Origin of the sequence: Helicobacter cinaedi CCUG 18818 = ATCC BAA-847 (assembly GCF_000155475.1) — a bacterium.
Lineage (GTDB): Bacteria > Campylobacterota > Campylobacteria > Campylobacterales > Helicobacteraceae > Helicobacter_C > Helicobacter_C cinaedi.
In genome coordinates, this window is record NZ_DS990392.1 from 179,980 (window position 1) to 236,125 (window position 56,146).

58 protein-coding genes and 7 pseudogenes are annotated in these 56,146 nt (G+C 39.3%); 21 read left to right on the forward strand and 44 right to left on the reverse strand.

What is annotated here, in order from left to right:
- Nucleotides 1–24: 24 nt before the first annotated feature.
- From HCCG_RS05245 to HCCG_RS05290, 12 genes and pseudogenes are all read right to left on the reverse strand, one after another.
- The gene (locus HCCG_RS05245) at nt 25–1,104 is read right to left on the reverse strand and encodes a Gfo/Idh/MocA family oxidoreductase (RefSeq protein WP_034548154.1); all 1,080 of its coding nucleotides are present in this window, start codon (nt 1,102–1,104) and stop codon (nt 25–27) included.
- Nucleotides 1,098–1,808 (reverse strand): SDR family oxidoreductase, encoded by a 711-nt coding sequence (locus HCCG_RS05250; RefSeq protein WP_162557570.1) that lies wholly within the window; start codon nt 1,806–1,808, stop codon nt 1,098–1,100. Before HCCG_RS05250 ends, HCCG_RS05245 begins: the two co-directional genes overlap by 7 nt.
- Entirely contained in the window at nt 1,789–2,628 is an 840-nt protein-coding gene (locus HCCG_RS05255) for an SDR family NAD(P)-dependent oxidoreductase (protein WP_002956401.1), read from the reverse strand. Before HCCG_RS05255 ends, HCCG_RS05250 begins: the two co-directional genes overlap by 20 nt.
- Complete coding sequence (locus tag HCCG_RS05260) at nt 2,625–3,347, reverse strand: acylneuraminate cytidylyltransferase family protein (protein ID WP_002956402.1); 723 nt, start codon at nt 3,345–3,347, stop codon at nt 2,625–2,627. The genes HCCG_RS05255 and HCCG_RS05260 overlap by 4 nt, the downstream gene beginning before the upstream one ends.
- Nucleotides 3,348–3,433: 86 nt before the next feature.
- Nucleotides 3,434–4,147, reverse strand: a pseudogene (locus HCCG_RS12525) (acylneuraminate cytidylyltransferase family protein); the annotation flags it as partial.
- Between the two features lie 297 nt (nt 4,148–4,444).
- A pseudogene (locus HCCG_RS12530) lies at nt 4,445–5,107 on the reverse strand (Gfo/Idh/MocA family protein); the annotation flags it as partial.
- Nucleotides 5,108–5,980 (reverse strand): acylneuraminate cytidylyltransferase family protein, encoded by an 873-nt coding sequence (locus tag HCCG_RS11525; RefSeq protein ID WP_081445324.1) that lies wholly within the window; start codon nt 5,978–5,980, stop codon nt 5,108–5,110.
- A gap of 100 nt (nt 5,981–6,080) precedes the next feature.
- Nucleotides 6,081–6,869 (reverse strand): class I SAM-dependent methyltransferase, encoded by a 789-nt coding sequence (locus tag HCCG_RS05275; RefSeq protein ID WP_002956405.1) that lies wholly within the window; start codon nt 6,867–6,869, stop codon nt 6,081–6,083.
- Nucleotides 6,870–6,889: 20 nt separating this feature from the next.
- A complete protein-coding gene (locus HCCG_RS05280; RefSeq protein ID WP_002956406.1) occupies nt 6,890–8,257 on the reverse strand; it encodes a hypothetical protein in 1,368 nt (455 codons plus the stop codon).
- A 64-nt stretch (nt 8,258–8,321) separates the two neighbouring features.
- Nucleotides 8,322–8,450: a hypothetical protein gene (locus HCCG_RS12825; RefSeq protein ID WP_002956407.1), complete on the reverse strand. Its 129-nt coding sequence runs from the start codon at nt 8,448–8,450 to the stop codon at nt 8,322–8,324.
- A 2-nt stretch (nt 8,451–8,452) separates the two neighbouring features.
- The gene (locus tag HCCG_RS05285; protein ID WP_002956408.1) at nt 8,453–8,986 is read right to left on the reverse strand and encodes a TylF/MycF/NovP-related O-methyltransferase; all 534 of its coding nucleotides are present in this window, start codon (nt 8,984–8,986) and stop codon (nt 8,453–8,455) included.
- Nucleotides 8,987–9,003: 17 nt separating this feature from the next.
- Entirely contained in the window at nt 9,004–10,050 is a 1,047-nt protein-coding gene (locus HCCG_RS05290; RefSeq protein WP_002956409.1) for a nucleotidyltransferase family protein, read from the reverse strand.
- 217 nt (nt 10,051–10,267) lie between these two features.
- Between HCCG_RS05290 and HCCG_RS05295 the strand changes: the two genes are divergently transcribed.
- From HCCG_RS05295 to HCCG_RS12960, 15 genes and pseudogenes are all read left to right on the forward strand, one after another.
- The gene (locus tag HCCG_RS05295; RefSeq protein WP_015453372.1) at nt 10,268–11,689 is read left to right on the forward strand and encodes an aminotransferase class I/II-fold pyridoxal phosphate-dependent enzyme; all 1,422 of its coding nucleotides are present in this window, start codon (nt 10,268–10,270) and stop codon (nt 11,687–11,689) included.
- Nucleotides 11,689–11,895: a hypothetical protein gene (locus HCCG_RS05300; RefSeq protein WP_015453373.1), complete on the forward strand. Its 207-nt coding sequence runs from the start codon at nt 11,689–11,691 to the stop codon at nt 11,893–11,895. Before HCCG_RS05295 ends, HCCG_RS05300 begins: the two co-directional genes overlap by 1 nt.
- 47 nt (nt 11,896–11,942) lie before the next feature.
- The gene (locus HCCG_RS05305; RefSeq protein ID WP_002956412.1) at nt 11,943–12,551 is read left to right on the forward strand and encodes a class I SAM-dependent methyltransferase; all 609 of its coding nucleotides are present in this window, start codon (nt 11,943–11,945) and stop codon (nt 12,549–12,551) included.
- A gap of 103 nt (nt 12,552–12,654) precedes the next feature.
- Entirely contained in the window at nt 12,655–13,521 is an 867-nt protein-coding gene (locus tag HCCG_RS05310) for a TIM barrel protein (RefSeq protein WP_002956413.1), read from the forward strand.
- 74 nt (nt 13,522–13,595) lie between these two features.
- A pseudogene (locus HCCG_RS05315) lies at nt 13,596–14,706 on the forward strand (N-acetyl sugar amidotransferase).
- 23 nt (nt 14,707–14,729) lie between these two features.
- The gene (locus HCCG_RS05320) at nt 14,730–15,608 is read left to right on the forward strand and encodes a class I SAM-dependent methyltransferase (RefSeq protein WP_154645872.1); all 879 of its coding nucleotides are present in this window, start codon (nt 14,730–14,732) and stop codon (nt 15,606–15,608) included.
- Between the two features lie 4 nt (nt 15,609–15,612).
- On the forward strand, nt 15,613–15,783 hold the full coding sequence (locus tag HCCG_RS11940; RefSeq protein WP_154645873.1) for a hypothetical protein: 171 nt from the start codon (nt 15,613–15,615) through the stop codon (nt 15,781–15,783).
- A complete protein-coding gene (locus HCCG_RS05325; protein ID WP_002956417.1) occupies nt 15,720–16,379 on the forward strand; it encodes a class I SAM-dependent methyltransferase in 660 nt (219 codons plus the stop codon). The genes HCCG_RS11940 and HCCG_RS05325 overlap by 64 nt, the downstream gene beginning before the upstream one ends.
- Before the next feature lie 61 nt (nt 16,380–16,440).
- Nucleotides 16,441–18,258: a translation elongation factor 4 gene (gene lepA / locus HCCG_RS05330; RefSeq protein WP_002956418.1), complete on the forward strand. Its 1,818-nt coding sequence runs from the start codon at nt 16,441–16,443 to the stop codon at nt 18,256–18,258.
- A 24-nt stretch (nt 18,259–18,282) separates the two neighbouring features.
- Entirely contained in the window at nt 18,283–19,368 is a 1,086-nt protein-coding gene (locus HCCG_RS05335) for a DegT/DnrJ/EryC1/StrS family aminotransferase (protein ID WP_015453379.1), read from the forward strand.
- An 88-nt stretch (nt 19,369–19,456) separates the two neighbouring features.
- The gene (locus HCCG_RS05340) at nt 19,457–20,113 is read left to right on the forward strand and encodes a hypothetical protein (RefSeq protein ID WP_002956420.1); all 657 of its coding nucleotides are present in this window, start codon (nt 19,457–19,459) and stop codon (nt 20,111–20,113) included.
- Nucleotides 20,070–20,972: a class I SAM-dependent methyltransferase gene (locus tag HCCG_RS05345; RefSeq protein ID WP_002956421.1), complete on the forward strand. Its 903-nt coding sequence runs from the start codon at nt 20,070–20,072 to the stop codon at nt 20,970–20,972. The genes HCCG_RS05340 and HCCG_RS05345 overlap by 44 nt, the downstream gene beginning before the upstream one ends.
- A 193-nt stretch (nt 20,973–21,165) precedes the next feature.
- Nucleotides 21,166–21,435: a hypothetical protein gene (locus HCCG_RS05350; protein ID WP_014666873.1), complete on the forward strand. Its 270-nt coding sequence runs from the start codon at nt 21,166–21,168 to the stop codon at nt 21,433–21,435.
- A 202-nt stretch (nt 21,436–21,637) separates the two neighbouring features.
- The gene (locus HCCG_RS05355; RefSeq protein ID WP_015453381.1) at nt 21,638–22,066 is read left to right on the forward strand and encodes a PDC sensor domain-containing protein; all 429 of its coding nucleotides are present in this window, start codon (nt 21,638–21,640) and stop codon (nt 22,064–22,066) included.
- A gap of 25 nt (nt 22,067–22,091) precedes the next feature.
- On the forward strand, nt 22,092–22,946 hold the full coding sequence (locus tag HCCG_RS12960) for a methyl-accepting chemotaxis protein (RefSeq protein WP_269460649.1): 855 nt from the start codon (nt 22,092–22,094) through the stop codon (nt 22,944–22,946).
- Between the two features lie 631 nt (nt 22,947–23,577).
- Here the strand turns inward: HCCG_RS12960 and HCCG_RS05365 are convergent.
- Entirely contained in the window at nt 23,578–24,108 is a 531-nt protein-coding gene (locus tag HCCG_RS05365) for a DinB family protein (RefSeq protein WP_002956423.1), read from the reverse strand.
- A 62-nt stretch (nt 24,109–24,170) separates the two neighbouring features.
- On the opposite strand from HCCG_RS05365, the gene HCCG_RS11945 reads away from it, so the two are divergent.
- A complete protein-coding gene (locus HCCG_RS11945; protein ID WP_002956424.1) occupies nt 24,171–24,326 on the forward strand; it encodes a hypothetical protein in 156 nt (51 codons plus the stop codon).
- On the opposite strand, the gene HCCG_RS12830 is transcribed toward HCCG_RS11945, so the two are convergent.
- The 11 genes and pseudogenes from HCCG_RS12830 to HCCG_RS05405 all read right to left on the reverse strand — a co-directional run bounded on the left by HCCG_RS12830 (nt 24,309) and on the right by HCCG_RS05405 (nt 30,167).
- Complete coding sequence (locus HCCG_RS12830) at nt 24,309–24,440, reverse strand: hypothetical protein (RefSeq protein WP_268257955.1); 132 nt, start codon at nt 24,438–24,440, stop codon at nt 24,309–24,311. The genes HCCG_RS11945 and HCCG_RS12830 overlap by 18 nt on opposite strands.
- Nucleotides 24,441–24,482: 42 nt before the next feature.
- A pseudogene (locus HCCG_RS13045) lies at nt 24,483–24,557 on the reverse strand (DUF1311 domain-containing protein); the annotation flags it as partial.
- On the reverse strand, nt 24,551–25,003 hold the full coding sequence (locus HCCG_RS05375) for a lysozyme inhibitor LprI family protein (RefSeq protein WP_002956426.1): 453 nt from the start codon (nt 25,001–25,003) through the stop codon (nt 24,551–24,553). The pseudogene HCCG_RS13045 and the gene HCCG_RS05375, both read right to left, overlap by 7 nt.
- A 70-nt stretch (nt 25,004–25,073) precedes the next feature.
- On the reverse strand, nt 25,074–25,367 hold the full coding sequence (locus tag HCCG_RS12540) for an HNH endonuclease (RefSeq protein WP_002956427.1): 294 nt from the start codon (nt 25,365–25,367) through the stop codon (nt 25,074–25,076).
- Nucleotides 25,368–25,420: 53 nt separating this feature from the next.
- Entirely contained in the window at nt 25,421–25,675 is a 255-nt protein-coding gene (locus HCCG_RS12545; protein WP_002956428.1) for a hypothetical protein, read from the reverse strand.
- Nucleotides 25,665–26,462, reverse strand: a pseudogene (locus HCCG_RS05385) (DNA-methyltransferase). The gene HCCG_RS12545 and the pseudogene HCCG_RS05385 overlap by 11 nt, the downstream one beginning before the upstream one ends.
- On the reverse strand, nt 26,459–26,623 hold the full coding sequence (locus tag HCCG_RS12170) for a hypothetical protein (RefSeq protein ID WP_002956430.1): 165 nt from the start codon (nt 26,621–26,623) through the stop codon (nt 26,459–26,461). Before HCCG_RS12170 ends, HCCG_RS05385 begins: the two are co-directional and overlap by 4 nt.
- Nucleotides 26,624–26,758: 135 nt before the next feature.
- The gene (locus tag HCCG_RS05390; RefSeq protein ID WP_015453387.1) at nt 26,759–28,015 is read right to left on the reverse strand and encodes a DNA cytosine methyltransferase; all 1,257 of its coding nucleotides are present in this window, start codon (nt 28,013–28,015) and stop codon (nt 26,759–26,761) included.
- A complete protein-coding gene (locus HCCG_RS05395; protein ID WP_002956432.1) occupies nt 28,005–28,481 on the reverse strand; it encodes a hypothetical protein in 477 nt (158 codons plus the stop codon). Before HCCG_RS05395 ends, HCCG_RS05390 begins: the two co-directional genes overlap by 11 nt.
- 98 nt (nt 28,482–28,579) lie before the next feature.
- Entirely contained in the window at nt 28,580–29,137 is a 558-nt protein-coding gene (locus HCCG_RS05400) for a hypothetical protein (RefSeq protein WP_002956433.1), read from the reverse strand.
- A gap of 106 nt (nt 29,138–29,243) precedes the next feature.
- Nucleotides 29,244–30,167, reverse strand: coding sequence for a PLP-dependent cysteine synthase family protein (locus HCCG_RS05405; protein WP_002956434.1), 924 nt, complete (start codon nt 30,165–30,167; stop codon nt 29,244–29,246).
- Between the two features lie 283 nt (nt 30,168–30,450).
- Between HCCG_RS05405 and HCCG_RS12550 the strand changes: the two are divergent.
- Both HCCG_RS12550 and HCCG_RS12555 read left to right on the forward strand, forming a co-directional pair.
- A pseudogene (locus HCCG_RS12550) lies at nt 30,451–31,285 on the forward strand (type II restriction endonuclease).
- Nucleotides 31,275–32,138 (forward strand): annotated as a pseudogene (locus HCCG_RS12555) (DNA-methyltransferase). The pseudogenes HCCG_RS12550 and HCCG_RS12555 overlap by 11 nt, the downstream one beginning before the upstream one ends.
- A 39-nt stretch (nt 32,139–32,177) precedes the next feature.
- On the opposite strand, the gene HCCG_RS05425 reads toward HCCG_RS12555, so the two are convergent.
- The 7 genes from HCCG_RS05425 to HCCG_RS05455 form a co-directional block, all read right to left on the reverse strand.
- On the reverse strand, nt 32,178–33,329 hold the full coding sequence (locus tag HCCG_RS05425) for a trans-sulfuration enzyme family protein (RefSeq protein ID WP_002956437.1): 1,152 nt from the start codon (nt 33,327–33,329) through the stop codon (nt 32,178–32,180).
- A 9-nt stretch (nt 33,330–33,338) separates the two neighbouring features.
- Nucleotides 33,339–34,118, reverse strand: coding sequence for an SIMPL domain-containing protein (locus HCCG_RS05430; RefSeq protein WP_002956438.1), 780 nt, complete (start codon nt 34,116–34,118; stop codon nt 33,339–33,341).
- Nucleotides 34,119–34,187: 69 nt separating this feature from the next.
- Nucleotides 34,188–36,050, reverse strand: a complete 1,863-nt coding sequence (locus tag HCCG_RS05435) for a hypothetical protein (protein WP_002956439.1) — start codon at nt 36,048–36,050, stop codon at nt 34,188–34,190.
- Nucleotides 36,047–36,586: a HyaD/HybD family hydrogenase maturation endopeptidase gene (locus HCCG_RS05440; protein ID WP_002956440.1), complete on the reverse strand. Its 540-nt coding sequence runs from the start codon at nt 36,584–36,586 to the stop codon at nt 36,047–36,049. Before HCCG_RS05440 ends, HCCG_RS05435 begins: the two co-directional genes overlap by 4 nt.
- Nucleotides 36,587–36,592: 6 nt before the next feature.
- Nucleotides 36,593–37,351 carry a Ni/Fe-hydrogenase, b-type cytochrome subunit gene (cybH, locus tag HCCG_RS05445; protein ID WP_015453392.1) on the reverse strand — a complete coding sequence of 253 codons (759 nt, stop codon included), beginning with the start codon at nt 37,349–37,351 and terminating at the stop codon, nt 36,593–36,595.
- Nucleotides 37,352–37,369: 18 nt separating this feature from the next.
- The gene (locus HCCG_RS05450; protein ID WP_002956442.1) at nt 37,370–39,100 is read right to left on the reverse strand and encodes a nickel-dependent hydrogenase large subunit; all 1,731 of its coding nucleotides are present in this window, start codon (nt 39,098–39,100) and stop codon (nt 37,370–37,372) included.
- Nucleotides 39,101–39,110: 10 nt separating this feature from the next.
- Nucleotides 39,111–40,271 (reverse strand): hydrogenase small subunit, encoded by a 1,161-nt coding sequence (locus HCCG_RS05455; protein WP_002956443.1) that lies wholly within the window; start codon nt 40,269–40,271, stop codon nt 39,111–39,113.
- A 338-nt stretch (nt 40,272–40,609) separates the two neighbouring features.
- Here HCCG_RS05455 and trxA point away from each other — a divergent pair, with 338 nt between their 5' ends.
- Nucleotides 40,610–40,927: a thioredoxin gene (trxA, locus tag HCCG_RS05460; RefSeq protein WP_002956444.1), complete on the forward strand. Its 318-nt coding sequence runs from the start codon at nt 40,610–40,612 to the stop codon at nt 40,925–40,927.
- A 69-nt stretch (nt 40,928–40,996) separates the two neighbouring features.
- On the forward strand, nt 40,997–42,601 hold the full coding sequence (locus HCCG_RS05465; protein ID WP_015453393.1) for a phosphoethanolamine transferase: 1,605 nt from the start codon (nt 40,997–40,999) through the stop codon (nt 42,599–42,601).
- Nucleotides 42,602–42,702: 101 nt separating this feature from the next.
- Here the strand turns inward: HCCG_RS05465 and HCCG_RS05470 are convergent, their stop codons facing one another.
- From HCCG_RS05470 to mnmG, 3 genes are all read right to left on the reverse strand, one after another.
- Nucleotides 42,703–43,875, reverse strand: coding sequence for a glutathionylspermidine synthase family protein (locus tag HCCG_RS05470; RefSeq protein WP_002956446.1), 1,173 nt, complete (start codon nt 43,873–43,875; stop codon nt 42,703–42,705).
- 79 nt (nt 43,876–43,954) lie between these two features.
- Complete coding sequence (locus tag HCCG_RS05475; RefSeq protein ID WP_002956447.1) at nt 43,955–44,572, reverse strand: UPF0323 family lipoprotein; 618 nt, start codon at nt 44,570–44,572, stop codon at nt 43,955–43,957.
- Nucleotides 44,573–44,598: 26 nt separating this feature from the next.
- On the reverse strand, nt 44,599–46,503 hold the full coding sequence (gene mnmG, locus HCCG_RS05480) for a tRNA uridine-5-carboxymethylaminomethyl(34) synthesis enzyme MnmG (protein ID WP_172618404.1): 1,905 nt from the start codon (nt 46,501–46,503) through the stop codon (nt 44,599–44,601).
- A gap of 97 nt (nt 46,504–46,600) precedes the next feature.
- Here mnmG and HCCG_RS05485 point away from each other — a divergent pair, with 97 nt between their 5' ends.
- Nucleotides 46,601–47,296 carry a Crp/Fnr family transcriptional regulator gene (locus HCCG_RS05485; RefSeq protein ID WP_002956449.1) on the forward strand — a complete coding sequence of 232 codons (696 nt, stop codon included), beginning with the start codon at nt 46,601–46,603 and terminating at the stop codon, nt 47,294–47,296.
- On the opposite strand, the gene neuC (HCCG_RS05490) is transcribed toward HCCG_RS05485, so the two are convergent.
- Genes neuC (HCCG_RS05490) through HCCG_RS05535 form a run of 10 tightly spaced genes read right to left on the reverse strand, consistent with a single transcriptional unit; the run spans nt 47,278 to nt 56,037 of the window.
- The gene (neuC, locus tag HCCG_RS05490) at nt 47,278–48,528 is read right to left on the reverse strand and encodes a UDP-N-acetylglucosamine 2-epimerase (protein ID WP_002956450.1); all 1,251 of its coding nucleotides are present in this window, start codon (nt 48,526–48,528) and stop codon (nt 47,278–47,280) included. The genes HCCG_RS05485 and neuC (HCCG_RS05490) overlap by 19 nt on opposite strands.
- The gene (locus tag HCCG_RS05495; protein WP_002956451.1) at nt 48,476–49,228 is read right to left on the reverse strand and encodes a PIG-L deacetylase family protein; all 753 of its coding nucleotides are present in this window, start codon (nt 49,226–49,228) and stop codon (nt 48,476–48,478) included. Before HCCG_RS05495 ends, neuC (HCCG_RS05490) begins: the two co-directional genes overlap by 53 nt.
- A complete protein-coding gene (neuC, locus tag HCCG_RS05500; RefSeq protein WP_002956452.1) occupies nt 49,206–50,372 on the reverse strand; it encodes a UDP-N-acetylglucosamine 2-epimerase in 1,167 nt (388 codons plus the stop codon). Before neuC (HCCG_RS05500) ends, HCCG_RS05495 begins: the two co-directional genes overlap by 23 nt.
- Entirely contained in the window at nt 50,369–51,016 is a 648-nt protein-coding gene (locus HCCG_RS05505; RefSeq protein WP_002956453.1) for an HAD family hydrolase, read from the reverse strand. Before HCCG_RS05505 ends, neuC (HCCG_RS05500) begins: the two co-directional genes overlap by 4 nt.
- Nucleotides 51,017–51,055: 39 nt before the next feature.
- A complete protein-coding gene (locus HCCG_RS05510) occupies nt 51,056–52,108 on the reverse strand; it encodes an ATP-grasp domain-containing protein (protein WP_002956454.1) in 1,053 nt (350 codons plus the stop codon).
- Complete coding sequence (locus HCCG_RS05515; RefSeq protein ID WP_002956455.1) at nt 52,105–53,268, reverse strand: DegT/DnrJ/EryC1/StrS family aminotransferase; 1,164 nt, start codon at nt 53,266–53,268, stop codon at nt 52,105–52,107. The genes HCCG_RS05510 and HCCG_RS05515 overlap by 4 nt, the downstream gene beginning before the upstream one ends.
- Nucleotides 53,265–54,257 (reverse strand): NAD-dependent epimerase/dehydratase family protein, encoded by a 993-nt coding sequence (locus HCCG_RS05520; RefSeq protein WP_002956456.1) that lies wholly within the window; start codon nt 54,255–54,257, stop codon nt 53,265–53,267. Before HCCG_RS05520 ends, HCCG_RS05515 begins: the two co-directional genes overlap by 4 nt.
- A gap of 32 nt (nt 54,258–54,289) precedes the next feature.
- Nucleotides 54,290–54,760, reverse strand: a complete 471-nt coding sequence (locus HCCG_RS12185; RefSeq protein ID WP_167537208.1) for an ATP-grasp domain-containing protein — start codon at nt 54,758–54,760, stop codon at nt 54,290–54,292.
- Nucleotides 54,717–55,211 carry an ATP-grasp domain-containing protein gene (locus tag HCCG_RS12190; RefSeq protein ID WP_002956457.1) on the reverse strand — a complete coding sequence of 165 codons (495 nt, stop codon included), beginning with the start codon at nt 55,209–55,211 and terminating at the stop codon, nt 54,717–54,719. The genes HCCG_RS12185 and HCCG_RS12190 overlap by 44 nt, the downstream gene beginning before the upstream one ends.
- 1 nt (nt 55,212) lies before the next feature.
- Nucleotides 55,213–56,037, reverse strand: a complete 825-nt coding sequence (locus HCCG_RS05535; RefSeq protein ID WP_110550490.1) for a class I SAM-dependent methyltransferase — start codon at nt 56,035–56,037, stop codon at nt 55,213–55,215.
- Between the last annotated feature and the right edge of the window lie 109 nt (nt 56,038–56,146).

Genomic DNA, 56,146 nt, shown 5'->3' on the forward strand with positions numbered 1-56,146 from the left:
CTAGAAATGTATGTCCTTGATACATTATGCCACCTCCGCAAAAGAGAGATGAGCCACAGGGGCAAAAGAATGAGTGGAGATGAAACAATCAACAAAAGTAAAAGAATGGGATACAAAAAGGCTTTGATAAAAAGTAGGGGCAAAAAAGGTAGGAGAATCTACAAAAGAATTTAGTCTATCCCCCCCCCCCCCAGCTAAATTGCCTACTTTTTCAAGTTTAGCTTTTATTTGGCTTAAGATATCCATCGCTTCTAAGGTGCTTTGGTAGTCAAAAGATTCGCCCTCCATAAGGGCTACAAAATGTCCCATTGCGCGTCTAAACGCACTGAAATTATCGCTTAGTGTAATGGTATAGCGATTTTTATCTGTTGTGATAGTAAGGGTGCAGGGCTGAAAAGAGGCATTGATATTATTAAGCTGGATATGAAAGCTCTGCGTTTGTATCAAAGCACTCACGCAAAAATCTAGCCTCATCACTTCAATATGCGTAGCTTTAAAGGGGGTGAGTCCCATAATGGCATCTATCAAATGGATAAAATATCTATCCCACGCAGAGCCAATACTTGCTTCAACAAAGCGTATAGATTCCCCATCTTCTTTTATGGCTTTGCGGATAGAATCTAGCTCCCTAGCATATCGCATACCTGAGCAAGACATAAGCCTATTTTGCTCTAAGAATGGTGTAAAATAAGCTATATCCTGCATATTAAGGCTTAAAGGTTTGTCAATAAAAACAAACTTATGAGATTCTAAAAATGGCTTTGCCATTGCTTTGTGATTTTGCCAATCATCACGCGCGAGAATCACTCCATCAATGGGGGCTAGAGCTAATTCTTCAAGTGAATTTACAATATATGGAATCTTACACGCACGGGAGAGATTTTCACTCACTTGCTTATCTTGTGTGTAAAGATGGGTGATAGCCACATCATTGCGGTTAAGAAAATCCTGCTTATCGCATTTTAAAAGATAGTTATAAATCACACTCCAATCACTTTTTTCCATCGCTTGTTTGTCATAGCCATTGATAATGGCGGAAAAAGAGTAGGGGTGTCCATTGCCCTCGCTTAAGCCGATTAAACCTAGATTGATTTTTTTCACCATTCTTTCCAACCTCCATCAACACAGATATTTTGTGCGGTGATAAATTTGCCCAAATCACTTGCAAGGAGCATAACCGCACCCTTTAAGTCATCAGGCTCACCTATGCGATTAAGCATAGCTTTGCTTGAGAGATTTTGCATAAATTCTTCATCATCATTTGTGAATCCATAAGGAAACGCTCCGGGGCTAATGCTATTTACTCTAATGCCATAGGGGCTTAAAAAACTAGCCAAATATTTGCTAAATTGTATGACTCCAGCTTTTGCTGCACCATAGCTTGGTGGATTTGTGTAGCAGTTGCGATTGTAGATTCTATAATCAGGTGCTATATGCCCATACATAGAAGCAATATTGATGATGCAACCCTTGCTTTGCTTAAGTATGGGTATAAAGGCTTTGATGAGATAAAATACACCATTTAGGCAATGCTCCATATCAAAAAGCCAATCCTCTTTATCTATGCTTTCTAAGGTATTTTTCTTTCTTTGAGCGGCATTACTTATAAGAATATCAAGCTCTCCAAACTCCTGCTCTATGGTATTTGCTAGAGATTCTATACTTTTAGTATCTGTAATATCCACCACTTCGCCTATGGCTTTAATACCAAAAGTATCTTGCAAATATTTCGCACTCTCCTCACATTTTGTTTTATTGCGACTAGCTACAATAACATTCGCACCAAGTTCAGCTACACATTCGCTCATAGACATTCCTAGATACCCCCCCCCCGCTGTAATTAGAGCTGTTTTGCCTTTCAAGTTTGCTAATTCCTTGAGTGTTTTCATCTAAAATCCTTTCTAATTTGTGGTTGCCCACGCCATTAAGCCAATCTACTCCCTCCAAATCAGGGAATAGTGGCACCTTCCACTGAATCCAATAAAATCCTCCGCCAATGGCAGATTTACCTACATTTAATAGATAATCCACCATATCAAAGCAGATGTTTGGCTCTAAAGTCGCATTAGGGCTCATTTCTGAACGCACAGGTCCGGGGGATAGGAGATTAAGCTTAATATTTGTATCTTTTAGCTCTTTGCTTAAGGTTATGCTTAGGGTGTTAAGCAGTGCTTTGCTTCCACTATATATGCCAAAGTTTTCCGCACAATTGAGCGGAGCGCCACTTGTTACATTGATGATTCTGCCAAAGTTGCGTTTTTTCATTATGGGCAAAAAGTGGTTGATAATCATCATAGGGGCTTTTGCATTGAGTGTTAGGGCATAGTCTAGGCTTTGCATATCAAGCGATTCTAGTGGAGCTTGAGGCTTGTTTGTCCCTGCACAATTAATGATATATAGCACTTCATTGTAGCGTTGTGTAATAGAATCTAGTGTGTGCTTTAGGTCTGTAAGTGAAGCAAGGTTAGATTCTATAATCTCTACATTGGCGTTATTGCCAAAAGATTCTATCATTTTGCCTTTGCGTCTTGCTAGGGCTAGGATATGGAATCTTTGGGAAAGATAATGTGCAAGGGCATTGCCCACACCACTACTTGCACCTGTGAGTAGGAGATAAGGTTTTTTCATTTTAGCTCCTTTTCAGGATAACCCATTTCAAGGAGCTTTTCAATAATGACAAATTCAAAGAGTGTATCAATATCAAGGCATTCATAGGGCGTGATATAGGGGTAGGTTTTGCCTAAAAAGGCGGATTTAGAATCTTTTTCCTTTTGAAGAACGGCATTGCTAAAGCCATAGAGAATCCCATCACATTGATAGGCTTTTGGTTGGGATTGGCGAGGCATCCACGCCACAGAGCCTTCAATATAAGGGCTTATGGTGTTGTTATTGATTTGAAACATTCGTCCGGGCGATATGTGTGATGGCATAAGAGTAGCGATACTATCATACTCCCCACTCTCATCACCATTTCTTAGAATCTCCATACATTGCACAATATCACTTTTTCTACGCAAGGGCGAAGTTGCCTCAAGTATATAGATATACTCTATTGTTTCCCCACTAGATTCTAGCTCTTGCACAGCGTGGCGGATAGAATCCATAGCCAAGGCAGTATCTGTGGCTAACTCTTTTGGGCGATCAATAACTTCTGCACCATATTCAAGGCTTACGCGTTTGATATGAGAATCATCAGTGGATACAATGATTTTGTCAAAAGCAGGGATTTGTTTTATAAAATCAATCGTGTGAGCAATGAGAGGTTTGCCACAGATGGGCTTGATATTTTTACCTATAATACCTTTGCTTCCGCCTCGTGCGGGGATAATAGCGAGATTTTTTATCATACAGCCTCCTTTATGGAGGCTATATGGGAGATTATATCTCGCGCAAAAATATTTACTCTATCCCCCCCCCCCGTTAGATTTAACTTGTTTGCCTTATTTAGCATAAATTCTACAAATTCGAAATCAAGTGGCGTGTCAATATCTACGCTTCTAGATTCTGGCATTACAAAAAGCCCTGTGTTCGGTGTAAAGACACTCTCATTACTAAGCAGTGCTTCACGCTTCCAAATATAAATGCTGGCATTCATATCATAGCATTTTGGTGAATCTTGTCGGCGTAAAATAGGCGTGGTTGGGGTTTTGCTTAAAGCTACTTGTTGTTTGCCATTGTTTTCAAATATTTCTACAAGATTAAAATAAGGGCTTTTTCGTGCTGGGGCGGCTGTGATTAAAATATCATTATCATCACGCACAAATTGACTATAAGCTTGTGTAATATCGCTCACAAGTCGCAAAGGGCTTGTCGCATCAAGGTCAAACACAACATCATAATGCGTTTGAAAATGCTCTTCACTTCTTAAAAGTGCATCGCGTATGGCAGGGAGCTTCCCAGCAGTATCACTTGCTAGTTCCTTATCTCTTAGAAAAAACACTTCTGCTCCCCATTCCTTGCCGACTTTGGCTATCTCTTTAGAATCTGTGCTAAGCACAATATGTGTAAAGAGACTGCTTTGCAGGGCTTGGAGAATAGTATAAGCGATAAGGGGCTTTCCGGCAATGGGCGTGATATTTTTATTTTTCACACCTTTGCTTCCGCCTCTAGCACCGATGACACAGAGAATCTTTTGATGTGGTTTCATATTTTTTATCCTTGTGAGAGTTTGCATTAGGGGGAGAGATTCTTCTAAGGTAGGGAGAATCTGAGCTTTGGATTTAAGAGAATCTAAAAGTTTTTTTGGGATTTTTGTATGTGAAAAATCTGCTGAATCTAGCACACTTTGATGCATTATCGCAAAAAGCTCATTGCGTTCAAATGCGGCGTTTAAATGCTCTGTATTGCCTTGTGTGTCGGTAATGCTAAGGGAATTTACGATTAAATCAAGCTCTATGCTTTGGCTTGGCGTGTGGATTCTTAGCAGTCGTTTTGGATTTTTGCTAAAGTAGTCAAGGTTTAGCTGAATAAGGGTATTTTGCTCTGTCTTACCTATAAGCATAAGTGTATCATCGCTTGAAATCTCAAGCTCCGAAATCTTGCCATTAAAGCCTACAAGGCTTTCATCTTGGAAGCTCCCAAAAAGCCATTGTATATAGTCAAGCTCGTGGCTCAAATCAAGCAAAACGCCACCACCCTGCGTTTTATCCGCACTATATACTTGACGATAATTCACATCTTTACGCCAAGATGGCAGATATGAGCCACAAGCTACTTCCACTGCATAGGGAACAGAATCTTGCAGGATTGTTTTAAGCTGCTTTAAGAGTGGGTGAAGTCTTAGGCAAAATCCCACTACGATTGTATTTTGCCCACTCGGGGTAAAGCTGTGGGCAGATTCAAAAAGGGGCTTTTCTACAAAGATTTTTTTATGCTTGACTTTAGAATCTAGATAGCTCAAATGGGCTAGATGACAGGCGGTAGGAGAGGCGATAATATAGTAGTCAAAAGCGTGGATATTGGGCAGAGATTCTAGGTTAGGGTAGGCGTTTGGGAGATTTTGGGAGCTAATGAGCGTGATGTTTGTGTGTGTGAAATATTCTTGTAAAACTTGTGCGTGGCGTTTGCCAATAGAGCCATAGCCGATGATAAGAATCTTAAGCGACATTTAGGCTGCCTCCATTGAGACTGCTTTTGGTGAGTCTATCTCTAGGGTGGATAAAAATGTGCGGTGTGATAATGCTGTGATAAAAGGCGTGGGGAGAATATAAAGAATTTTTGGCTTTAGTTGTGTATTGCCCCCCCCCCCGTTAATATTCTCTCTTATATGTGAAGCCAAAAACTCAGCAAATGCAAAATCAAGGGCAGAATCTATGTCGCTTGAGTAGAGATTGTCCATTTTATAGGCAATGGTTTGGGGCGTGAGAAAACTTTTGTTTGCAAGTAGGGATTCAGTTTTAGCGATGAAAATCGTGCCATTCAGGCGGTAGTATTGTGGCAAGTCTTGGGAGCGTATCTCTCGCACAGACTTAGGAATAAAATCATTCATATTTTCATTTTCTGGCAGGGTGTTGCTCCATAATGGTGGGTGTTCGCATTTACACACAGAGATAAGAGAATCTACCTCTTTTGTGATAATTTTTTTACACGCTTCATCTATATGCCAAGTTTGTCTCAAGGGGCTAGTGGGCTGAAGTAGCACCACATAATCAAACTCTTTCCCTAAAGATTCGTTGTAGAATCTAATACAATGCTCTAACACATCAAAAGTAGTCGTTGTATCACTACTTAAAGATTCTGGACGCAAAAATGGCACATTTGCCCCATAAGATTTAGCAATATCCGCATACACACTAGAATCTGTGCTAACTACCACTTCATCAATATAAGCAGAATCTAACGCAGATTCTATACTCCACGCTAAAAGTGGTTTCCCACATAAAAGCTTTATATTTTTATCAGGCAGTCTTTTACTCCCACTCCTTGCTGGGATAATGGAGAGAAAGCGAGAATGAGAATGTGCTAGTGTAAGTGTTGCCATATAAAATTGCTATCTCTAGCTTAAGATTCTAAGCGAGAGTTGCCACCCCTTGTAAAATCTATAAATCCTTTGTAAAACAGGGGCGGATTATAGCAAAGAATTATAAATGTTTATTTTTTAGCTCAAAGGTTTTGCTATGTGTGTGGCTAAAAGGTGCAAAAGGCTCTAAAATGCTATTCTCTTGGACTTGTAGTAAAAGAGCATAGGTATAAAATCGCTCTGGCATAGTTGTCGTGTAGGTATCAGTCGCACCATCTTTTCTCTCCAAGAAAAAGCGGGATTGCAGGATTTTAACCTTGCGTTTTTGTAGCTCATTTAAAAGCAAAGGAGTGTCTGTAAAGTAGTTTGGGTGGTTATTTTTCCTTGCACCAATCTCTGCTACAAGTGCCATTTCATCGGATTCTAAATAATTGTTATTTTTGCCTGTGATAAGGGCTATACCGCCGGTTTTAAGACGGGATAGAATCTCAAAAATTGTGATATGCTGAAAACACGCATCAAACACGCCATAGCAAAATATACCATCAAATTTTTGCTTTTCAAAGGGGATAGAATCATTTGGGAGAAGTTTTTGGGCTTGTGCGTTGGGATAGTGTGAAAGCATATAGTCAATGCAGGATTGTGCGATGTCGCAGCCATAATACAAGCAGTTGAGCTTTTCAAAATATGGATATGACCTACCAAAACCGCAGCCATAGTCTAAAATCGTGTATTGCCCCCCCCCCAGTTCATTTTTAAGAGAATCTGTTAGGAGGGCGATATAGCCTTCCATTACAGAATCATCAGCCATTTTGTCTTCGTTGTTGGTGTTAGTATTTGAATCTTCAACGCGTTTAAGCCAATAGTTAATGTAATTATCCCAATAAGCTTGTCTGTCTTGCTCGTTCATCGTTTATCCTTTAGGTGAGATTATGCATTATTGAGTGTGGTTTTGCTCTGTGTGTTTGTGGCTTTATCCCACACGATGAGTTCCGTTACACCGGCATTTGTGTTGCTTGCTACGCCTATTTTTTCTATTGCTTGTGGGGGGATTGTGTTTCTATCAAAAGTGTAAGTCCAGTGATAAGGCTGATAGAAATCAAAATTATCGTGGAAGTATTGTCCTTGCGTTGTTTTTATGGCAAGGAATGGCTGGGGACCAAAGATATTAGAATCTGTTTGTATATGAAGCTTATTGTGTGAAAAGTCATATTCTAAACGCAGATTTAGTGGCTTTTTATCAAGCTTTAGGACAGCTCTCATTGCTACATCGGCTTTTTCATACTTGAAATGCACCTGCGGGTAGGCAAGGGAAGCGTTTTTAATCATATCGCGTAGGAGATTGACTTCAAAGCTCATATCGCGGTAATCGTGGCAGTCAAAGGCTAAAATCACATCATCATTTGTTTTTAAGGCTCTTTGAAACGCATCATTAACATCATCTTGTGTAATACAGCGAAGCCTCGCATACATATTAAGACATCGTGCTATATAGCGTCTGCAAGAACCCTTTACCTGATAGTCATCGTGGCTTGGGTGATAGACTTCCCATTCTGTTGTAGCTCGTCTCCAATCGCCAAAGCGTCCATCGCCACAATCGGGCTGATTAGTATCTAAGCCCTTTGTAGATTGATTGGCATAATCAAAGGGTATCCATTGCTCTAAGAAAAAATGGCTATCAGGTCGCTCTGTGTGGAATCCGGGGCGGAAAGTAGAGGGAAAAAAGTGTCTATCAATCAATCTGCGAGAGAGAATCTCAGTAATATTACTTCCCCAAAATCGTGTGCCACTAGCGTGATAATCGGCTATGAAAGGCAGAGGGTGATAATGAAAGCTTAAATGATCATAATCTGTAACACTTTTTAACCCCGCATAATGATCAAAGATGTTGTGATAGCCTGCATCGCGTCTGCGTGGATTGTAGCCATCAAATCCCGTGTGGTCCATACAAAACCAATTATATATCCAGCCTCCACCAAAAGAATCTAGCAGGACATTGCGAAATGCCGGAGCAGTAATAGATTCTAACATAACATCAATTTGCTCCCAAGAGCCGTGCGAATGTAAAAGATGAGGGTCTAAAAAAGTTTGTATGGCTTCTTTTGCTTTAGAATCTAGTGTTGCCCCCCCCCCAGCTAAATGTGAAAAATCGCCTTTTTGTAATGCTAAAATCTCATCTTGTGAGCTTACTTTAATCTTAAAAGTGCTTTGAAGTAGCTCACAAATAGCCTGTGTGCTTTGATAGAGTGGTCCTTCTGTATCTATGCAATGCACGACATATACGATTGGTTTTTTCATAACAACTCCCTAAAAATCAAAATACAAAATGTGAATCTAAGTCATATTTCAAGCCCGTGATAAATCACAAAGGCTTTACAAAAAAAGATGGGGCGTGAGCAAAGGGAAGCTTTTGTAACTGGATATTTTTCCCTTTAATAAAATCTTCCACCGCCTTTTCTTCACCCGGAAAACAAGGATAATCATCTAGCATTATTATCCCCCCCCCCCCGTTACTCGCTCATAAAGATTTTCCAAAATCGTAACGCAAGGCTCATACACATCAACATCAATATGCAGGAGCGAGATTCTAAGCTCGGGGTGGTCTTTGCAGTATTGCGGCACGGTTTGATTGATATCGCCTTTGACAAGCTCATAGTTTTTCACATCTTTAGCCTTTAAGGCAGTGTGCATTTCATCTATACTTATACTCTCCCCACCAGAAGCATCAATAAAGTCTTGTAGAATCTGCTTATCCTCTTCAAAGTTTGTAGGTGGGAACATACCAAAAATATCAAAGCCAATCAGCTTTCTTGAGTAAGGATTCTCCACCACATCTCTAAATCCAGCCATTTGGAAAAACGACTTACCTCTAAAGATTCCACACTCCACTATATCGCCCGGAATCCCTATGGTCTTTTTGTATATCTCATAGTGTGAGAGAAGTTTGCCAAATCTAAAAGCATCAACTTGTTTATAGTATTCGTTTTCGTGGAAGTAGTAGTCATCTTGTCGGTAATTCGTGCTCATAAAAAACTCCTTTGGGTTTATGTTGTGTATTCGCTATTAGCTCTTTCGTATTCCTCGTGGCGACCGATGTCAATCCAATAGTCAGTGATTAAATACGAGTGGGAATTATAGTGTGCTTGGCTAAAAATAAGATTAAATAAGCTAGGCATATCAAAAAAGCAATCCTTGGGGATAAGGGGCAGAATCTGCGGCTCTAGCACATAGATTCCCGCACTCACAAGGAAACTTTGCGTGGGCTTTTCTATGATGTTAAGAATCTTGCTCTCCTCGCATTCTACCACGCCATAAGGCACTTGATAGCTATACTCTCTCACACCCATTGTAGCGTGTGAGCCACGCTCATTATGAAACTCTAGCATTGCTTGAAAGCTTATATCGCTTAAAATATCGCCATTCATCACAAAAAACGGCTTTTCTCCTATGTTGTCAATCAGGCTTAATGCCCCGGCTGTGCCTAGAGCTTTCTCTTCCTTGACATAGCGGATAGATAATCCAAACTTGCTCCCATCGCCAAAAAAATCTTCAATGATATGTGATTTGTAATTCACACAAAGAATAATATTACTAAAGCCTTGAGCCTTAAATCGCTCTAAAATGATTTGTAAAATCGGCTTTGAGCCGACTTTAAGCATAGGCTTTGGGATAGAATCTGTCAAAGGTCTAAGACGCTTCCCCAAGCCCCCTGCCATAATCACAATGGGATTATCAAAAATTGGCGTTCTTAGCAAGGAAGCAATGGATTCTATCCGCACGATTTTGCCATTCTCATCTAAAAGCGGAATCTCATAAATATTATATCGTGCTGAAAGCCCAATAAGCTTTTGTTTAGAATCTTTGATACTTGCGGTAATGGGGGACTTTTGCATAATAGATTCCACAGGGCTTTGCAGACTTAAGCCCTTAAGCAATCCCCTGCGTATATCTGGGTCAGTCAAAATACCTAAAAACTTGCCATTTCTATCATTGACAACAAGTAGTCTTACACCATCATAAGTGCCAAAAATCTTTAGCGCATCTTGAATGCTTGTGTCTAAAAAAACGGATAATTGTTTGATGTTTTGCATAGTTTTTGAATATGTCCTTAAGAGTGAAATTAAGATACGAAAAGTCAAATTTTCATAACTAACACAATGCCTATTTTTAGGTTTTGGAGGCACATTCTAGCAAAAACAAACTGAATTTATCTTAAGAAAAAATGCCTTGTCTATCGCAAACAAACTTCATATTTAGTTATGAAAATTTGACTTTTCATAACTTGCCAATGCTCTCAAGGAGAAATAGTTGAATAGTAAAGTGGGAAGTTTAGGATTGAGCGAGTTTTGCATTGATTATGAGGCGAGTATTTTTACGGCAATGTCTTGTATCAATCAAAATACAATGGGCGTTGCGTTTGTGGTGGATTCTGCTATGAAGTTACAAGGTGTGATAAGCGATGGGGATATACGCAGGGGATTGCTTAAGGGCTTAAGTCTGCAAAGTCCTGCTAAATCCATTATACAAAAAGAATATTATTACACGCTACAAAATGATGTGATTGATAATGCGAAATTAGCGGAGTTTAGGCTCATTCCCATTGTGGATACATCGCATATTTTGGTGGATTATTATTCAAGTAAAAAAAGATTCTATCCTGTGGCAACACCGAGTTTGCACGGCAATGAGCTAAATTATCTCTTAGATGCCTTTCTTAGTTCGTGGATTTCAAGTAGTGGGCGTTATATTACGCAGTTTGAGGAGGCATTTGCTTCATATTGTGGAGTGGGACAGGGGGTGAGTGTGTTTAATGGCACGGTGGCTTTGCACTTAGCACTCCATTCTCTTGGAATTAAGCAAGGCGATGAAGTTATCGTGCCTGATTTGACTTTTGCTGCTACGATTAATGCTGTTTTGTTGGCTGGTGCTACGCCTGTAATTGTAGATATTGAGGAAGATTCTTGGTGTATTTCTCCACAAGCCATAGAGTCTGCTATTACGCCAAAAACAAGGGCAATTATCCCTGTACATTTATATGGGCAAGTATGCGATATGGAAGCGATTATGAATTGTGCTAAAAAGTATAAACTTTATGTGATTGAGGATTGTGCAGAGGCTCACGGAGCGGAGTTTAATGACAAAAAGGTGGGGAGCTTTGGCGATGTGGGGTGCTTTTCATTTTTTGGGAATAAGGTCATTACCACAGGGGAAGGTGGAATGTGCGTGTGTAGTGACAAGGCGTTGAGTGAGAAAATGAGAATCTTGCGTGATCACGGAATGGATAAGCACAAGCGATATTGGCATAGCGAAGTTGGCTTTAATTATCGTATGACAAATATTCAAGCCGCACTAGGACTAGCACAGCTTGAACGCATTGATGAGATTTTATATCATCGCACACGATATGAGGAGCAGTATAAGCAGATTCTAGGCTCATTGATTATCCCTCAAGCTCATTTGCCAAAACGAAAGAAAATCACTTGGTTGGCGAGTTTTTTATTTCGCGGTGAGAATAAAGATGCGTTTATACAGGAGTTAAAGAAAAATGGTATTGATTCACGAAATTTTTTCTATCCATTAAGTGATATGCCCCTGTATGCAAAATATGCAAAGCCCACACCGGTAGCACATAAGATTTCTAAACTTGGCTTTAATTTGCCAACTTATGAATCGCTAAGAAGCCTTGAGGATATTAGCTCAAGCATTCAATCAATTTTAAAGGAGTTTTGATGATACAGAGTTGTTACTTATGCGGAAGTGATAAAAGGAGCAGGATTCATAATGGTGTGCGTGATGATAAGAGCATTGGCGTATGGGAATGCTTGGAATGTGGGCTTGTGTATTTGGATTCACATAAGACGAATGAAGCGTTTTATAAAGAAGGCAAAATGCACGATGAACGCATACAAATGCTTGTCGGGGGGGGGGGAACCTAGCTGCTAATGATGAAGATGCAAAAAGGAGATATGAATTTGTGAAAAATATGATTGCTTGTAAGGAGATTTGCGACTTTGGAAGCGGATATGGGGGATTTTTGACTCTAGCAAAAGAAGCGGCAGATTCTGTATGTGGTGTGGAGCTAGAATCTCAAGTAGCCCCCGTGTATGAGAGAGAGCAGATTCCACTTTATGTAAGCATAGAGGATACGCATAAGAACTTTGATGTGATTACAAGTTTTCATTGTTTGGAGCATTTAGCAAATCCCATTGAGTTCCTTAAGACTTTTAAACGACACTTGAAAAAAGGTGGCAAGATTATCCTTGAAGTGCCAAATGCGAATGACGCCCTGCTTAGAATCTATAAGAGTGAGGCGTTTGCTGATTTTACATATTGGAGTGCGCATTTGTATTTATTTACGCCTCATACACTTGAGAAGTTGGCTAAATTGGCAGGATTGAAAGTGGAGTTTATTAAATGTGTGCAGAGATACTCTCTTTCAAATCATCTCTACTGGCTCTCCCACAATAAACCAGCTGGGCATAAGGTGTGGGGTGAGTTTTTGGATAATGAGTTACTCAAGTGTGCGTATGAGCAGACTTTAGCATCTCTTGGGGCGAGTGATACGCTTTTTGCGTTGCTTAGTGCGGAGTAGAATCTGTATTAAATATTTTTACGAGCGAATCTTGATTTATGTTTGTTTATTTTTGAAGGGGAAGGCTTATGTTTGATTTGGAGTAAGAGTAAAGGGGTAAAAGATGATTTATGTATCAAGTTCTTGTATCAAGGCTCAATACATTAAGCAAAGTGTAAAAACACTTGCAGAGAGTGGATTTGACTGTATTGAGCTTTCTGGTGGTAGTGAGTATTATCCGCAAATTCTAGAAGATTTACTGGAATTGAAAGAAAAATATAATTTGCAATTTGCGTGTCATAATTATTTTCCCCCGCCTAAAAATGGTGATTTTGTCATTAATCTTGCGAGTTTGGATTCTGCTGTGTTTGAGCGTTCGTTGGAGCATTTGCATACAGCTTTGGAGTATAGTCATAAGCTTGGAAGTGCTCATTTTGGCTTTCACGCTGGATTCTTTTTGCCACTACATTCAAATGAACTGGGTGCTTTGGAGCTAAGAAATAAACATAGAATCTATAATAAACATAAGGCGATAGAGCAGTTTATCAAGGGCTATAAGCTATTAGATAGTAGTGCCAAAAGGCTTGGGATTACCCTGTATATTGAAAATAATGTTATTTCTACTGCGTATGCCAACAAGTATGGCACTTGGGATTTGGCTATGCTACTTTGCTTGGAGGATTTGCTTAAACTTCAAGATTCTATTGATTGTAAATTATTACTTGATGTGGGGCATTTGAAAGTGAGTGCTTATACAATGGATAGGGATTTTATGAGTGAGTTAAAAGGCTGTGCTAGGGTGGCGGATTATATCCATTTGAGCGATAATAATAGTTTAAGTGATGAAAATAAGTATATCAGTATGGAGAGTGAGTTTTTGCCCACCCTTGTTTCTTTTCATCATAGTCAAAAAATTTATACATTAGAAGTGTATAGTGGCTTAGATTCTCTTAGAAAAAGCTATGAAGTAGCTAAGGCAATATTTGGGTAGTTGAGCAATTTTTAACAAAAAAAAACGCAAAGTGTGATATGATTCCTACCTATCTTAATTTTAAAGGAGTGCAAATGAAGTATTGCAAGAAGTGTGTAATGCCTGATACGCGACCGGGTATTACATTTGATAGTGATGGCGTGTGTATGCCGTGTAAAAATCACGAGCGTAAGCAAAAGGTGGATTATGAAGCACGATTTGAGGAGTTTAAAAAGCTATGCGATAAGTATCGTGGGTGTAATGGAGATTCTTGGGATTGTGCGATTGCTGTGAGTGGTGGGAAAGATTCGTATATGTTAGTCCATGTGATGAGAGAAAAAATGGGTATGAATCCACTTTTATTGTTTGTTGATGACAACTTGTCTGTTACCGAGGCTGGAAAACATAATTTGCTTAACCTGTCCGAGGAGTTTGGTTGCCATCTTATTCGTTTTAATCTTGATAGAAGATTGAATAAATTGATAACTCGGAAAACATTCGAGAAGTATGGAAAACCAATGTGGTTGGTGGAACAGCTCATTGGGACATATCCTGTTCATATGGCGTTACGGTTTAATATTTCGCTGCTTGTTTATGCAGAAAATATGAGTTATGAATATGGTGGCTTTGGTGCCAAGGAAACTTATAGCGCTAAAAATCTTTTGCAAGATAGTGCTGTTGGTGATATTGCCACACAGTTGATTGATGATAATATCAAAAAACAAGATTTTGGTTTTATTCTCCCCCCCCCCCCAGTCAGAACTAGAAAAGCTTGATCCTATTTATCTTTCTTATTTTATTCCTTGGAATTCATATTCACATTATATTTTTGCCAAATCCAGAGGCCTTCACGATCTAAGAGGCGAATGGGACAGAACAATGAGTGTGGAAAGTTTTGATCAGGTAGATTCTATTGGGTTGCATGTACATCATTGGATGAAATATCCTAAATTTGGACACGCCTATGCAACAGATATGACTTCTCGTTTTATTCGTTATGGAATGATGAGTAGGGACGAAGCTATAGAACTTGTTAAAAAGCACGATCACGATTTGGATCTTAGGGTTGTAGAAGATTTTTGCAAATTCACGGGATATAGAGAGAGTGAGTTTTGGAAGATTTTAGATGGATTCTACAATCGTGATATTTTCACAAAAGATAGCTTTGGGCGTTGGGTGTTAAAAAACCCTGTATGGGAATCTTAAAAAACAAACAAAAGGATCAAATTATGGAAAACAATAAAGTAATGCCTAGCACTTTATGTGCGGGGGGGGGGGGGGATAACTCCTTAAATAGCCACCTCTCAAGCAGCGATTCGGAAGTATCTTTAGGCAATTTTAAGGGTTGTGAAGATTCTTGTGCGAGAAGCTACCTAAGCGGTAGTGAGCAAGCACAAGAAGCAAACTCCCTTAAAAGTGCCAAAGAGACAACGCAAAGTTTAGATTCCAAATCAGCTTATAACGAAAAATACGCTAAGGGCTATGGTGTTAGATACCCTGAAGGGCATATTATACGCTTTTATGAGCGGATTTTAAAATATGAGTTGGGACTGACTTCGGGGAAAGTATTTGACTTTGGTTGTGGGAATGGCACACACGCTGAATATTTTCAAAGCAAGGGCTTTAGAGTTTATGGTGTGGATATTATCAAAGAGGCAATAACTCAAGCTCAAGGCATTATGGGACAAAGGGCAAAGCTTATAGAGCCAAATCAAAGCGTGGCTAACTTATTTGATACTCAATTTGATTTAGTCTTTGCTAATCAAAGCTTGTATTATTTAGATAATGCAAACTTAAGGCGGCAGGTTGATGAGCTATACTCTATGACTAGAAAAGGTGGAATCTGCTTTTTTACGATGATGGGCAGAAAAAATGGTTATACTAAACACATTACAAAGGAGTTTGACAATGGATTGAGTGAGGTGACTTTGAGTGGTAGGCTAAATGAGCGGACTTATATTAGGTTTGTGAATGATGAAAGTGAGCTAAAGAATATCTTTACTCCTTTTAAGTCTTTGTATATTGGTGAGTATTTGATAAATCTGTATGAGCCACCTACATATGAGGGAAATTCACATCATTATATGTTTATTGGAAAAAAGGAGTGAAAAAATGTCAGTAGAGATAAAGCGAACTCACGATGAGTTTTATGCGAGTGAAAGCCATAAGGACAATGTTAAAGAAAGCTTTAAATACATAGCAAATGTAGTGCTAGAATCTTGCGGGGGGGGGGGGGTAATACTAAAAAGCCTTCATCTCAAAATTTCCCTAAAAGTATTTTAGATATTGGCTGTTCAAATGGGGATTTTCTCTACTATCTAAGTGAGATTTTCCCTGAATCTCAACTTTTTGGGATTGATATTTTGCCAAGCTTACTTGAGAAGACAAGGGCAGATTTTCAGTCACGCAATAAGCCTGTTCCCACATTATGGCAAGGAGATATAGTAAGTGGAGAAGGGTTTCCAAATCAAACATTTGATTTAGTGTTTTGCAATGGTGTATTAAGTATTTTTGACGACCTTGAACAACCTTTGAGAAACTTTACTAAAATGATTGCAAATGGAGGTAGAGGATTTATTATGGGTATTTTTAATCCTTATCCACACGATGTGTTTATAAAGTCTCGTGCCACTAAGAGTGAGCATTTAGAATCTGGCTGGAATATGCATAGTAGGGAAACAGCACTGCAATTATGCGATAAGCTTGGATTTGAGGGTGTGTTTCATAATGACTTTGAAATAGGTATTGATTTACCTAGGAGGAATGATGATTATTTGCGTTCTTGGACGATTAGGCTTGAAAATGGCAAGAGAGCAATTATTAATGGGCTTGGGCTTTTGCATTACTTTTCCTTACTTGAGATAAGGCGCAGAGGCTAATATAGACAAAGTGCCTTGAGTGTGCTACAATCACGCCTTAGATTCTACACAAAGGCACGAAATGAATCCGCAAAATGCTTTTCAGCAGCAATATATTCGTAATTTTTCCATCATCGCTCATATTGATCACGGCAAATCCACACTTGCAGATAGGCTTATCCAAGAGTGTGGGGCGGTGAGTGAGCGGGAGATGACCGCACAGATTATGGATACAATGGATATTGAAAAAGAACGCGGTATCACGATAAAAGCACAATCCGTGCGTCTTAGCTACCCCTACAAGGGACAAACTTATATTTTAAATCTCATTGATACCCCCGGACATGTGGATTTTAGCTATGAGGTTTCTCGCTCTCTTAGCTCGTGTGAGGGGGCATTGCTCGTGGTTGATGCAAGTCAAGGCGTGGAGGCACAAACAATCGCAAATGTTTATATCGCTATGGAAAATAACCTTGAGATTATCCCTGTGATTAATAAAATTGACCTGCCTGCTGCCGATCCACTCAAAGTGGCTGAAGATATAGAATCTACCATAGGGCTTGACTGCACGGAGGCGTTGAAAGTAAGTGCAAAAAGTGGGGAAGGCATTACAGCATTAATAGAATCTATTATTGAGAAAATCCCCGCTCCACAAGGCGATAGCAACGCTCCTACAAAAGCTTTAATCTATGATTCGTGGTTTGATAACTATCTTGGTGCTTTAGCACTCGTGCGACTTGTGAATGGGGAGCTTAGAGTAGGGCAGGAAGTGCAGGTAATGAGCAGTGGGAAAAAGTATGAGGTGTTGGCGTTGTATTATCCCCACCCGGTGCAAAAGATTCAAACACAGAATATCGCTTGTGGCGAGATTGGCATTCTCTCACTTGGGTTAAAAAGCCTTACAGATATGGCAGTTGGCGATACGATTACAGATGCGAAGAATCCCACACAAGAGCCCATAGAGGGCTTCCGTCCGGCAAAGCCCTTTGTATTTGCGGGAATCTATCCCATTGAGACAGATAAGTTTGAGGAGTTACGCGACGCGTTAAATAAGTTGAAGCTTAATGATTCTGCTTTGAGTTTTGAGCCGGAAACGAGCGTGGCATTAGGCTTTGGATTCCGCGTTGGCTTTTTGGGGCTTTTGCATATGGAAGTGGTGAAAGAGCGTTTGGAGCGGGAGTTTGGGCTAAGTCTTATTGCCACTGCCCCCACGGTGGTGTATGAAGTCTATCTTACTGATGGCTCTATGGTAGCGGTGCAAAATCCCAGCGAGTTGCCTGAAGTGCAAAAGATAGAATCTATAAAAGAGCCGTATGTCCGGGCGAGTATCATCACACCTAGCGAGTATTTGGGGAATATCATCACACTGCTTTCAAATCGCCGCGGGATTCAAGAAAAGATGGATTATCTTACCCAAAGTCGTGTAATGCTTGTGTATGCGCTGCCGAGCAATGAGATTGTGATGGATTTTTATGATAAGCTAAAGTCTTGCACGAAGGGCTATGCGAGTTTTGACTATGAGCCTATTGAGTATAGGGAGGGCGATTTGGTGCGGCTTGATATACGCGTGGCAGGGGAAGTTGTAGATGCGTTGTCAATCATTGTAGATAAGTCAAAAAGCTATGAAAAAGGCAGAGCATTAGTAGAATCTATGAAAGAGATTGTGCCGCGGCAGCTTTTTGAAGTGGCGATTCAAGCCAGTGTTGGCAATAAGATTATCGCAAGAGAGACGATTAAATCAATGGGTAAGAATGTAACGGCAAAGTGCTATGGCGGGGATATAACGCGTAAAAGAAAACTGCTAGAAAAGCAAAAAGAGGGTAAAAAGCGTATGAAAGCTATCGGCAAGGTTGAGTTACCACAGGAAGCATTTTTAGCTGTGCTAAAAATTGATGGATAGAATCTTGATAGATGGGAGCCTGTGATGATACCATTTCTTGATGTAAAGGCAATTAATTTGCGTTTTAAAAATGAGCTAGAATTGGCGATGAAGCAGGTGCTAGAATCTGGCTGGTATATTTTAGGAGAAAAAAGCAGAGCTTTTGAAAAGGCATTTGCTGAATATTGCGGGATAGAGCATTGCATAGGCTGTGGTAATGGACTAGATGCCTTGCGTTTAAGCATAAAGGCGTTAGGTTTGGGGGAAAATGATGAGATAATCGTCCCGGCAAATACCTATATCGCCTCAATTTTGGCTATCTCTGATAATGGGTGTAAGCCTATCTTTGTTGAGCCAAGTTTGCAGACTTATAACATTGATGTGGAGAAAATAGAATCTGCCATAACACCCAACACAAAGGCGATTTTAGTCGTACATTTGTATGGGCAGGTCGTGGAGATGCAAAAGGTATGGGAGCTGGCACAAAAGCACAAACTTGCTATTATAGAGGATTGCGCACAAGCACACGGCGCGATATATCAAGGCAGAAGGGTTGGCACACTTGGCGATGTGGCTGGATTCTCATTTTTCCCGGGGAAGAATCTAGGGGCATTAGGCGATAGTGGAGCGGTAACCACAAAGCACAAAGAAGTAGCGGAAAAAGTTAGGGCATTAGGGAATTATGGCTCACATAAAAAGTATGTTAATCTCTACAAGGGGCTAAACTCTAGGCTTGATGAGCTTCAAGCAGCATTCCTAGAAATAAAGCTTAAGTATTTAGATTCTGATAATGAATCTCGCAGGGCAGTGGCGAAGTTTTACCGCGAAAATATCACAAATAAAAAGATTATTTTACCTGAATGTGTGAGTGAAGAAGGACACGCGTGGCATTTATTTGTCGTGCGGTGCGAAGAGCGGGAAAGATTCCAAGCGTATTTAAAGGATAATGGGATTGAGACAATTATCCACTATCCTATCCCACCGCACAAGCAGGAAGCCTATAAGGAATATAATCTCCTCTCTTTACCGATTACTGAAAAGATTCATAGGGAAGTGTTGTCTTTGCCGATTAGCCCGGTTATGAGCAAGGAACAAGCAGAAGAAGTTGTGAGAGTAGTGAATAATTTTTAAATAAGAATCTAACAAATGATTAGGAGATTAAGCACCCTGCGGAGATTTAAGCTAAAAGTTGCGTATAAATAAAGATTAAAGGCAAAAGTTGAAAAATCAGCATAAACAAAATGAGCTTCAATCAAGGCTTGATAGGGAGATTGCGGAGTTTTTATATGGTGCTAAAAACAATGCTACAAATCCCACAAGTCCATATTTAGCACACAAAGATTCTATGAAATCTCGTCCGCAAGTTGTGGTAACGCTTACTTCATATCCAGCTAGAATCTCCACATTACACTATACACTTTTTACATTGTTCATACAGGATTTTAAGCCAGATAGGGTGATTTTATGGCTGTCGCAAGATGAGTTTGCCAATCTTCACGCGCCACTGCCCCAAGAGATTTTGGATTTCAAGCAATGCGGACTAGAGATAGTGTGGGTTAGGGGGAATCTTAAATCTTACAAAAAGCTTATTTATGCTTTAAAAGAATTTCCAGATTCTATTTTGGTAAGTGCCGATGATGATGCGTTGTATGCTAAGGATTGGCTCTCTAAGCTCTATTATGCGTATAAGGAAAATCCGCATTGTATTCATACTCACCGAGCTCATCGTATTACTTTTGATAAATACGGCGAGATTCTACCCTATCTCAAATGGAATCTTGATGTTTCACATAAGCAAAGTGTAGCTTCGTTTTTAAATCTCCCAACAGGCGTTGGCGGTATATTATATCCCCCCCCCCCCTCATTGTTTGTATAAAGATGTGCTAAAAGAAGAGATTTTTATGGAGCTTTGCCCGTATGGCGATGATTTGTGGTTTTGGGCAATGGCGGTTCTAAATGGGACAAAAATAAATGTGGTGAGAGATAATCTCAAAATGCAATCAAGCTTTGTTGATACCGCTAAAAGTGGTGCGTTGTGGATAGAAAATGCGAAATGGCGGAATGATTGGCAGATTCAAAATTTGCTGAAGTTTTACCCCGATTTGAAGCAAAAAGTAGCTTTTGATAGTAATGAGTATTGGGAGATACGCTATAAATCCCACGAAGATTCACAAGGGCTTGGTGCTTCTGGGGTTGGGAGCTATGGGGATTTAGCGATTTTTAAGGCAAAAGTGATAAATGACTTTGTAAAAAAGCATAAGATTCAAAGTGTGATAGAATGGGGCTGTGGCGATGGGAATCAGCTCTCCTTGGCGGAATATCCCCAATACACAGGGCTTGATGTGTCGCCTTGTGTGATTGAAAAAGTAAAAAAGCAGTTTGCTAATGATAAAAGTAAGATGTTTTATGAAGTGGGGGAATTTTTAGAAAATCCTAGCAGTGTGGAGCTTGGCTTATCGTTAGATGTGATGTATCATCTCATAAATGATGAAATTTTTGAATCTTATATGCGTAATCTTTTTGCATACGCACAAAAATTTGTAATCATCTATTCATCAAACAAGGACCAGCCCCACACTCAACATGTGCGACATAGGCAGTTTAGTAGTTGGGTGCAAAAAAATGCAGTAGAGTGGAAGTTTAAGACAATGATACCAAATGCCTATCCTTATGATGAAAACAAGCCAAATGAGAGTTCATTTTGTGATTTTTATATGTATGAAAAGCAAAAATGACAATAAAAATATAAAGAATGTGTAAAAACACATTAAAAATGAGAAATTTGCTTCATATGAATATATGAAAAGTTTGTTTTTATGTTTTGTGTATATGATTAACCTATGTTGGAATATCTTATGACAAAGGTGTGGTAAATGGGCGAAACTAAGATTAGGAATCAACGCAAAGGTATCAATTAGCACGACTTTAATGGTGTTTGTGAGTTTTAGCCTTTTGGCGTGGTTTGTGTATTTTAACGCACAAAAGACTATTACACTTATTGAGTATGAGACGCAAGAAAAGCAAGTAACGCAATTAGAAAATCTCATAGATGTGTATATTGATGAGAAAAAACGCCTTATTAACAAACTCGTAAAAGAAGCCCTTGCAAGTGGCTTAAATGAATCTCAAATGACACAAAATCTCCACCTTATCCAAGAATCAGGGGATTTTAATCTCACTTATATCGTATCGGTATAGAATCTAGCGGGAGAATGCTATGGGGCAATGGCAAACATCAATACCCACAAGATGGCTATGACCCACGCACAAGAAGTTGGTATCAAATCCCAAAAATTTACTCAAAGATGAAGTGCTAAGTGAGCCGTGGATTTAGGCGTCTTACAAAATCCCCGTTTTTGGCTTTGCCTCTCCGCTGATTGAAAATGGCAGATTCATCGGTGTGGCAAGTGTGGATATTGCTCTAAAATCGCTTAATGCCTATATCCACGCACAAGATGAGAATACAAGCGAACAGGAGATTATCATCATAGACAAAAATGGCAATTATGTTAGCCATAATGATGAGAGTAAGATTTTGCAAAGTGATGAGTTGGCTCAAGCGATAAAAAGTAGCTTTAGTGCGGACACAACGACTTTTAAACTAGATTCTAATATCGCAACTTGTAAGGTAGAATCTCAAACGCAATGGCTGCTTTGCTCCATTATCCCAGAATCTCGCATTGCCGATAAGCTTAGTCAAAACAACAAGCCTATTTTCATTATGTTAGGCATTTTTGCCTTTATTCTTGTGGTGGCTTTGTATGTGATTTTGGCGTATTTGCTAAAGCCCATTAGACGCATTAAAAAAGAGTTTGCTAGAGTTTTTTGACTTTTTAAATCACAAGCAAAAAAGTGTGAATCCTTTGAAACTCCGCAGTGGCGATGAGTTTCAAGAAATGGCAGAAGCGATCAATGAAAATGAAGAGACAATCCAGCATAATCTCTTAAAGGATATAAAGAGTTTGCAGGATTTTTTTCAGGCGGTTGAGGGTATCAAGCAGGGGCATTCGCATTTGCAGATACAGACAAATGCGAATAATCCGCAGCTAACCCAACTTGGCGCGCTGTTTAATGAAATGCTAACTTCCCTTGATGAGAATGTCTCGCGTGTGCTTGAGATTTTGAAGCGATATGCAGACAATGATTTCCAAAAGCAAGAGAGTGGGTCAGCACAGAATCTGCAAGGCGAACTTCAAGCGATGAATGAAGGTGTGGGGCATTTGGGCGAAGAGATACGCAAAATGTTTTTTACAAGCCTTGATTTTGCAAAATCGCTAAATATTAAGGCAAAAGAGTTAGAAGATTCTGTAATGGTGATGAGTGAAAGCACACAGAAGTCGCTAGAAGAGACGGCAAATGCGGTAAGAGAGATTGCAGAATCTATGCAGGGTGTTGATAGTAAGGCTCAAGAAGTGGTGCAGCAAAGCGATGATATTAAAAAGATTCTAGGATTTATCGCAGAGATTGCCGATCAAACTAATCTTTTGGCGTTGAATGCGGCGATTGAAGCGGCAAGGGCTGGGGAGTACGGGCGGGGCTTTGCAGTCATTGCCGATGAAGTGCGAAACTTGGCTGAACGCACACAAAAAAGCTTAGGCGAGATAGGGGCAAGTGTGAATCTGCTTGTGCAAAGCATTAATGATATGGGCGAGTCGATTAAGGTGCAAATGGAGGGCATTGAGCATATCAATGAAGCATTGTTGCCCTAGAAGAGATAACAAATCATAACACGCAAACCGCACATAAGACGCAAGAAATTAGCCTAGGTGTAGAGCATATCGTGCAAGATATTTTACAAGATGCAAATATGAAGAAGTTTTAGGGTTTTGGGGTATTGTGTTTGTAGGCTAAGATTCTAAGATTTTAGGAATCTTTGTTGAATTACAAGCAAGAAATTTTATTCCAAAAACTCTATTTTTTGTAGCGGTATAAAAATAACTGCCTTAAAATCCCAAAGTAGAGTGGAATAAAATTTTAGTTAAATAACTTGCCATATTTACTTGAATCTTGTTAAGTCATTTGGGGTAGGGATTTAAATTTAAGCATTAGATTAAACAAAAAAACTTTTTGTGAGCTAGAATTGCTTAGTTTGCGTTAAGAATACCTGCTTCTAAGTGTTTGGCAAAAGTTGGGGTGATTTATGAATCTGTATGGATTTTTATAAGCTTTAGGGCTAGATTCTAAAACTTTGGAAAGTAAAATGAAAGGCTAGATTCTTATATTTTAAGTGGTTTGAGCGATGAGATTCTAGGCTTTGTGTTAGGCTTTACAAAGCCTATTTCTTTATATGTTTGAATCTATGCACTTGCTTGATTTTCACATTTGCCCTACATATTTAATCTACATACCCAGCATTCCGGCAAAATCATTTTCAACACCAAGTATATCAAGCGCACCTGCAATCTGTCCGCGATGATGTGTAGCGTGATTTAGCAACGCAAGGATTAAATGCGCCCTTGTTTTACTAAAAGAGAGATTTTGCCCCAAATGCAAAGTTTCCACTTTATTAAAATCACTCATATTTGTGATAAGCTCTATCATCGCTGTGTCTGTGTCATCTTGAAGTGTTTGAAGGGCATTTAAATCCTGCAACAAGGAATCTTTAAGCGTAAAGTCTTGCTGTAAATGTTGTAGTAAAGATTCTAATTTATTTGGCTTTTGCTCCACAAATGCACTAAATTGCCCTAAAAATAGCCCAATACTCCCGCAAAGGCTATGTGCCGCAGTACCAATAATGCTTTTATAAAACAATCCGCAATCTTTATAAAGCAAATCTTTTTTGCCACTTTTCACCATATCATTAAACACTGCAAACATCGCTCTATCCGCCATTTGATTGTATCTCACTTGCAATATCAACACATCTTTCATCTTCTCTCCTTTAGGTTGTTGTAGCCGTATTCTATCCTAGAAGCTTTTTTAAAAAATTAATATTGTATAAATTTATAGAATCTTTAAAATCACTTAAACAAAGCAATGCAAAGCTTAGAATCATATCTAACCCACAGATTCTAAACTTTTTGCCAAACATAGAATCTTGGAATCTTGCAGGATTTGGCTATAACTTGAGCCTATATATCCCCATCTAGCTTGCACCCAAAGAGACTATCAAACTCTACGCTACCATCTATTATCATCATCAAATAGCGTGAAAATAGCTCATTTAAGTGCATTTTTAAGAATCCTAGCCTTGCATTGCTCACACTAATGCTATATATCGTGCCACCGCCATTTATATCATAGATATGTGCGTGATGTGTCTTTGTGTATGCCTCATAGCTATCGCGGAGTTTGAGCCACGCTCTTTGCTCTTCTAGCAGTGTGGCCCCTTTTTTATACTTGGCTCGTGGGAGAAAGCCCCTGTTGGCGTGGTTTTGCCTTTCTTTTTGACTTCAGCGCGGTAGAGTTTGTAGTATTTGTTTAAAAGCTTGTCATACTCATCATAGTCATAATTAAGTGAAGCTAAAATGCCTTGTGTTGAGCCTAGCACTTCGCCTAAGTTATTCACTTCACAATCAATCCGTGCTACTTCAAATTTATAGATTTGCTCTATCTTACTTAAATCCTTGAAATTATCTTTAAGGACTTCCTTATTGCATTCTTTGTTGATATACTCTTGCTTATCTTTGCTTACATTATATTCCTTAAACAACTTTTGTAAGCTCTCACTATCAGCAAAAGCCATATTTGCAAACGCTATAAACGCCAAAGGCATTAGAATCTTAGCCTTTGTGCTAACCTTAAATAATCTTATAAAAATGCCCATAAATCACCGCCTTTGCTTTGTTTGTTAAATGCAAAGATTCTAGCACATAGAATAAAACAAGATTCTAAGATTATATATCACTTGACTTTTTCCATACTATATGCCTATTGATATTATGCTTTTCATAAATGCTTAAAACCTCTTCTAAAAATGCCACAAGCTCACTCTCACCAGAATCTTTTGCAGATTCTAACATTTGGATAAACATCTTTTTACCTGTTTCAGTTTGCTTTAGATTTTTCTTTAAAAAATTATGCCTACTACATAGAGTTTGCCCATTTTCTAAAACCGCTTTTCCACCTAAATCCTTTGGTTTTATATGGTCTATATGAAGCTCAACTCCTTCTTTTTTTACCCATTCCACATATCACACATTTATAATTATCTCGCTCTAAAATTTGCTTTTTTAAAGCTTGACTAAAATCCTCTAAATCTTGGCCTTAAATTGATAGAATCTGGGTCATAGCGATAAACTCCCTTTGCAATCTTTTGCAAATAGCCTTTTTGGTGCAAACTTCTAATACCTCTATCTGGGTCTCTAAAAACTTTCCCTGTGCGTTTTTGCCATTCTTTAACAACCCAATCCACCACTTCAGGGTGTTTAATATCTCGTTTTGGATTTGCCTTAAAAAATTCCATTATTAAATCAAGTTGAGAGCCATTATTTTTCATCAAAAATTCCCCTTTCTTTTTGGATTGTTTCTAAAAATCGTTTTTTGCTTAGTTCGCAATATTCCCTATCTAGTTCAATGCCTATAAACTGCCGATTGTTAAGATAAGATTCTATCATTGTTGTGCCACTGCCACAAAATGGATCAAACACCACATCACCTACATAAGAAAATAGCTTAATGCACCGCTTCGGCAGCTCTCTAGGAAAAGGGGCTGGGTGTCCTATGCGTTTTTTAGACTCCCCATTAAAACTCCACAATCCATTCGTCCAAGCCATAAACTCTTCCTTGCTTATATCACTCTCCCCTTTATGCTTTTTCTTCCAAGCCCCCTTATAAAGCACGACTATAAGCTCAACAGGTGCGATAACATAAGGAGCAGATGCACTAAGCCAACTCCCCCACGCTGTGCGGCGTGAGATATTGCCCTCATTCCAAATAATCGTGCTATGATATTTCCAGCCAATTTGCTTTGCTAAAGTGGTTAAATCCGCCCCCACGCTTTGCTGTCCGCCTTTGTTTTTATCAAGTGGGATATTAAGACAGAATCTTGCCCCATCTTTTGCCTAAAGGTAGCAATTTCCTATCCATTTTTGAGAAAATTCTAAATAGCTTTCATAAGAGTTAGAATCTTCATTGGAGTTGTATTCAATACCCACATTATAAGGTGGGGAAGTGATGATTAAATCAAGCGAGTTTTCTTGCAAAATCGTTTTATCAAGGCAGGTATGATTGAATAGCGTTGTGTTTTTGTAGCTAAAAGATGTATTGTGTAATGGTATTGTCATTGTTGAAGCTCTATTAGGTATTTAAAAATTATTGTTTTAATAATAGCATTGAAGTGTTTTATTTGATAAAAATCCATATCAAGCACGGAGCAAATACCCCTTTGCAAACTTTGATTGTTTGTAATCTCATTTTGCAAGTCTTTTTCTTGTGTGAAGTCCATAAATCTTTCCTAGCAGTGTGGCAATTCTATAAAACTGCCATTGTAGCAGGTTTATAGAATCTTTTTGCTACTCACTATCCTGCTACACAAGATTCTTACTCAAATACCTGCTTAAATCATCGGCAAAGAGTGTGGTTACTGCCTCGTATCTAAAAACGCCCTTACGCTCTTTGCTATCGCCCGACTTAGTGGTGGTGGGACGGCGTTGCCTACTTGTTCACATCTTTTTGTATGAGAGCCAAAGAATTTATACTCAAGTGGGAATCCCGTGATAGTCGCCGCCTCTCTTATGGTAATGCTTCTATGCTCTTTTGGGTGCAAGGGGAAAGCACTATGTCCTGGCACTAGTGTAGGGGCAAGTTTGTCAAAATGCAGTCGCATATTACCACCCCTTGAGTAGAATTTAGAAATTTGCAAATGCTTAGGCAATAAATCTAGCGATTCTGCTATATTGCAACCCTCTTTGATATACTTAAATCGCTCAATGGTCTTGGCATTATGCTGCATAGGGAGATTATCTATGTCTTTTTCATTTGTGTAATCAATCTTTGCTAACACTTCACGCAGAGTCAAAGGCTTTTTAAACTTGCATTTTGCTAGCTCATCATCGCTAAAATCAAGCTTCGTGCCTATGCTTTCATCATAGAATCTAGGCAGTGGATAGCTAAAGTCGCCTTTTAGGTCAGCTCTTGTGGCTACGATGATAAGCCGCTCTCGTTTTGTCGCTGCTCCATACCATGCCGCATTTAAGACTTTATACTGGACTTTATAACCCATAGCTTCATAGATTCTATAAATATCATCTAGCACAGAGATTTGATAAGGCTTGATTTTTACTAATAAATTTTGTTTTTGTTTTCGTAGCATTTCACCTTTTTGAATGATTTGTTGTGTGATTTTATCTTTCTTTCTTAATGCTGATTTTTCGCCCTTCAAAAGTTCTAATTGCTTCCAAATATTGCCCACTTCTTGCCAGATTTCACTCGGTGCGTTTGAATTTAAGATTCTAGCATTTAGCATTCCTTTGACATTTTCTATCACGCTTATTTTTGGTCTAAGCTCTTTAACAATGTCTAAATAATAGCGGTAAAATTGATTTCTCTCATCTGCTGGGCTTCGCTCTCCAGCTAGAGAAAAGCCCTTGCAAACAATGCCTCCAAACATCACATCTACACTAGAATCTAGCTTTTTCTTTAGCTCTTTTGGGTTAAGCTGCGTTATATCTGTGCTATCTAAAATAGCGTTTTGTAAATGCTTTTTATTGTTATATTCTAAGGTTTTTAACGCATTGCTATCAAAGTCATTTGCATAGAGTGTGCTAAAGCCCTCTTGCATAAAGCCTAAATGCGACCCACCAGCCCCTACAAAAAACTCTACTACATTATGTGGCATTGATAATCCTTTGAAAATTTGTTTGATAGTTTTTGATAATTGAATGCTTTGCAATATGTTGCAAAAATGCCTTTTCATTTAAATCGAAAGGGTTGTAAAGAAGTGTGCGTAAGCTACTTCTAGGCTGAAAATCAATCACACCATAATCATCTTTTAAGATATTAAGATAGCTTGATATGTAGCGTGCGTTTGGTTTAGAATCTTTGTTTTGGTATTCTATGAGATAGGCTATTTCGCCATATTGCTTATACACAATTTCAAATAGCTCTTTATTGCTACAATCAAATTCTTTTTTGCCATTTGATTTCTTGTATAGGGTTTCAAGCAAATAAGAGAAAAAGGGCTTTAGATACTTAAAAAATTCTAAAGCAAATTGCGGATAAGAAAGTTGTGAAAGGTTAAATCCCGCTTGTGTTAGATTATTTCCTTTGTCAATCAACCCTAGCGTTGATAGCGTGATAAACATATTTCGCCAACCGCCAGAATTTGGTGTTTGTAGATTCTGTGCGAGTTGAAACTCAAGCTGTTTTCTGTGGATATTTTCTTGCTTAAGTAGATAAATAGCTAAAATTTTAATAAGAAAATAAAGTTCAAAAATACGGGTATCGTGGATATAGTATTGAGAAAGTAGCTTACGGGATTTACCCCCCCCCCCGCATATTTAGCAAATTCATTTTCATCAATCAAACGCACTGCTAGAGAGTGGGAATTGACCTCTAAAATTTTCTTAGTTTGTGGATATTTGAAAAGCCCTATATTAAACTCATTATTTCGCAGCACAGAATCTGGGAAAATATACACACTAGAAAACTCGCACAAAGGGTAAAACTCATAATCTCTTACAGATAAGCCCCTTTCTGCAAAATACTCATACTGAAAAATTTGCCCTATGCCCCTAACATAGTCAGTTACGCCGATATTACCGCCTTTGCACTCCATAAGGGCTTTGATTCTATCTTTTTCAAAAAGTGTAAAGTCTGCAGTGATTCCATTAATAAACTTTGTCTCTTTATGGAATTTTGTTTGATAAAAGTCCATATCAAGTAAGCCACAAATATCTCTTTGCAAGCTTTGATTATTTGCAATCTCATTTTGCAAATCTTTTTCTTGCGTGAAGTCCATAGCCTAACCCCTTACTTTATATGTGCTTTTGGCAACTCTTTTTGAGATAAAACCCACCATTATAGCAGATTTATAGAATCTTTTTTTGCTATTATTCAAAGCTAAATCATACGAGATTCTTACTCAAATACCTGCTTAAATCATCGGCAAAGAGTGTAACAATGAGCTTGTTTTCTACTTCTTGGGCGAGTTTTAAACACGCTTGCAAGCACGCCCCTGATGAGATTCCAGCTAAGATTCCTTCTTCTCTAGCTAAGATTTTTAGCCCTTGATACGCTTCTTCATCGCTAATTTTTTCTACTCTATCTATAAGGCTTGTATCCATAGTCTTTGGGATAAAGTTATTACCAATGCCCTCAATATTCGCACACCCCTCTTGCCCTCCGCCAATCACAGAGCCGATAGGATCGCATAGCACAGCTTGTATCCTAGAATCCTGCTCTTTTAGGTATTTTGCCACACCGCTAAAGCTGCCACCACTTCCAGCACCGCATACAAAATAATCCAGCACAGGTGCTAAGTCTCGCACGCCCTGCATTTGCACATAGATCTCCTTGCCACTTGTCTCATAATGTGCCTGTGGATTTAGCGGATTTTCAAATTGATGCAAACTAAAAGAATGCGGGGTAGAATCTAGCAATTCTTTAGCTTTATCAATCGCTCCTTGTATGCCTAGCTCTTTTGGTGTGTTGATCACTTCTGCCCCTAAAGCTCGCATTAGAATCTGCTTTTCAGTAGAAAATTTATCCGGCACGACTAAAATCGCCTTGATATTAAAATGCAAACACACAAAGGCAATGCCTAGTCCGGTATTCCCTGCCGTTGCTTCTATCACCACAGAATCTTTATGTAGTTTGCCCTCTTTTTGTGCCTTTTGCAAAATATGCAAGGCTACGCGGTCCTTCACACCCCCAGCGGGATTGTAGGATTCAAGTTTGGCAAAAATGCGGTTGTTATTTGGAATTGCTATGCGTGAAAGCTCTACAAGTGGTGTATTACCGATAAGTTCAAGACTTGAGTGAAAATGCATTTATATCCTTTTATTTTTAAAAATTACGAAATATAGTAAATAAGACTTTTAATTGTATGGTAAATGTTATTATAACTTTTTTCTACTTCTAATTTTTGTTATTTTCCATAAAATAGATAAAAACTAAAATAAAAAAGATAGAATCTGGCATTTAAAGATTGTAGGCACAAAAGGATTTTTAATAATATAAATAGTAAGCTTTGCAGTTTAAGGAAGAAGTGGATTTTATTTTCAAAAGAATGTTTAGGGTAGTAAATCTAAACATAATGCATAAGGAATCAATATGAAAAATACATTAGCATTTGAGATTTTTCTAAGCACTCTTAGGGCGACAAATAGGGATTTGGGCTTTTTTGTGGATTGGCAGAAGTGTCTAGCAAATAAAGATAAATTAAGCATTAGCCTTAATCATTTAAATCTTTTGTTGGGTGTGCCAAAGGATAGTTTGCAAGATAAGATTACTTTGCTTTTTAATGAGTATGCTAAGGCTTTTGATGTTTTGCCCTTGATTTTAGCGATTCGCAATGAGAAAGAGTTGGTGCTAGATTCTAATGGCAATGAAACACCTATCAATGCGTATTTACAAAGTCCTAAAGGGATTTAGAATTTATCTGTGAGAGTGGGCTAGATCTATCTTTAGTGATAGAAAGATTAAAGATTTAAATGACTTTGTCTTTGGTATTGAAGTGGGTTTAGATAGTAATGCAAGGAAAAATCGTGGCGGTGCTTTTATGGAATCTTATTTAAGAGATCTTTTTGCAAAGGCTAATTTACGCTTTAAAAAAGAAGTAAATATTGCAGAGTTTAGCGATTTGCAGAGAAACTTTGGAGATGATAAAAAGCGATTTGACTTTGTGATTTTTGGGAAAAATATAAGCTATTTTATTGAGTGTAATTTCTATACGAGTGGCGGGAGTAAGCTTAACGAAACAGCTAGAGCATATCAAGAATTAGCCCCAAAATTTGATGGGTTTGCCGATAAAAATTTTATATGGATTACCGATGGGCAAGGTTGGCACAGCAGCAAAAATAAATTGCAAGAAGCCTATAAAAGCGTAGAGATGTATAATCTCAATAATGTAAAAGATTTTATTAAAAAGGCACAAAATGACCGCTAAATTTCACACATTAACCCCCACTTTTACAAGCTTAGATTCTACATTTAGCCTTTATCAAGGCGATTGTAATGCCCTTTTACCACAGATGAAAGAGAGTTTTGATGTGATTTTTGCTGATCCGCCTTACTTTCTCTCAAATGATGGTTTAAGTATCCAAAGCGGCAAGATTGTAAGTGTGAATAAAGGCGAATGGGACAGGGGCGAAAATATTGATGAAATTGATAGGTTTAATATGGAGTGGATAAGCAATGCAAAAATAGCCCTAAAGCCCACAGGTAGTATTATGATAAGTGGGACTTATCATAATATTTTTTCGCTTGGCAGGGCATTGCAAAAGCTTGATTTTAAGATTTTAAATATCATCACTTGGCAGAAAACTAATCCCCCACCAAACTTTAGCTGTCGCTATCTCACACATTCTACCGAGCAAATCATCTAGGCTAGAAAAAGCCATAAGCATAAGCATATTTTTAACTACGAGATTCTAAAAAAGCTAAACAATGATAAACAAATGCGTGATGTGTGGAGCTTCCCAGCTATTGCCTCTTGGGAAAAAACCTTTGGCAAACACCCCACACAAAAGCCTTTAGCCCTTTTGGTGCGATTGCTTTTAATGGCAAGCAATGAAGATTCTATAATTTGTGATCCATTTTCAGGCTCTAGCACTACAGGTATTGCCGCAAATCTTTTAGGTAGGCAGTTTGTAGGTATTGAAAAAGAATCTAGCTTTATCAATTTAAGCATAAAGTGCAAGAGCGAGTTAGATTCTAAATTTAAAGAGATAGAATCTAAAATAAATGATTTACGACAAATAGCTTCCTTTGAGAATTTAAATAAGTGTCGTTTGATATAAAAGCATAGGCGACTAGAATCTTAATAGCAAGGCTATATATTACACGCAACTTTTTTCAATTGCTTGATTTATATCTTCAAGCAAGTCTTTGCTATATTCAATGCCAACAGATAGGCGGATAAGATTTTCAGCTATCCCCATAGATTCACGCAAATCTTTAGGAATAGAGGCGTGAGTCATACTCGCAGGGTGGCAGAGCAAGCTCTCCACGCCTCCCAAGCTTTCTGCTAAAACGATGATACGCGTGGATTTAAAAAAGATTCTATAATCATATTCTGGCTTTAATATAAAGCTTAGCATTCCTCCGCCACCACGCGCTTGAGAGCTTTGCACTTCATATTCGCTATCGCTTTTTAGCCCCGGATAATACACTTTTGCCACCGCTTTATGCTCACTTAAAGATTCTGCTAGAAACAAGGCATTTTCACAATGTCGCTGCATTCGTAAGCCTAGTGTTTTCATACCGCGGATAAGCAAAAAGCTATCAAATGGCGCAAGCACACCGCCAATGCTATTTTGCAAAAAGCCTATGCGTTCAGCTAGATTCTCATCATCTACCACCACAAGCCCGGCTACAAGGTCGCTATGTCCGCCAAGATACTTTGTCGCAGAATGCACCACAATGTCAATGCCTAGTCTTAAGGGCTGCTGGAGATAGGGCGTCATAAAGGTATTATCCACGATACTTAGCACACCTTTTTTCTTGCAAATTTCAGCGACTTTTGCTAAAGGCGTAACGCTTAGAAGTGGGTTTGCAGGGCTTTCAATTAACACAGCTTTGACTTCAGTGGTTAGGGCAGAATCTAGCGTGTCTAAGTCCCTTGTATCTACGATTTTATAAGTGATATTAAAGTTTTTAAAGACTTTATCTAAGATTCTAAAAGTGCCGCCATAGACATTTTGTGAGATGATGATAGAATCTCCGCTTTTAAATAGGCTTAAAATCGTGCCAAGTGCTGCCATACCAGAGGCAAAGGCAAAGCCATATTTCCCGCCCTCACATTCGGCAATAAGGCTTTCAATCCCATCTCTTGTGGGGTTTTTGGTGCGAGAGTATTCATAGCCTTTGTGTTTGCCTAGCTCATCTTGAGCGTAAGTGGAGGTTTGGAAAATAGGCGTATTTACCGCTCCTGTGCGTGGGTCTGTGGTAAGCCCGCCGTGGATTAGTGTGGTATCAAGTGTGCTTTGCATAGAAATCCTTTACTTACAAATATATTTAACTTGAATCTTAGCACTCACTTCCTGTTCCTTTGGTGCGGGAAGCTCCCAACTGATGTCTGCTGATGCACTCATATTGCTAAGTTTTGCAAACTCACGCGGTGCGATAGCGTTATTCACGCCATCAGCTCCTGCTAAGACGCATTTTTTATCTAGAATCTCACTTAGCTCTTTTTGACTTTCTTTAGCAAGATTCAACGCTCCAGCAAAAGCCTTATCTTGTGCGTTTTGCCACGCTTCAGGCGTGGCGATTATAGTAACATTTGGTGCAAGAAAGCTTAGGAATTTGTTTTTGTTGATTTTTTTATCAACCGCGACGATAAAATTATCATAATCTTTTTTTTGCTCACTTGGGACATCGCATTCTAAGCTAAAGCTTAGCGTATAGCCAACAGTGTCTCGTGCCGCTCCATCTTTATATTGGATATTTGGACGCAAGTCATAGTTACCCCCTTCACACAAGCCCCTTTCTTTATTGAGATTCAAAATATCATTAAGGGTGTTGGCGATTTCTTTTTTAGCACTAGATTCTATCTCGCCACCTTTACGCAAACTATCGCTTTCGGTAATGCGGATGCTCGCCTTATATACATCAGGCATAATGGGTTGAGAAAAGGAGATGTTTTTGTAAATACATAGAGCGTGGCTAGGGCATTCATTTGTGGCTAGAGTTGTGCTGTCATCACTGCACGCGGTAAAAAAAAGTAACCCAAGGCTTAATGACGCTATGGCAAAAGGTTGAAGTTTTATGGATTTTCTCATAGGATTCTCCTTGTTGTGAAAAGTTGTAGGTGTGAAATGCTGTGGATTATAGCTTTTTTGAGTAACTTGCTAGTAATCAAGTAAGCCATCTTTTGGCAAAATAAGATGAATATCTTTTGGCAAATAGCCTAAGATTCTATCAAGGAAAATGTTATTACTTAGCATATCCCCAAGTAGCAATACTTTTTTAATCTGTAAGTTTGTTTTTGTATCCCGCACAAGCGTGGCGATAAATTCGCTTAGAGAATCTAGTATTCCATAGCTTAAAATCTCATCTTCCATATCTGCACATTTAAAGCTAATGCTTGAGCGGATAATGCGATGATAATCAAGGCTAAGTGCGTTATCTTCCCGCAAAAGCGTATAATCAATGCGAGGTCCCCGCTCACGCACGAAACGATACGCACGATAGAAAAGGGCATTTTTATCACTCGCTCCATTTGTGCTAAAGCCTAGAGTAAAAGCCGCACTATCAAAGATGTCAATAAGATTGCTAGTTGGCTGCTCTAAATCCGGCAGGGCGTTTATAGATTCTATAAGATGTGGAAAGCGTGAAGTGAAGTTTTTGATGAGATTATCTCCGCTTTTGTAAGAAGTGGCGATGTTTTGTAAAATAAGCTTTGGGTTGCTTTCAAAATAAATGTCAAGCAGGACTTTTGGCGTATCTTCATACACAAGGAAGGCACTTTTATGCCTTGTGCTAAGGTAGATGACTAAATGCCTTTGGGTTAAATCTGTGATATGCTCCCGTATAAGAGAAGTGAGCGTATGTGATGTGGCAATGCGATTATCAATAAAGATCCCGCTCTGTGAGATGGTAAGAATCTGCTCCTTTGGGGCTGGAGAGTGGCAAAAGTCAAAGGGTGGCTTAGAATCTTGACTAGGCGTAGATAGAAAAAAATAACCTATATCATCTTGCAAGAGTAAAGCCCCGATAATAGCTAAAGGCATATCATAAGGCAACCCAACTTTAACTAGCCCCGTGGCATTAAGCGGAAAATGCTTTTCAAAAACTTCCTTTGGCACAAGGTGGGTTAGGGGTTTTTCAAAACTTGCAAGAACATCAATTTGTGCCTTATGTATGCGGAAGTAGGTTTTAAGCGAGACAATATCACAAGCAAGGGTTGTGTGGGTGTTTGGCGTTGGAGTAAGAGAGAGTGAGACAATGCCGCGTTGGGTGTGGAGAGAGACTTGCTGATTGTCCTTTAGGGCGTGGAGAATCTGTAAAAAATATACCCTATCCTGTGAAGCAAGGGGTTTGTGGGTAATAGAAAGCGGAGGATTAAGAAAAGCAAAGGCATCACTTTTGGGGTTTAGAATCTGGCTTGTTTGCAGGGGCGTGTAGTAGTAGGTTTTGGGTGTGTTAAAAAGAGCAATGATTTGACTAGAGCTAAAAAGCGTAGGGCAGGGGAGTAGCTCAAGCAAAGCAAGGGAGAGAATCTGCGTTAGATTTTTATGGGTGTGGCTAGATTCATTAGATTCTTTAGCGTGGTTAGATTCTTGCAAGGAGAGCTTTTTAAAAAAGGCTTGATTTGGGCTAATGGGTGTAATCTCTTTAAAGGTAAAATAAAGTGAAAGCGGCAGAGTGAGTGAGATGTCATTAGCAAAGTCTAAGATTTTTTGAGAATCTACAATATTTTGTGAGTTGCGATAAAGTGTGAAAGTGTGGGGTAATATGTTGGTTTGGGCTGTGTGCGTAGGTGCTGATTGTATAGAATCTTGGCTAGTTTGTGGGGTTTGATGATTCTGTGTGGCTTGGCTTTGTAGATAAGATTCTATAATGGCTGATAAGTCTGGGATAATGCAATGCGTATGTGAATCTTGTGTGTAGAAAAACGCTTCTAGGTTTAGGTTGTTAGCTTGTGAAGCAAGGAGATAGAGAAAAAAATCCGCATCTTCACTTGTATTTAAGAATCTAAAATCATAAATCATTCATAGCCTCTAAATGAGCCATTGGCAACCTCTTGTAAATCCCTATCATCTTTTTTGTGGGCGGTTATGCCATTTTCTGCTAAAAAGTCTAGGGCGAGTTGCTCCATTGTTTTTGCGCCATTTTTGACTGCTGATGAAAGAGTGAAAGCTGTGTCTTCGCCGATAACTTCTGGGATAATACCGATGATTTTAACCGGGGGTAAATCGCCATAAATAGCTGTCATTCTTAGTGTTTGGAGCATTTCTACTTCGTGAGCACTCCCCGCCCAAGTGATGATGTGCGGGACATTATCAAAATCAAAATAATACACTTCGCCTATTTGAGCGTCCTTCACACTCACGCAATCAAGGATAAGGACTTTATCATAAGAAGTGATAAGGGGGATAAGCATAGAAGCAAGTGTGCCACCATCTACAAAATCCACTTCATTTTCGCCGCTGAAGCGGTAATTGAGCTTTAAGAGATTGGATAAATGCACCCCAATGCCCTCATCACCAAAAAGAATATTGCCAATGCCAAGGACAAGAATCTTCATTCTGTTCTAGACTTTCACATCATCAGTATAACGCATACCGCTTACAATCGCATCTACACCGCCATTTGGGTATTTGACAGAATTCCACACAGCAAGATAAATATGCACAGGGATAAAAATCACAAATGCCCAAGTAAGCATATGGTGCAAATCACGCACATTTGATAGCCCACCAAAAAGCACCTCCACCCATTTGAAGCAAGATTCTAAAATCGCTCCTAAGCCATCATTATAGACATTGTAATACAGCACAACACCTGTGAGTGAAATCAGTAAAACAAGTATGCCAAGGCAAAGATAAGTGGTAAATTGCAATGGATTGTATGCACCATCAATGTGTGGGTGAGAGCCTATAAACAAATACGCCCTAATGGTATCTAGCCATACTTTTGGTTGTTTAACTTGAGCAAACGATACTCTTTCTGGTAAAGATTTTTTATCAAAAATAAAAAGATAGACTCTAAAAAATGAAATACCAATCAACACAAAGCCCATAATCAAATGCACACTCCGGATATAGGCTTGAAGGTAGGAATTACTCACCGCACCCACTTGCTGCTCTGTAACAATCTGCCCTTGTATGACACCTTGCAAGGTGGCTTGTGTCATTTCTGGGTTTGAGCTGACAAAAGGATAGGCGATGTAGAATCCCGTGGCAATAAGTGTAAAAATACACAATGCTCTAATCCAATGGAAGATTCGTGTAAGCCCTGAAAACTCCTCGTGCATATGGAGTTCTTTTTTAAACATTTCAACCTTCTTCATATTTTCTCCTTTTATCCTCTAGTGGAGTCTGGCAAATGATGGCTCTACTTTGTAAAGGCTAAGCTCATTGCCTTGCGTATCCATTAAATGCACCGCACAAGCGATACAAGGATCAAATGAATGGATATGGCGGATAATTTCAAGTGGCTGGGTAATGTCTTTAACCTGTGTGCCAATAAGACTCATCTCATAAGGTCCTTTTTGTCCCTTAGCATCGCGTGGTCCGGCATTCCAAGTGGATGGCACAACGGCTTGATAGTTTTCAATCACGCCATTTTTGATTCTTACCCAATGGCTTAGCATTCCGCGTGGCACATTACCGATAAATCGTCCCTTATATTCCTTATTTTTATCTATGCTATAAGGTGCACAAGTGCTTTTATCGCCCTTTGCGATATTATCTTTAAGTGCGTTAAATGCCTTAATGCCGTGATCTGCGACAACTTTGCATTCAATAGCTCTAGCAGCAGTTCTGCCAAGTGTGCTAAATAACGCCTCTTTTGGCAATCCTGTGGCTTGTAAAAATTCATTCACAACATCTACAATCGCCTTGTTGCCACTTGCGTATCCCACCACAACACTCGCTAAAGGTCCTACTTCCATAGGCTCTCCATCATAGCGTGGTGATTTAATCCACGAGTATTTACCACTCTCATCAAGGATTTTAGAATCCACAAGCTTACCATCAGCTCCAATAGTTTGAGCATCTCTAAAGCCTGTATAATGTGGATTTGTCTTACCATCATAGGGGTGGAGCGGCTCATTATCTTCATACCACGAGTGCGTAGCCTCTTCTGTGATCTTGCTTTCATCAATAGGATAAACTTTGCTTAAATCGCCATTTTTGACAATCCCACTGCTGAAAAGCCACTCTTCAGCTCCCACCTGCATTTCTTGGAAGCTAATGAAGTTTTTAACCCCACAGCCTTTTAGCACAGAATCTTCATTTTTATAAGCTTCTGCTGCCATAATAATATCTGCCCAATACGCACGATTAACAAAATCTACCACCTCTAAATGTTTAGTGAGCCACTCGCCCAAACGGCTGGGATCTAAAATGTCCATAACAGAAGTTACACCACCAACGGTTAGACTTTGCGGGTGGGGATTTTTCGCACCAAAAATCGCCATCATTTGAGCGATGACGCGTTGGACTTCAAGGAGTTTAAGATAATGTGAAAGCACAATGAGATTTTGTTCAGGCGAAAATCTATAAGTCTTATGTCCCCAATATGCGTTTGCAAATGGTCCTAACGCACCTTGTTTGACAAAGGCACTCACTTTTTCTTGAACGACTTTTAAGTCCGCTTCTCCCGCACATAACGGATTTTTAGTGTATTTAAATGCAAGTTTAGCCGCCTTGGCACAATCAGCCTGCAAAGCTGAGGTAATATCGCACCAATCAAGCCCGTGCAGTGTGTAAAAATGCACCGCGTGGTCGTGCAAAAAGAGTGAGATATTCATTAGTGTGCGTGTGAGAATGGCATTGAGCGGAGGTTTAATCCCCAACGCATCTTCAACCGCTACAATCCCAGCTTTGTAATGCGAGTAGGTACAAACACCACAGATTCTCTGCACCAAGAATCCTGCATCGCGTGGGTCGCGGTTTTTTACGATTGTTTCTAGCCCACGCCAAAGTGTTGAGCTAGAAAACGCATCTTGAATCACATTGTTTTCATCAACAATCACCTCAATACGCAAATGTCCTTCAATTCTTGTGATAGGATCTACAATAATACGCTTTGTCATTTTCTACTCCTTATTTTGCATTCTGTGTTGAGCTAATAATCGCGTGAGCGGCGATTCCAATGGCGGTTGCTCCAAGCACGACAGCTCCTATTGTATCTGCTGTTTTATCCGCTCCTAGTCCATTAAAGCTTGTGGCATAAAGCTTATTACCAATAGGCTCTTCAAATGGATTCATTGTATCCCAGAAATGTGGCTCACTGCAGCCAATACAGCCGTGTCCCGCTTGAATAGGCCAACTTGTGTGTTGGTTAAATCTTAGTTTTGAGCAGTTGTTAAATGTATAAGGTCCTTTGCAGCCTACTTTGTAAAGGCAGTAGCCTTTTTGTGCGTTTTCATCGCCAAAATGCTCTACAAACTGCCCAGCGTCAAATCTCCCGCGTCTTTCACATAAATCGTGGATTCTAAGTCCATAAGCCCAAGTTGGGCGATTGTAAGCATCAAGTGTAGGAAGTGAGCCAAAAAGGATATAGTGCAAGACATTGCCGACAATGTTTTTTTCACTCGGCGGACAGCCCGGCACATTTATCACATTGCGACTTGTGATTTCACTAAGTGGCACGGCATTTGTGGGGTTTGGGTGAGCGGCTTGAATCCCACCAAAACTAGAGCAAGTGCCAATGGCAAAAATGGCTTTTGCATTTTTTGCCGCTATTCTTGCTTCCTCTGCTCCTGTGCGTGCGTGTCCGCCGATAGTGAGATAAAACTCACTGCTTCCTTTTGGAATCCCACCTTCTACCATAAGGATATACTCTCCAGCATATTTTTCAATGGCGTGATGAAGATTTTGTTCTGCTTGCCAACCAGCTGCTGCCATAACGGTTTCGTGGTATTCAAGGCTAATGTAATCAAAGATAAGCGAATCTATACTTGGCGCATCGCTTCGCAATAAACTTTCACTACAACCGGTGCATTCTGCCATATGTAGCCATACAACAGGTAGGCGATTAGCCACTTCAGCCGCTTTAGCAGTGAGTGGGGCAAAGCTCGCAGGCAGGGCAAGTGTAGCTGTCATCATGCCTGACCATTTCATAAAATCACGGCGAGAAAAGCCTCTAGATTCTAACTCCTGCATTAAGTCTTTATCTGCATTATGTGCGGGGAGCTTGGCTAACTCATCTAGTCGTTTGGAAGCTTGTTTGAATAGCTCTCCATTTGCATCTTGTATTTTCATTGTGGATACTCCTTTTGTTGATTGTTGTTTGAAAACTGAGAGATGTTTGGAATATTATCTTATTTTTGGGATTTTCTTAAGATAAAATTGTGGCTTGTGAGAAAAAGTAAAACATTTTTAAATAAAAGTTACAAAAAGTGATAGTGTGAAAAAGTAGGCTTTGTAAAATGGCAAAGTAAGAACTAAGGGTAGGTTGCTGTCTTAAAAATCACAAACAAAGATTGTGAAAATATTACAAAAGATATTTTTTGTTGAAAAAAGCAATGTATAATGGGCGGATTTTAAACTTGCAATGCATGGTTAAAATAATTTTAAACAACCTTAAGAAGGAGTTTGTTATGGCTAAGTATATAGAGCTAAGTAATGATAATTTTGATGCGGAGATCGCAAATAGCGTAGCGTTGGTTGATTTTTGGGCGCCTTGGTGCAATCCTTGCAAAATGCTATCCCCTGTGATTGATAAACTTGCAGAAGATTATAGTGGCAAGGCAAAGATTTGCAAGGTGAATGTGGATAATGAGGGTGAGCTTTCAAGGCGATTTGGAATCCGCAATATCCCCACAATGCTGTTTATGAAAAATGGCGAGATTGTTGATCAAATCACAGGTGTTCAGCCAGAAGATGTTATCCGCCAAAAAATAGATTCACTTCTCTAAGAATCTTAACTTCGTAAATCAAGAATCTAAGCTCTGCATTTGCAGGGCTTAGGACTTTAAAATACATAAATGCTTAAATTTTTCAAAACAATCTTTTCTTATTCCATTAGCTATCATTGGCTTATTCTTATTGTGAGTGCTTATATTGTCGTGTGTCTTAATCATTCTTTTCATAAGACATTTGATGATGTTGCTTTACAAGTTGGATTTAGCTATCTTGTATGGGTAAAATATATCGTGCATATAGCTATCTTGGCTTTGGCATTTGAGATTCTAAGCTTAAGATTGAGTGTTAAATATGTCGTAATTTTTGTATTGCTTTTGTGTAGTGTGTGTGGATTCTATATGGAATCTTTAGGTGTGGTGCTTGATGAGGACATTATCCAAAGTGTGTTTGAGACACATACTAACGAAGCTTTGGATATGGTAAGTTTTGGGTTTATCGTGTATGTTTTGCTTTTTGGTGTTGTGCCAAGTGTGCTTGTATTGTTGATAAAAATAAAGCGTTTTAGCCTGAAAAAAGCATTGCGAGAGAAACTTTTCTTTGTAGCGGTTTTAGCCATTATGATTAGCGGAAGCTACGCAGCTACGGGAAAAGACATTACCTTTGTGTTTAAAACGCAAAAAACACTTAGGGATATGCCAAATCCCATTGCCCCTATCCGCTCCTTTGTGCGGTATATCCAGCATTCAAAAGAGAAAAATTTTACCTCTATGCTCGTGGCTAAAGATGCGGTGTTGAGTGTGGATTCTCCAAAGCAAATTGTGTTGTTTATGATTGGTGAGAGTGCAAGGAGTGCAAATTTTTCACTCAATGGCTATAAAAAAGAGACAAATCCCTATACAAAAGCATTCAATGTCATAAGTTTTAGGGAATTTTATTCTTGCGGTGTGATTACAGCTATTGCTGTGCCTTGTATGCTGACACATTATACGAGAGAGACTTATACGCACAGAAACCTTTCATTGTATGTCAATAATATCCTTGATATTGCCCAAAGTGTAGGATATGATGTGTGGTATTTGGGAAATAATGGTGGTAAATGTGTGGGAGGCTGTGATAGGAATATCCGCAACACGCTTTTTTACTCCACAGATAGTCTTGATGGTGTAATGCTAAAAGACATTGCTAAGATTGTAGAAAAAGCAAAGCAAAATAATCGCAACACATTTATTGTCATTCACGGCTATGGTAGCCACGGGGCTTCATATACGAGCCGTTACCCAAAGGAGTTTGAGCGTTTTACTCCTGTGTGTGAGCAAAAGGAGTTATCAAAATGCACGACTGAAGAGATAAGCAATGCTTATGATAATTCATTGCTTTACACAGATTGGGTTTTAGCTCAAATGATAGGTATGCTTCAAAAGGATTCTACAAGCAAAGATTCTAGCCCTATGCGTTCTATGCTGTGGTATGTGAGCGATCACGGAGAGAGTTTGGGGGAGCTTGGGCTGTATATGCACGGCGGACTTGGCTATACTCTAGCTCCAAAATATCAAAAGCATATCCCCTCAATTATGTGGTTTAGTCAATCGTGGGGGGAGATTCCACATTTGGCGCGTCAAAGGGTGGAGCAGGATTTTAGTCAAGATTATGTGTTTCACACACTTTTGCATATCTTAAATGTGCAGACACAAGACTACGATAAGAATCTTGATATTTTGCAGCCTTAAGATTTTGTAAAGATTCTAGAATCTTGTCTTTTGCAAAGCCCATTTTGGGTGGGCTATGGGGTTTGGGCGTAATTATAGATTCTGGTTTTCTAGTATAGATTCTATTTTATACAGTGGCTTACAAATTTTGAAAAATTATCTATAATATTCCCGCCCTTGCGGAATCCAAGCCCACAAGATTCATAGGCAAAAAACACATTAGGTTGATAGTGGGCATCTTTATGTGAGTTTAGCTCATAGTAGGCTTGATACACGCTTTTGTGATGAGTATATATGCCTTCTTTAGATTCTAAAATCCTGCCTTGTGAATCTATAATCTCAATATTTGCCCCCTCTCTGCCAAATGCCCTTTTATGCACTTGCTTTGTTTTTGGCAGTGGCTCAAAACTCGCAGGGAGTAATAGTGGATGATTTGGAAAAAGATCCCATAAAATCTTTAGCATTCTTTTGCTTTGAAAAAGCAGTGTGTAGGCAGGGTTTAGAAAAATAGCATTGTGATTTGTCATCATTTCACTCATAAGCAAGGCGAGTTCAGGCTCATCAATGGCAATATTCTCCCACGGAATGAGTTTAAATAAAAATTCATAATTTACCCCTTCAAAGCTAACCCCTTCAGTGGCAGAAAAATTTATCTTATCAATAGGGGCAAAGTCGCATATAAAGCCAGATTCCCTAGCGATATACTCTAAAAATCGTGTCGTGCTAATATCTTCACTAGAATCTGTAATGCAGGAAAAGAGAATCTTCCAGCCCTCATAGAGTGAGTTAAAGCTAGAAGTGTTTTTATCAAGCGTAATAAGTCGCTTAAAATTTTCACTCAAAGCGTTGTGAATATTATTAAACTGCTTGTTTTCATCTAGCTCATTGTGTTTGAGTAACGCCCATTGTAAAAGGGCGGTTTCATAAAGCATTGTTGGTGTATCGGCATTAAATTCTAATAGCTTAATAGGTCTGCCTTCAAGCCCCCCAGCGAGATCAAAGCGTCCGTATAAATGCCAATGTATGTCCTCCTCCCAGCTTTGCTTTATGGCATCAATTAGACTTGGCGGAATGTCAAGCTCAAAGAATAAATCATTTTCTATCACATATTCTCCGGCTTCTACAAACATATCATATAGCGTATTTCCCGCCTCATAAAAGACATTTGCTTCCTGCTCTGTGATATGGATAAGCTCATCGCTGATATAAGAGGTATTATCCAAATCCGTATGCCATTGTAGTCCCATAGATTCAAATTGTTGTATGCTAGGCAGTGAAAGGGTAGTGATTGTCATTTGATTCCTTTTGTTGTGTTTGTGTGGGTTTTTACATATTTTATAGATTTTGCACACCTTAAGATTCTATGTGTCGTGATTATCCGCCGTAATTTTGTGTGCTTCTATTTGTATTTGCCCCTGCATTATTGCCGCTAAAAAATCCACTTTTTCCAGCATTGCTTTTTGTGCCGCTTGTGCTTGTAGCATTTTTATTATTAAAGCTATTTTGACTTCTTTCATAGGCTTGTGGGGATTTGTAGTTGCGTTGTTGGTTAGCTTGATAGTTTGGATTATTAAAAAGCTTATTGCCAATATAGCTGCCTAGAATCGCCCCAGCCGCACTCGCTAGTATCGCCCCGCCAAGCCCCAGCCCCCCGCCATTTGGGTTTGTTAGCTCACTTGTCCCAGCATTAATCTTGCCTTCTTCTTGTTTGATAAGCTCATCAATTTCAGCTTGACTTAGCATTCGCTCTCCGCCATTTTTATCTTTAAGCATAACGCGTGTTTGCTCGCTTGGATACTCTTCAAGCACCTTGTAGCTCCCATCAAACTGCTCTTCAATAATCACAAACGCCCCGTTTTTCTGCGTATTTTGCAAAGTGGAGTTAAGGTTGTTATTGTTATTGCCTGAATCACACGCATTTAGCCCAAAAATAGCCATTACCCCAAGTCCGCCAACCATCGCATAGTTTTTAATCGTGTTAATATGTTTCATTTGCCACTCCTTTTGACTTACAAAGATTATACCAAAGCTGATTTTTTATGATGTAAATGGATATACAAATGCAGGACATCAATGCTTGCAGGAGTGATACCGCTAATCTCACTTGCTTCAAAAAGGCTCTTTGGTGTGAATTTTTTGAGCTTTTCTATCACTTCAAGGCTAAGTCCGGGAATCTTATCAAATACAAAATCCCGTGGAATCTCCACTTGTAGCATTTGCTCCATCTGCCCAATTTGCTCTTTTTGCTTTTGGATATAGTCAAAATATTTAGATTCTATGAATATTTGTTCAATCGCCTTTTCGCTCATAGATTCTACATTTTCTACCCCACATTTTGCTAGAAGAGTCCTAAGTCTATGAGGTTCTAGCTCTTCGCGACCGATAATATGTATAAGTAAAGTTTTATCACTAATGGGCGAGAGATTAAGCGATTTTAGCATATCAAGTGAGATTTGCGATGGGGTAAGGTAATTATTCTGTAAATAGTTCATCGTGTTTATGATATGCTCTTTATCTTGCATAGTTTTTTCATAATATTCTTTTGTAACTAAGCCCAAAGCAAACGCATAAGGCACAAGCCGCAAATACGCATTATCCTCACGCAAAAGCAGCCGATACTCCGCACGAGAGGTAAAAACACGATAGGGCTCTTTTGTGCCTTTTGTTACCAAATCATCAATCATCACGCCTATATAGGCTTCATTTCGTGCTAGGCTAAAAGATTCCCCCTTTAATGAAAGGGCAGCGTTGATTCCAGCCATAATGCCTTGAGCGGCGGCTTCTTCATAGCCTGTTGTGCCATTAATCTGCCCGGCTAAGAAAAGATTCGCACATTTTTTAGTCTCTAGTGTGTGGTAAAGCTCGGTTGGCTCTACATAATCATACTCTATGGCGTAGCCATATCGCGTAATATGGGCGTTTTCTAGCCCTTCAATGCTATGAATCATCTCCTCTTGCACATCAATAGGCAGTGAAGTTGTAAGTCCATTAATGTAATATTCCACCGCTTCTTGTGTTTGAGGCTCTAAGAAAAGCTGATGTCGCTCTTTATCGGCAAAGCGGTTGATTTTATCTTCAATACTTGGGCAGTATCGCGGTCCCACACCCTCAATCTGCCCTGTAAAAAGCGGTGCACGATGGAAGTTGCTACGGATAATATTATGCGTTTTTTCATTTGTGTAGGTTACAAAGCAGGGCAGTTGTGTGGGAGCAAAATCTTTTGTTTTATGGCTAAAATGCGGAGGGTTGCTATCACCACTATGCGTTTCAAGGCGTGAGAAATCAATACTCCGCCCATCAATCCTAGCACAAGTCCCTGTTTTAAGCCGCCCTAGAGACAAGCCTAGCTCCTGCAAGGAAGTGCTAAGATTCTGCGGACTCATCTCGCCAAAGCGTCCATTTTGAATCTTGCTCTCCCCAATATGCACTAGCCCACGCAAAAAAGTCCCTGTGGTAAGAATCACCGCCTTTGCATAATAAGTCTTGCCGATATTTGTTTTCACACCTTTAGCGATAAATCGCCCTTGTGAATCTTGCTCGTAGATAAGGGATTCTACGCTTTCTTGTGAGAGCGTGAGATTTGGGGTGTTTAGGGCTATGTCTTTAGCGATAATGCTATATCTATCCATATCAATTTGCGCTCTTGTGCCACGCACAGCAGGACCTTTGGAGGAGTTTAAGATTCTAAATTGAATCCCGCATTTATCGGTAATCTCCCCCATAACTCCCCCTAATGCGTCTATCTCTTTTACTAAATGCCCTTTGCCAAGCCCACCTACTGCGGGATTACAACTTGCTAGGGCGATATTTTGAATTAAAAGTGTAAGCAGATGTGTTTTTGCACCCATTTTCGCACTTGCTATACTTGCTTCTAGCCCAGCGTGTCCGCCACCCACGACTAAAACATCATATTCCATTAGAATCCTTAAAGATTTTTGAGCGTATTTTACTCTAGAATGGTTATTTTTTGCTATTCTCACGCGGATAAATAACAAATAAGAAAAAAATAAGGAAAAGAAGATGAAAAAGCAATCATTACGGCACATAGGGGATTTTGAGCATATAAGTGAGAAGAGTTTGAAATCTTTAGAATCTATCACAAAGATAAAGCAGATAGATAAAAATGAGATTTTGTATTATGAAGGGGATTTACTCAAATGGGCTTGTATGCTTATAAGTGGGCATTTGGAGCTATACAAAATGGATAAAAATGATAATGAATTATTTTTGTGCTATGTGGAGAGTAGGGCTAAGGGGATAAGACTGGTAAATGCTTTTGGTTCTTTTAAGCCTTATGAGGCGGCTGCGAGTGTGCGGAGCATAGAGCCAAGTGTAGTGGCGTTTATTGAATTAGAATCTTTGGAGCTACTGATTCAGCAGGATATTGAGATAAGCAATGCTTTTTTATCGGCTTTTATGGATAAGGTGATTGTATTTAAGAATTTTATTAATTTCAAAGAAGTGTATGATAGCACTTCGCGTGTGGGGTATCTGCTCTATACCGAGCTAGAGCGGTTCAATAAGGTCCAAAGGCAGGTCATCGCACACGAACTCAATATCAAGCTTGAAACGCTAAGTAGAATCTTGCAGAAAATGCAGCAGCAAGGCTTACTTAGCAAAGATGAATATGGAGATTTGCAAATCAATGATAAGCACACCTTTGCTTCACTCTTTGGTAATGTAAAAATGGCTAAGATTCAAGGCTCTATATCATAAAAGGCTTTTTTAAGATTGATTGTGTCGTTATAAAGTGTGTTATGCAAGATTTGTATCATTTGCTGTGAAGTTGTGCCATTGCCAAAGGGGTGAGTGATGGCTTTATCCATAAAATCTTTGTTTGTAATGGTTTGTATAGAATCTAAAATCGCTTGGATATACGCTTTTTCATCATTTGGATTTGGCGTAATGGCAAGGACAGATTCTGGCATTAATCGTCCCTTCTGCCTATCGCCTATATTGATTGTAGGCGTTCGCAAAATGGGGGCTTCGCCTAAACCACTTGAGCTATTGCCTATGACAAAGTTTGCTAGCTTTAGGCTTGAGAGATACAGCATTCTGCCTAAACTCGCACAAAGCACAATGTTTTGCGGATATTTTTTCGCATAAGATTCTAGCACTTCATTGATGAGAGTTCCGCCACTATCGGCATTTGCCTTTGTGGCTAGAATCTTGTATGGGCTTTGTAAAAGGGCGTTTAGAATAAGTGTAATTTCTTGCGTTGGATTTGTAGATTCTAAAGTCGTGGAATGAAAAGTCAGCACACAAAAAGAATGGAGAAAATCCGCAGGGGTTTGAAGTGTAGATTCTAGCTCTGCTTGAGTAAGCAATGGTGTGTTATGGATATTTTCAACGGCTAATGATCCGACATTAAACACACGCGATGGGTTTTCGCCTAGCTGAATAACGCGTCTCCTATATATCTCTGTGCTAGCAAAATGTAAATAGCTCATTTTAGTGATACAATGTCGCATATACTCATCATTCGCCCCTTGTGTAGTCTCACCACCACTAATATGAGCTATGGGGATATTGAGATTAGCACAGGCGATACTTGTTCCAAAGGCTTCATATCTATCGCCTAAAATAATCACCATATCATAAGGGGAGGTGGAAAAATGCTGACTAAATGCTGCAATCGTGGTGGATAGTGATTTAGCTATGTCAAGTTGGGTGGAGCTAGAATCTTGTAAAATGGGGATTTTAGTGTCAATCTTAAAGCCATCGGATTGTATTTCCTTATAGGTATTGCCCAGCGTTTTGCTAAGATGAGCACCCGTAACGATAAGGGATAGCTTAAAAAATGGAGTATTTTTTAGGGCTTTAGCAAGAGGGTAGAGTAAGCCCCATTCTGCACGAGTGCCGGTTACTAGAGCTATGGACTTAAGGGATTTAAAATTAGAGCTTTTCTTTAAGGAGCATAAAGGATTCTGCGTAAAGGGGGATTTCATCTATCGCCCCCCCCCCAGCTAAAATTAAGTCGTTTTTATCCGTAGAAATTGCGTCCGCTCCGCGGGTGCAGCCACGATAGAGTGCTAGGGCTTTTAGGTTTGGGATTGAACGGGGGAAGGGCAGGATTCCCACTTCACTTTCATAAATTGCCATAATCTCGCATTTTTTAGCAAAAAACTCGCTAATATCTACAAACACATTTGGGATAAAGCTCTGTGAGGCAAAGCTCGGGGCAAACTCACTCTCACTCAAAGTCTCCATCATTAGCACTCGTTCAATGCTTGGGTAGCGGAAAGACTTCGTGCAGGCAAAGGCGGATTCAAAAATCACGCGATGATCACTATGCACATCATAGGCAAAGGGCAGGTAAATGACATTAGGCTGTATTTGCTTAAAAATGCTAGAAAATGCGTTGATAATCTTGCTTTTTGGATATTCATCAACTTTCATTGTTTTAAGCCCTAGTCTATGCACACTTGAAAATCCATAGGCTTGGCATACAGCAGCGATTTCTTGCTCTCTTTTTTGGATTACTTTTTGACTAAAGCCCTCTTCTTCAAAAACATCTGTGCAAAAAATGCAGTGGATTCTATCGCCATTAGCTTTGTGCTTAAGAAGCGTCCCACCAGCCCCTAGCGTCTCATCATCAGGGTGTGTGGCGATGACTAGAATGTCTTTAGCAGAGTTTTGTTTTAACATACCATTTCCTTTGTGTTATATCAATCTTTTTGACAAAATCTACAATGTGTTTGCAGGAGCTTTCATCGCCATAAGGATTAGCTAGAGACTGCACAAAATGGCGATAGTTTTCATCAAAACAGGCTTTTTGTAAGGCGGATAGAATCTCTTGCTTATTATGTGCTACAAACTCCACATTCCCCGCATTTAAGCGTCCTTTTTGACGATTGCCGATATTCACAACAGGGAGCTTATAAAAAGGGGCTTCTAAAATCCCCATACTTGAATTTCCAGCAAGTGTGAGTGTGTGGCGTATGAGATTAATAAAAATTTCTCTTGGCAGGGTTTTAAAAAATTTGATATGTGGGTATTGTGCCTCGCCTTGATTGATAGCTTCTAGGATTTTATAGCTGCCCGGGTCTGTGTTTGGATAAATCCCAACAACTTTAAGATTATGCGTTTTGGCAAATTCTGCACAAGATTCTATAGCGATAGCCATTTGCTCGTAAGCCTCATTGACTTCAGAGCTTAAAGGGTGTTTGAGTAGCACGATATAATCATTCTGTGCTATGTCAAAGCCCATAAAGTCTGCTAACTTTTGGCGTGAGATATGCGGAGTTGTAGCGATATTGACATAGGAAGGATTCCCACTCCAAACAATCCTCCATTCCTCTTCGCCGATGTGTAGGAGATTGTTAGCGTATTCTTGCGCGGTGGTGCAGTGGATATGAGCGAGTTTAGAACAAGCAAAGCGGATAGGGTCATCAGCATTCCCATACACAGGATCGCCCCCACCACAATGAATGGTTAAAATATCCATATAATTCCCCACTACACAAGTGGCAATACTCTCTTCCCTATCACCTAAAACAAGCAAAAAATCAGGCTTTTCTCTTTCCGCCGTTTGTGTCAAAGCCGCGATGAGTAGCCCCACACCTTTTGAGCGTTGCGTTAGTCTATCGGTGCTTAAAAGGCAGTCTATCTTATCAGCAATCCTAAAGCCATCAGATTCTATTTTTTTATAAGTATTGCCGTGTATGTCGCTTAGATGTGCGTTTGCCACGGCAACACAAACTTCATATCCCTCCATTTCAAATGCCTTCAAAATAGGATACAAAATATCATACTCACTTCTAATGCCTGTAACTGCTAGAATCTTTTTCATTGCCATAGTCTCCTTAATTCATCAAAATGTGTGATTTTTATCTTCGCATAATCACAAGGGATAAGCCTACCATATCCACGAGCAAGCCATACACTTAAGATTCCAGCGTTATTTGCCCCAGCGATGTCAGTAAGTGGATTATCCCCTATGAAGATAGAATCTTTAGCCTCTGTATTCAAGCGGTGTAAGATTCTCATAAAGGCGTTAATATGGGGCTTTTCATATTCTATACCATTGCTTCTAGCATATTCTATTTCATAAGGAGATATATGCAGATTTAACAGCTTTACTTTGTGCTGCTGGGCGTTAAGATTCCCATTTGTAAGAATACCTACGCTCACATTTTGTGATTGTAAAAACACAAGAAAATCTTTTGCATCTTCATATAGGCTTAAAGGTGTATCTATACTTTGATAGAGTGTAAAAAGCTCTTCTTGTCTAGAATCTGTGCAGAAATTCATCTTTTTCAGCCAATCGCCAAAAATATCTTTTGAATGCAGACGAAACTCATCATTCACTATATAAGCAATATTCTCTAAAGGGAGATTATAGCGATGGCAAAACTCCCTACATACCGCAGATATAAGCAGATTCTCATCATAAAGCGTATTATCTAAGTCAAAAATAACAGATTTGATTTTCAAGCTGTGCCCTTGTGTTGTGTGCTGTGTTTAATGGTGGGATTATAGCATATTATCCCACCATTGCGAAAAATACCGATAGAATCTTTGATTATCAATGCTGTGGATTTTGGCATAATCTAGTGTAATGGATTCTCCAAGGGCTAGTTTTAATGCAAGATAGGGAAAATTAATCCCTAATTGTATATCTATGCCGCTACTCGCCCCAAGTCGTGGGTTTAAATCAAATAAGATAAGCTTTGAATCTTCATTATACGCTAACTCCATATTATTTGTATAAGTCAGGTTAAAAATTTTAATGATTGCAGAGCAAAGCTCTTCTAGTTCTGTGTTATAAGACACATTGCCGCGATAGGTTTGAGAGGCATTACCCCATTCTCGTATATGCTGGAGGGTAAATAGGTTTTGCCCATTTTGACAAAGCGAATACGCAGAGACAAAAGGCTCACGCAAACCCTCCATAATGATAAGATCATCAAAAATACCCCTTTTTTGCAAGGCAGATTCAAAAAAGCTTAAAGGCATTTCATTGCTAGGCTTTGAGCTAAATAGCTCATCACTCTTTGATATGTCGCTTAGAATATACACACCCCTACCTCCCCTGCCAAATCTCGGCTTAATCACAAGCTTTTTATGTGGATAGCCAAGTGAATGTATGGAATCTAAAAAGTCCGTGTAGTTTGAGACAATGCTGTATTTTGGGGCATTTGTAGGGAGATGAAGTGAAAGGGCTTCATACACGGCTGCCTTATCATAGGCTATAAGCAAATCTTTATAATCCCCCACCATAATGGAAATGCTAAAACTTGCCTTATGCTTTGCAAGGGCTAGATTATCATCATTCCCACAGGGGATAATCACATCAATATCATATTGTTTTACCATTTTGTGTATAAACTCCACAAACGCCACTTCATCACTCGCACTATTTGGGGATAGCTCATACTTATCTACAAAGCTTTTTCCACAAGCCCCGCTAAATGCGTCGCTACCAAGCAAAAATACTTCTCTTTCTCCATTATGCCGCAATGCCAAAAGGCAATCAGGGCTAGTCAAGCCCCCAATTGTTGTAACTAAGATTCTAAGCTTTTTCATAATAATATCTCCTTGAGTTTTTTAGATATAAACTTCACATCACCTGCCTTAATGCTTAAATGCATAGGCAGTGATATATGATTTTGTGGTGTGGTGGAATGCAGGGGTATTGCTACTTTGTTGTGGAGTTTTTGTAATAGCGGTTGCTTGTGTAAAAGCGGCTGGTATGGGGCATCAGCATAGATATGATGGGCTTTGAGATTCTGTATAACACTCTGTGGAGTGTGATTTGTAAGAAAAACTATAAATCTCCAAAAGCTATGCCTAAAGCCATTTGGGATTACTTGAAACGAGATAAGATTTTTTTGAGACAGGATAGATAGACAATCTTTGTAGAGCGTGGCGAGCTTGTTACGATAAGCTAAGTTTGCTTCTAAAGATTCTAATCCCACAAGCCCCAAAATTGCATTAAACTCAGCCATTCTGTAATTTTCCCCAAGCGAGATAAAATGCTCCCCTTGTGCTTTAGAATCTAGCCCACGATTTGCCCTTGCCCTGCACTTATCAGCAAAATCTTTATCATTACACATAATCATTCCACCCTCCCCACAGGTTAGAATCTTCGTGCTAAAAAAGCTAAAAACGCTTATATCACCGATATTCCCAGCCTTATACGCCCTGCCTTTAGAATCTACGGCAATAGCCCCGTGTGCGTGAGAGCAGTCCTCTATAAGTGTGATAGTATGCTTTTTACATAAGGCTTTAATCTTAAAAATATCCTGCGTGATAAGCCCCGCAAAATGCACCAACACAACGGCTTTTGTATGTGGTGTAATGGCAGATTCTACAATCTCACTTGTAAGCATAAAATCCTTATCTGTTTCTACAAGTTGCAATTTCGCTCCGCTATTTAACACACTGCTTGCATTAGCAAAAAATGTTTGTGTTGGCACAATGACTTCATCTTTTGCCCCTAGCCCTAGCTCTCTCAATACCACATTTAACGCTGAGGTGCAGGAATTTGTAGCAATGGCATATTTCGTCCCGCAATAAGCAGCAAACCCCGCTTCAAACTCCCGCACCGCATTGCCCATAGTCAGCATTTCTTCTCCTTTGAGTATGGATTGTGTGCATTTTAGAATCTCTTTTCTTTGTGTGCGTGAAAAATATGGATAAGCACTTTTATAATGCTTTTGTGCTTTCTTGTATTTTTTGCTCATAGATGTTCTCCTTTTGTGTGTTGTATGGATAAAAGCTCATTTGCATATTGCTTTAAGCCATCTGCAATGTTTGGTGGGCTAAAGGCAAGGAGATTCTGTGCTTTTGTGCAATCTAAAGCAGAGTTAAATGGATTAGGTGAGGGCTTATCGCTTAGAATAATTTTTGATTGAGAATGCAGGGCTTGAATGAGTGTTTGTGCGATTGTGTGAGTGGTTTTAGAATCTTTACTACCTATGACAAAGAGTTCATAAGGCTTAAGATTCTGGGCTTTCAAAGCAAGAATAAGAGCCTGCAAAGCATCTTTAATATAAAGAATATTACGCAAGATTCTACCCCTGCCAAAAAGCTCTATATCGTTATTTTTTAACGCATTAGAGGCAAGATCATACACAATTCCACCAAGATGATTAAGTCCAAAAATCGCTGGAAAACGCAGCGTGATAGCCTGAAAATGTTGATATCTTAAGGTGGCAAGCTCTAGGAGCTTTTCACAAGTGTATTTGGCTAGGGCGTAGTTGCTTAAAGGCGATATGGGCGAAGATTCACATAAGGTGTAAATACGATTTGTATCAAAAGATGTCGCATTTGGTTGGGCAAAGACTGAAGCGGTGGAAGAGAATATGACTTTTGGAATCTGTCTTTTTAGGGCGAAATCTATAAGGTTGAGTGTCGGTGTAATGGTGTATTCAAGGTATTCAAGGTATTCAAGGCTAGCGTATTCTACCATAGAAGCAAGATGAAAAGCAAGAGAAAACTCATAATTTTTTAGTGAATTTTCATTAAGATTCTTTAGTTCTAATCGCTCATATTTGAAGTTTTGATGTGAGAGTGTGGCTTGTGATAAAAAGCCCCTTTCTTTGAGTGTTAAAGCGTTGTTATGGGCATCTTTCCTGCCTACGCCTACAACCTTATATCCAAGTGATAAAAGCCTTTCACAAAGGCAGGAACCGACAAAGCCACTAGCCCCTGTAACTAAAATATATGACATTTTTACTCCTTGTATGATGACAAGGAGTAAAACTAGAAGTAGATTTCTTGATAACTCCTTGCCATTTTTAGCCCATATTTAATGGGTTTTGCTGTGATATTTTGCTTATACACAAACATTTCTATCATCGCTGTAATCCAATTTTCACTTGCCGCAAAGCCTAGAGCAGAGCCACCGCCTAAGCGTGGATTTATCTCTATAAACATAGGCTTATTGCCACTTGTAATAAAGGCTTGAATATTAATAGCCCCCAAAAACTGAATCTGTGAAGCAATGGTGTGGATATACGATTCTAAACACTTGACATAGCACACTTCTCCTTTCGTGGATTTGCCTTGTGTAATGCCAATGCGTTTGCGAGGGATAATGTAGATAATCTCGCCATTTGAGTTAAAAAGGCAGTCAATGGTGTATTCCTGCCCTTTAACTTCTTCTTGGGTGAGATAAAGGCTTTCTTTTTCATTTTGCCCCCCCCCCCCAGTAATATTTCTCTTGCTGTATATATTCTATACCACTACCACCGCGTCCATATCGTGGCTTTAAGATTCTTTTAGGCTCATAAAGGGCAGTGTGGGGAGTTGGGATATTATGCGTTGTAAAAAACTCATAAGTTTTCCATTTATCTATAAAAGTAGAGATTGTATGCGGTGGGGAGATAAGCACTAAGATTCCATATTGAGCAAAAAACTCCACTCTTTCACTCCAGCCCAAAAGGCTTTCATCAAGGGTTGGGATAACCATATCAATGCTATGCTGCTGCAAGAGCCTTAGTGTCTTATCCCATAATTGCGGATCATCAGCCCTTGGCATAAGGATAAAGTCATCATAATATGCCCTATTAAAGTCATTAATATCACTCCCGCATACAATATGCCCAGCTTCCCTAATGGCTTTAGCTAGATAGGAGCTAGTGAGAGAGCCACTTGCTTCGGTTAGAATCTTTAGCTTTTTCATATTATTCCTTGCTTGCTTTTTTTAGCACGATGTAGTAGCGACTTTGCGTGCTGTTATCTATGAGATTAAGGCTTGTCTTTTTCTCTGCCCAAATGATTGTAAAATGCGTGTGCGAAAAGAGATTCTGAATCTTTGCATAATCAAAAAAGCTTTGTATCGTGCCTTTCTCGTGGGCTTCTTGGACTTCCACTTCATCGGTAAAGATTTTCTCTTTAATATTGCTAAATCCACTCGTAGAATCTTCGCCAATAAGCGATACAAAAAAGTATGTTTTACTTACGCGTTCTATCTCTTTAACTAACTTTTTAGCGAGTGTAAAGGGTAGGGAGTCAAGCACCCCATAGCTTACGCTAAAATCAAAACTTTCATTATCAAATGGAATCTGTTCTCCATCGTATGTTTGAAACTTTATGGGAGCTAATTTTGTCGTTTGTGCGAGGTTTGTGTAAAGTTTTTTAGCCTCATCAACAGCCACTTGAGATATATCAATACCCTGCGTTTCTATGCCAAATTCCGCCATTAGCATACTGCCTCTTCCCATACCGCAGCCAAAGTCAAGGGCTTTAAGGGGTAAAAGTTTTTCATTATCCCCCCCCCCCGTTAAAATATCACTCTTTACAGATTCTATAATCTCATCATTTTTAGTAATGCCAATGCCGGAGTGGTAAAAATCCCCGCGATAAATCACATCGCTAAAGTGATTTTGTGAAACTCTCTTACGGATAAAGCGATTTAAAAATCGCACCATTTCTTCGTGCGGGTAGAAAATGGCATTTTCCCCACGCGCATAACTCTCATTCCATTGTTGTTGTCTTATGTTTAGCATTATTACTCCTTTTTAATAAAACATACGCTCAAGCTATCTCCAATAGGCAAAGGTGTGAGATGATGAGCTTTTGCAAATTCATCTACGGCTTTTTTGGTCCCTTCATAAG

What these genes read in the sequence shown, in the direction of transcription:
- HCCG_RS05245 (WP_034548154.1), bottom strand. Translation starts at nt 1,104, where the DNA reads ATGGTGAAAAAAATCAATCTAGGTTTAATCGGCTTAAGCGAGGGCAAT.
- HCCG_RS05250 (WP_162557570.1), bottom strand. Translation starts at nt 1,808, where the DNA reads ATGAGCGAATGTGTAGCTGAACTTGGTGCGAATGTTATTGTAGCTAGT.
- HCCG_RS05255 (WP_002956401.1), bottom strand. Translation starts at nt 2,628, where the DNA reads ATGAAAAAACCTTATCTCCTACTCACAGGTGCAAGTAGTGGTGTGGGC.
- HCCG_RS05260 (WP_002956402.1), bottom strand. Translation starts at nt 3,347, where the DNA reads ATGATAAAAAATCTCGCTATTATCCCCGCACGAGGCGGAAGCAAAGGT.
- HCCG_RS11525 (WP_081445324.1), bottom strand. Translation starts at nt 5,980, where the DNA reads ATGGCAACACTTACACTAGCACATTCTCATTCTCGCTTTCTCTCCATT.
- HCCG_RS05275 (WP_002956405.1), bottom strand. Translation starts at nt 6,869, where the DNA reads ATGAACGAGCAAGACAGACAAGCTTATTGGGATAATTACATTAACTAT.
- HCCG_RS05280 (WP_002956406.1), bottom strand. Translation starts at nt 8,257, where the DNA reads ATGAAAAAACCAATCGTATATGTCGTGCATTGCATAGATACAGAAGGA.
- HCCG_RS12825 (WP_002956407.1), bottom strand. Translation starts at nt 8,450, where the DNA reads ATGCTAGATGATTATCCTTGTTTTCCGGGTGAAGAAAAGGCGGTGGAA.
- HCCG_RS05285 (WP_002956408.1), bottom strand. Translation starts at nt 8,986, where the DNA reads ATGAGCACGAATTACCGACAAGATGACTACTACTTCCACGAAAACGAA.
- HCCG_RS05290 (WP_002956409.1), bottom strand. Translation starts at nt 10,050, where the DNA reads ATGCAAAACATCAAACAATTATCCGTTTTTTTAGACACAAGCATTCAA.
- HCCG_RS05300 (WP_015453373.1), top strand. Translation starts at nt 11,689, where the DNA reads ATGATACAGAGTTGTTACTTATGCGGAAGTGATAAAAGGAGCAGGATT.
- HCCG_RS05305 (WP_002956412.1), top strand. Translation starts at nt 11,943, where the DNA reads ATGATTGCTTGTAAGGAGATTTGCGACTTTGGAAGCGGATATGGGGGA.
- HCCG_RS05310 (WP_002956413.1), top strand. Translation starts at nt 12,655, where the DNA reads ATGATTTATGTATCAAGTTCTTGTATCAAGGCTCAATACATTAAGCAA.
- HCCG_RS05320 (WP_154645872.1), top strand. Translation starts at nt 14,730, where the DNA reads ATGGAAAACAATAAAGTAATGCCTAGCACTTTATGTGCGGGGGGGGGG.
- HCCG_RS11940 (WP_154645873.1), top strand. Translation starts at nt 15,613, where the DNA reads ATGTCAGTAGAGATAAAGCGAACTCACGATGAGTTTTATGCGAGTGAA.
- lepA (WP_002956418.1), top strand. Translation starts at nt 16,441, where the DNA reads ATGAATCCGCAAAATGCTTTTCAGCAGCAATATATTCGTAATTTTTCC.
- HCCG_RS05335 (WP_015453379.1), top strand. Translation starts at nt 18,283, where the DNA reads ATGATACCATTTCTTGATGTAAAGGCAATTAATTTGCGTTTTAAAAAT.
- HCCG_RS05350 (WP_014666873.1), top strand. Translation starts at nt 21,166, where the DNA reads ATGGTGTTTGTGAGTTTTAGCCTTTTGGCGTGGTTTGTGTATTTTAAC.
- HCCG_RS05365 (WP_002956423.1), bottom strand. Translation starts at nt 24,108, where the DNA reads ATGAAAGATGTGTTGATATTGCAAGTGAGATACAATCAAATGGCGGAT.
- HCCG_RS05375 (WP_002956426.1), bottom strand. Translation starts at nt 25,003, where the DNA reads ATGGGCATTTTTATAAGATTATTTAAGGTTAGCACAAAGGCTAAGATT.
- HCCG_RS12545 (WP_002956428.1), bottom strand. Translation starts at nt 25,675, where the DNA reads ATGAAAAATAATGGCTCTCAACTTGATTTAATAATGGAATTTTTTAAG.
- HCCG_RS12170 (WP_002956430.1), bottom strand. Translation starts at nt 26,623, where the DNA reads ATGGACTTCACACAAGAAAAAGACTTGCAAAATGAGATTACAAACAAT.
- HCCG_RS05390 (WP_015453387.1), bottom strand. Translation starts at nt 28,015, where the DNA reads ATGCCACATAATGTAGTAGAGTTTTTTGTAGGGGCTGGTGGGTCGCAT.
- HCCG_RS05395 (WP_002956432.1), bottom strand. Translation starts at nt 28,481, where the DNA reads ATGTTTATCACGCTATCAACGCTAGGGTTGATTGACAAAGGAAATAAT.
- HCCG_RS05400 (WP_002956433.1), bottom strand. Translation starts at nt 29,137, where the DNA reads ATGGACTTCACGCAAGAAAAAGATTTGCAAAATGAGATTGCAAATAAT.
- HCCG_RS05405 (WP_002956434.1), bottom strand. Translation starts at nt 30,167, where the DNA reads ATGCATTTTCACTCAAGTCTTGAACTTATCGGTAATACACCACTTGTA.
- HCCG_RS05425 (WP_002956437.1), bottom strand. Translation starts at nt 33,329, where the DNA reads ATGCAAAGCACACTTGATACCACACTAATCCACGGCGGGCTTACCACA.
- HCCG_RS05430 (WP_002956438.1), bottom strand. Translation starts at nt 34,118, where the DNA reads ATGAGAAAATCCATAAAACTTCAACCTTTTGCCATAGCGTCATTAAGC.
- HCCG_RS05435 (WP_002956439.1), bottom strand. Translation starts at nt 36,050, where the DNA reads ATGATTTATGATTTTAGATTCTTAAATACAAGTGAAGATGCGGATTTT.
- HCCG_RS05440 (WP_002956440.1), bottom strand. Translation starts at nt 36,586, where the DNA reads ATGAAGATTCTTGTCCTTGGCATTGGCAATATTCTTTTTGGTGATGAG.
- cybH (WP_015453392.1), bottom strand. Translation starts at nt 37,351, where the DNA reads ATGAAGAAGGTTGAAATGTTTAAAAAAGAACTCCATATGCACGAGGAG.
- HCCG_RS05450 (WP_002956442.1), bottom strand. Translation starts at nt 39,100, where the DNA reads ATGACAAAGCGTATTATTGTAGATCCTATCACAAGAATTGAAGGACAT.
- HCCG_RS05455 (WP_002956443.1), bottom strand. Translation starts at nt 40,271, where the DNA reads ATGAAAATACAAGATGCAAATGGAGAGCTATTCAAACAAGCTTCCAAA.
- trxA (WP_002956444.1), top strand. Translation starts at nt 40,610, where the DNA reads ATGGCTAAGTATATAGAGCTAAGTAATGATAATTTTGATGCGGAGATC.
- HCCG_RS05465 (WP_015453393.1), top strand. Translation starts at nt 40,997, where the DNA reads ATGCTTAAATTTTTCAAAACAATCTTTTCTTATTCCATTAGCTATCAT.
- HCCG_RS05470 (WP_002956446.1), bottom strand. Translation starts at nt 43,875, where the DNA reads ATGACAATCACTACCCTTTCACTGCCTAGCATACAACAATTTGAATCT.
- HCCG_RS05475 (WP_002956447.1), bottom strand. Translation starts at nt 44,572, where the DNA reads ATGAAACATATTAACACGATTAAAAACTATGCGATGGTTGGCGGACTT.
- HCCG_RS05485 (WP_002956449.1), top strand. Translation starts at nt 46,601, where the DNA reads ATGAAAAAGCAATCATTACGGCACATAGGGGATTTTGAGCATATAAGT.
- neuC (WP_002956450.1), bottom strand. Translation starts at nt 48,528, where the DNA reads ATGAAATCCCCCTTTACGCAGAATCCTTTATGCTCCTTAAAGAAAAGC.
- HCCG_RS05495 (WP_002956451.1), bottom strand. Translation starts at nt 49,228, where the DNA reads ATGTTAAAACAAAACTCTGCTAAAGACATTCTAGTCATCGCCACACAC.
- neuC (WP_002956452.1), bottom strand. Translation starts at nt 50,372, where the DNA reads ATGAAAAAGATTCTAGCAGTTACAGGCATTAGAAGTGAGTATGATATT.
- HCCG_RS05510 (WP_002956454.1), bottom strand. Translation starts at nt 52,108, where the DNA reads ATGAAAAAGCTTAGAATCTTAGTTACAACAATTGGGGGCTTGACTAGC.
- HCCG_RS05515 (WP_002956455.1), bottom strand. Translation starts at nt 53,268, where the DNA reads ATGAGCAAAAAATACAAGAAAGCACAAAAGCATTATAAAAGTGCTTAT.
- HCCG_RS05520 (WP_002956456.1), bottom strand. Translation starts at nt 54,257, where the DNA reads ATGTCATATATTTTAGTTACAGGGGCTAGTGGCTTTGTCGGTTCCTGC.
- HCCG_RS12190 (WP_002956457.1), bottom strand. Translation starts at nt 55,211, where the DNA reads ATGAAAAAGCTAAAGATTCTAACCGAAGCAAGTGGCTCTCTCACTAGC.
- HCCG_RS05535 (WP_110550490.1), bottom strand. Translation starts at nt 56,037, where the DNA reads ATGCTAAACATAAGACAACAACAATGGAATGAGAGTTATGCGCGTGGG.